This is a genomic window from Candidatus Purcelliella pentastirinorum, from assembly GCF_003391335.1.
GTDB lineage: Bacteria > Pseudomonadota > Gammaproteobacteria > Enterobacterales > Enterobacteriaceae > Purcelliella > Purcelliella pentastirinorum.
In genome coordinates, this window is sequence record NZ_CP028374.1 from 173015 (window position 1) to 230219 (window position 57205).

75 protein-coding genes, 2 tRNA genes and 1 other RNA gene (2 of these 78 cut by a window edge) are annotated in these 57205 nt (G+C 22.6%); 19 read left to right on the forward strand and 59 right to left on the reverse strand.

The window, feature by feature from the left end:
* From C9I82_RS00770 to C9I82_RS00795, 6 genes are all read right to left on the reverse strand, one after another.
* Window positions 1–313, reverse strand: the beginning of a protein-coding gene (locus C9I82_RS00770; RefSeq protein ID WP_115955959.1) for a SufD family Fe-S cluster assembly protein. 944 nt of this gene lie to the left of the window's left edge; only the first 313 of its 1257 coding nucleotides appear in the window; the start codon lies at window positions 311–313; its stop codon lies off the left edge, out of view.
* Window positions 294–1034, reverse strand: a complete 741-nt coding sequence (gene sufC / locus C9I82_RS00775) for a Fe-S cluster assembly ATPase SufC (protein ID WP_115956244.1) — start codon at window positions 1032–1034, stop codon at window positions 294–296. Before sufC ends, C9I82_RS00770 begins: the two co-directional genes overlap by 20 nt.
* A gap of 29 nt (window positions 1035–1063) precedes the next feature.
* Window positions 1064–2503 (reverse strand): Fe-S cluster assembly protein SufB, encoded by a 1440-nt coding sequence (gene sufB, locus C9I82_RS00780; RefSeq protein WP_115955960.1) that lies wholly within the window; start codon window positions 2501–2503, stop codon window positions 1064–1066.
* A gap of 45 nt (window positions 2504–2548) precedes the next feature.
* The gene (locus tag C9I82_RS00785) at window positions 2549–2917 is read right to left on the reverse strand and encodes a HesB/IscA family protein (RefSeq protein WP_115955961.1); all 369 of its coding nucleotides are present in this window, start codon (window positions 2915–2917) and stop codon (window positions 2549–2551) included.
* Window positions 2918–3080: 163 nt separating this feature from the next.
* A complete protein-coding gene (locus C9I82_RS02380; protein WP_115955962.1) occupies window positions 3081–3413 on the reverse strand; it encodes a YbhQ family protein in 333 nt (110 codons plus the stop codon).
* An 88-nt stretch (window positions 3414–3501) separates the two neighbouring features.
* Entirely contained in the window at window positions 3502–4218 is a 717-nt protein-coding gene (locus C9I82_RS00795) for a Bax inhibitor-1/YccA family protein (RefSeq protein WP_115955963.1), read from the reverse strand.
* Window positions 4219–4526: 308 nt separating this feature from the next.
* Here C9I82_RS00795 and nth point away from each other — a divergent pair, with 308 nt between their 5' ends.
* Entirely contained in the window at window positions 4527–5162 is a 636-nt protein-coding gene (nth, locus tag C9I82_RS00800) for an endonuclease III (RefSeq protein WP_115955964.1), read from the forward strand.
* Window positions 5163–5178: 16 nt separating this feature from the next.
* Here nth and dnaC read toward each other — a convergent pair whose 3' ends face one another.
* Genes dnaC through rpmH form a run of 6 tightly spaced genes read right to left on the reverse strand, consistent with a single transcriptional unit; the run spans window position 5179 to window position 9762 of the window.
* Window positions 5179–5919: a DNA replication protein DnaC gene (gene dnaC, locus C9I82_RS00805; protein ID WP_115955965.1), complete on the reverse strand. Its 741-nt coding sequence runs from the start codon at window positions 5917–5919 to the stop codon at window positions 5179–5181.
* A gap of 54 nt (window positions 5920–5973) precedes the next feature.
* On the reverse strand, window positions 5974–7332 hold the full coding sequence (mnmE, locus tag C9I82_RS00810; protein WP_115955966.1) for a tRNA uridine-5-carboxymethylaminomethyl(34) synthesis GTPase MnmE: 1359 nt from the start codon (window positions 7330–7332) through the stop codon (window positions 5974–5976).
* Between the two features lie 26 nt (window positions 7333–7358).
* Entirely contained in the window at window positions 7359–8975 is a 1617-nt protein-coding gene (yidC, locus tag C9I82_RS00815; protein WP_115955967.1) for a membrane protein insertase YidC, read from the reverse strand.
* 7 nt (window positions 8976–8982) lie between these two features.
* Window positions 8983–9237 (reverse strand): membrane protein insertion efficiency factor YidD, encoded by a 255-nt coding sequence (gene yidD, locus C9I82_RS00820; protein ID WP_115955968.1) that lies wholly within the window; start codon window positions 9235–9237, stop codon window positions 8983–8985.
* Entirely contained in the window at window positions 9221–9568 is a 348-nt protein-coding gene (rnpA, locus tag C9I82_RS00825; RefSeq protein ID WP_115955969.1) for a ribonuclease P protein component, read from the reverse strand. The genes yidD and rnpA overlap by 17 nt, the downstream gene beginning before the upstream one ends.
* A 53-nt stretch (window positions 9569–9621) precedes the next feature.
* Window positions 9622–9762 carry a 50S ribosomal protein L34 gene (gene rpmH / locus C9I82_RS00830; RefSeq protein ID WP_115955970.1) on the reverse strand — a complete coding sequence of 47 codons (141 nt, stop codon included), beginning with the start codon at window positions 9760–9762 and terminating at the stop codon, window positions 9622–9624.
* A 552-nt stretch (window positions 9763–10314) separates the two neighbouring features.
* On the opposite strand from rpmH, the gene dnaA reads away from it, so the two are divergent.
* Genes dnaA through gyrB form a run of 3 tightly spaced genes read left to right on the forward strand, consistent with a single transcriptional unit; the run spans window position 10315 to window position 14937 of the window.
* Entirely contained in the window at window positions 10315–11349 is a 1035-nt protein-coding gene (dnaA, locus tag C9I82_RS00835; protein WP_408607969.1) for a chromosomal replication initiator protein DnaA, read from the forward strand.
* Between the two features lie 8 nt (window positions 11350–11357).
* Window positions 11358–12470 carry a DNA polymerase III subunit beta gene (gene dnaN, locus C9I82_RS00840; RefSeq protein ID WP_115955971.1) on the forward strand — a complete coding sequence of 371 codons (1113 nt, stop codon included), beginning with the start codon at window positions 11358–11360 and terminating at the stop codon, window positions 12468–12470.
* Between the two features lie 58 nt (window positions 12471–12528).
* Window positions 12529–14937 carry a DNA topoisomerase (ATP-hydrolyzing) subunit B gene (gyrB, locus tag C9I82_RS00845; protein ID WP_115956245.1) on the forward strand — a complete coding sequence of 803 codons (2409 nt, stop codon included), beginning with the start codon at window positions 12529–12531 and terminating at the stop codon, window positions 14935–14937.
* A 38-nt stretch (window positions 14938–14975) separates the two neighbouring features.
* On the opposite strand, the gene cysQ is transcribed toward gyrB, so the two are convergent.
* The 10 genes from cysQ to cysK all read right to left on the reverse strand — a co-directional run bounded on the left by cysQ (window position 14976) and on the right by cysK (window position 22973).
* On the reverse strand, window positions 14976–15731 hold the full coding sequence (cysQ, locus tag C9I82_RS00850; RefSeq protein WP_115956246.1) for a 3'(2'),5'-bisphosphate nucleotidase CysQ: 756 nt from the start codon (window positions 15729–15731) through the stop codon (window positions 14976–14978).
* A gap of 32 nt (window positions 15732–15763) precedes the next feature.
* Window positions 15764–16216, reverse strand: a complete 453-nt coding sequence (rplI, locus tag C9I82_RS00855; RefSeq protein ID WP_115955972.1) for a 50S ribosomal protein L9 — start codon at window positions 16214–16216, stop codon at window positions 15764–15766.
* 29 nt (window positions 16217–16245) lie between these two features.
* Window positions 16246–16473 (reverse strand): 30S ribosomal protein S18, encoded by a 228-nt coding sequence (gene rpsR, locus C9I82_RS00860; protein ID WP_115955973.1) that lies wholly within the window; start codon window positions 16471–16473, stop codon window positions 16246–16248.
* A gap of 51 nt (window positions 16474–16524) precedes the next feature.
* Entirely contained in the window at window positions 16525–16890 is a 366-nt protein-coding gene (gene rpsF, locus C9I82_RS00865) for a 30S ribosomal protein S6 (protein ID WP_115955974.1), read from the reverse strand.
* A 72-nt stretch (window positions 16891–16962) separates the two neighbouring features.
* Entirely contained in the window at window positions 16963–17706 is a 744-nt protein-coding gene (rlmB, locus tag C9I82_RS00870) for a 23S rRNA (guanosine(2251)-2'-O)-methyltransferase RlmB (RefSeq protein ID WP_115955975.1), read from the reverse strand.
* Between the two features lie 52 nt (window positions 17707–17758).
* Window positions 17759–19048 carry an adenylosuccinate synthase gene (locus tag C9I82_RS00875; RefSeq protein ID WP_115955976.1) on the reverse strand — a complete coding sequence of 430 codons (1290 nt, stop codon included), beginning with the start codon at window positions 19046–19048 and terminating at the stop codon, window positions 17759–17761.
* Window positions 19049–19156: 108 nt separating this feature from the next.
* Window positions 19157–19651 (reverse strand): PTS glucose transporter subunit IIA, encoded by a 495-nt coding sequence (crr, locus tag C9I82_RS00880; protein ID WP_115955977.1) that lies wholly within the window; start codon window positions 19649–19651, stop codon window positions 19157–19159.
* Window positions 19652–19685: 34 nt separating this feature from the next.
* Window positions 19686–21419, reverse strand: a complete 1734-nt coding sequence (gene ptsI / locus C9I82_RS00885; RefSeq protein WP_115955978.1) for a phosphoenolpyruvate-protein phosphotransferase PtsI — start codon at window positions 21417–21419, stop codon at window positions 19686–19688.
* Between the two features lie 108 nt (window positions 21420–21527).
* Window positions 21528–21785: an HPr family phosphocarrier protein gene (locus C9I82_RS00890; protein WP_115955979.1), complete on the reverse strand. Its 258-nt coding sequence runs from the start codon at window positions 21783–21785 to the stop codon at window positions 21528–21530.
* Window positions 21786–22022: 237 nt separating this feature from the next.
* Window positions 22023–22973, reverse strand: coding sequence for a cysteine synthase A (gene cysK, locus C9I82_RS00895; protein ID WP_115955980.1), 951 nt, complete (start codon window positions 22971–22973; stop codon window positions 22023–22025).
* A gap of 182 nt (window positions 22974–23155) precedes the next feature.
* Between cysK and ligA the strand changes: the two genes are divergently transcribed.
* Window positions 23156–24892, forward strand: a complete 1737-nt coding sequence (gene ligA / locus C9I82_RS00900; RefSeq protein ID WP_115955981.1) for an NAD-dependent DNA ligase LigA — start codon at window positions 23156–23158, stop codon at window positions 24890–24892.
* Between the two features lie 4 nt (window positions 24893–24896).
* On the opposite strand, the gene C9I82_RS00905 is transcribed toward ligA, so the two are convergent.
* Together C9I82_RS00905 and C9I82_RS00910 are read right to left on the reverse strand one after the other, a co-directional pair.
* Window positions 24897–24969 (reverse strand) — tRNA-Lys (locus C9I82_RS00905).
* A gap of 13 nt (window positions 24970–24982) precedes the next feature.
* Window positions 24983–25055: transfer RNA gene (locus C9I82_RS00910), tRNA-Val, on the reverse strand.
* Between the two features lie 116 nt (window positions 25056–25171).
* On the opposite strand from C9I82_RS00910, the gene gltX reads away from it, so the two are divergent.
* The 4 genes from gltX (at window position 25172) to tpiA (ending at window position 29550) form a co-directional block, all read left to right on the forward strand.
* Complete coding sequence (gene gltX, locus C9I82_RS00915) at window positions 25172–26563, forward strand: glutamate--tRNA ligase (RefSeq protein ID WP_115955982.1); 1392 nt, start codon at window positions 25172–25174, stop codon at window positions 26561–26563.
* Window positions 26564–26701: 138 nt separating this feature from the next.
* A complete protein-coding gene (locus tag C9I82_RS00920; RefSeq protein WP_115955983.1) occupies window positions 26702–27919 on the forward strand; it encodes an Nramp family divalent metal transporter in 1218 nt (405 codons plus the stop codon).
* Window positions 27920–27988: 69 nt separating this feature from the next.
* Window positions 27989–28735: an FAD-binding oxidoreductase gene (locus C9I82_RS00925; protein WP_115955984.1), complete on the forward strand. Its 747-nt coding sequence runs from the start codon at window positions 27989–27991 to the stop codon at window positions 28733–28735.
* Between the two features lie 62 nt (window positions 28736–28797).
* Window positions 28798–29550 carry a triose-phosphate isomerase gene (tpiA, locus tag C9I82_RS00930; RefSeq protein ID WP_115955985.1) on the forward strand — a complete coding sequence of 251 codons (753 nt, stop codon included), beginning with the start codon at window positions 28798–28800 and terminating at the stop codon, window positions 29548–29550.
* A gap of 85 nt (window positions 29551–29635) precedes the next feature.
* Here tpiA and cspE read toward each other — a convergent pair whose 3' ends face one another.
* Window positions 29636–29845 carry a transcription antiterminator/RNA stability regulator CspE gene (gene cspE / locus C9I82_RS00935; protein ID WP_115955986.1) on the reverse strand — a complete coding sequence of 70 codons (210 nt, stop codon included), beginning with the start codon at window positions 29843–29845 and terminating at the stop codon, window positions 29636–29638.
* Window positions 29846–30201: 356 nt separating this feature from the next.
* A complete protein-coding gene (gene htpX, locus C9I82_RS00940; RefSeq protein WP_115955987.1) occupies window positions 30202–31095 on the reverse strand; it encodes a protease HtpX in 894 nt (297 codons plus the stop codon).
* Window positions 31096–31568: 473 nt separating this feature from the next.
* Here htpX and def point away from each other — a divergent pair, with 473 nt between their 5' ends.
* Window positions 31569–32021 carry a peptide deformylase gene (gene def, locus C9I82_RS00945; protein ID WP_115955988.1) on the forward strand — a complete coding sequence of 151 codons (453 nt, stop codon included), beginning with the start codon at window positions 31569–31571 and terminating at the stop codon, window positions 32019–32021.
* Window positions 32022–32057: 36 nt separating this feature from the next.
* The gene (gene fmt, locus C9I82_RS00950; protein WP_115955989.1) at window positions 32058–33005 is read left to right on the forward strand and encodes a methionyl-tRNA formyltransferase; all 948 of its coding nucleotides are present in this window, start codon (window positions 32058–32060) and stop codon (window positions 33003–33005) included.
* A gap of 22 nt (window positions 33006–33027) precedes the next feature.
* Here fmt and rplQ read toward each other — a convergent pair whose 3' ends face one another.
* The 32 genes from rplQ to rpsL all read right to left on the reverse strand — a co-directional run bounded on the left by rplQ (window position 33028) and on the right by rpsL (window position 50925).
* On the reverse strand, window positions 33028–33390 hold the full coding sequence (rplQ, locus tag C9I82_RS00955) for a 50S ribosomal protein L17 (protein WP_115955990.1): 363 nt from the start codon (window positions 33388–33390) through the stop codon (window positions 33028–33030).
* Between the two features lie 48 nt (window positions 33391–33438).
* A complete protein-coding gene (locus C9I82_RS00960; RefSeq protein ID WP_115955991.1) occupies window positions 33439–34431 on the reverse strand; it encodes a DNA-directed RNA polymerase subunit alpha in 993 nt (330 codons plus the stop codon).
* Between the two features lie 19 nt (window positions 34432–34450).
* Entirely contained in the window at window positions 34451–35071 is a 621-nt protein-coding gene (gene rpsD, locus C9I82_RS00965; protein WP_115955992.1) for a 30S ribosomal protein S4, read from the reverse strand.
* Between the two features lie 38 nt (window positions 35072–35109).
* Entirely contained in the window at window positions 35110–35499 is a 390-nt protein-coding gene (rpsK, locus tag C9I82_RS00970) for a 30S ribosomal protein S11 (protein ID WP_115955993.1), read from the reverse strand.
* Window positions 35500–35514: 15 nt separating this feature from the next.
* Window positions 35515–35874, reverse strand: a complete 360-nt coding sequence (gene rpsM / locus C9I82_RS00975) for a 30S ribosomal protein S13 (protein ID WP_115955994.1) — start codon at window positions 35872–35874, stop codon at window positions 35515–35517.
* Between the two features lie 65 nt (window positions 35875–35939).
* Window positions 35940–36056 (reverse strand): 50S ribosomal protein L36, encoded by a 117-nt coding sequence (gene rpmJ / locus C9I82_RS00980; RefSeq protein ID WP_115955995.1) that lies wholly within the window; start codon window positions 36054–36056, stop codon window positions 35940–35942.
* Between the two features lie 38 nt (window positions 36057–36094).
* Window positions 36095–37426, reverse strand: coding sequence for a preprotein translocase subunit SecY (secY, locus tag C9I82_RS00985; RefSeq protein WP_115955996.1), 1332 nt, complete (start codon window positions 37424–37426; stop codon window positions 36095–36097).
* A gap of 30 nt (window positions 37427–37456) precedes the next feature.
* Entirely contained in the window at window positions 37457–37891 is a 435-nt protein-coding gene (gene rplO, locus C9I82_RS00990; RefSeq protein ID WP_115955997.1) for a 50S ribosomal protein L15, read from the reverse strand.
* 7 nt (window positions 37892–37898) lie between these two features.
* The gene (gene rpmD / locus C9I82_RS00995; protein ID WP_115955998.1) at window positions 37899–38078 is read right to left on the reverse strand and encodes a 50S ribosomal protein L30; all 180 of its coding nucleotides are present in this window, start codon (window positions 38076–38078) and stop codon (window positions 37899–37901) included.
* Between the two features lie 17 nt (window positions 38079–38095).
* Window positions 38096–38596: a 30S ribosomal protein S5 gene (gene rpsE / locus C9I82_RS01000; RefSeq protein ID WP_115955999.1), complete on the reverse strand. Its 501-nt coding sequence runs from the start codon at window positions 38594–38596 to the stop codon at window positions 38096–38098.
* A 14-nt stretch (window positions 38597–38610) separates the two neighbouring features.
* Window positions 38611–38964: a 50S ribosomal protein L18 gene (gene rplR, locus C9I82_RS01005; RefSeq protein WP_115956000.1), complete on the reverse strand. Its 354-nt coding sequence runs from the start codon at window positions 38962–38964 to the stop codon at window positions 38611–38613.
* A 7-nt stretch (window positions 38965–38971) separates the two neighbouring features.
* Entirely contained in the window at window positions 38972–39508 is a 537-nt protein-coding gene (gene rplF, locus C9I82_RS01010) for a 50S ribosomal protein L6 (protein ID WP_115956001.1), read from the reverse strand.
* A 15-nt stretch (window positions 39509–39523) separates the two neighbouring features.
* Entirely contained in the window at window positions 39524–39907 is a 384-nt protein-coding gene (gene rpsH, locus C9I82_RS01015; RefSeq protein WP_115956002.1) for a 30S ribosomal protein S8, read from the reverse strand.
* A 25-nt stretch (window positions 39908–39932) separates the two neighbouring features.
* Window positions 39933–40238 (reverse strand): 30S ribosomal protein S14, encoded by a 306-nt coding sequence (gene rpsN, locus C9I82_RS01020; RefSeq protein ID WP_115956003.1) that lies wholly within the window; start codon window positions 40236–40238, stop codon window positions 39933–39935.
* Between the two features lie 10 nt (window positions 40239–40248).
* Window positions 40249–40788, reverse strand: a complete 540-nt coding sequence (gene rplE / locus C9I82_RS01025; protein ID WP_115956004.1) for a 50S ribosomal protein L5 — start codon at window positions 40786–40788, stop codon at window positions 40249–40251.
* A gap of 18 nt (window positions 40789–40806) precedes the next feature.
* The gene (gene rplX, locus C9I82_RS01030; protein ID WP_115956005.1) at window positions 40807–41124 is read right to left on the reverse strand and encodes a 50S ribosomal protein L24; all 318 of its coding nucleotides are present in this window, start codon (window positions 41122–41124) and stop codon (window positions 40807–40809) included.
* Between the two features lie 17 nt (window positions 41125–41141).
* Window positions 41142–41510: a 50S ribosomal protein L14 gene (gene rplN / locus C9I82_RS01035; protein WP_115956006.1), complete on the reverse strand. Its 369-nt coding sequence runs from the start codon at window positions 41508–41510 to the stop codon at window positions 41142–41144.
* 81 nt (window positions 41511–41591) lie between these two features.
* Entirely contained in the window at window positions 41592–41831 is a 240-nt protein-coding gene (gene rpsQ, locus C9I82_RS01040) for a 30S ribosomal protein S17 (RefSeq protein ID WP_115956007.1), read from the reverse strand.
* A 9-nt stretch (window positions 41832–41840) separates the two neighbouring features.
* Window positions 41841–42023 carry a 50S ribosomal protein L29 gene (gene rpmC, locus C9I82_RS01045; protein WP_115956008.1) on the reverse strand — a complete coding sequence of 61 codons (183 nt, stop codon included), beginning with the start codon at window positions 42021–42023 and terminating at the stop codon, window positions 41841–41843.
* Window positions 42001–42432, reverse strand: a complete 432-nt coding sequence (gene rplP / locus C9I82_RS01050) for a 50S ribosomal protein L16 (RefSeq protein WP_115956009.1) — start codon at window positions 42430–42432, stop codon at window positions 42001–42003. Before rplP ends, rpmC begins: the two co-directional genes overlap by 23 nt.
* A 14-nt stretch (window positions 42433–42446) precedes the next feature.
* A complete protein-coding gene (rpsC, locus tag C9I82_RS01055) occupies window positions 42447–43148 on the reverse strand; it encodes a 30S ribosomal protein S3 (protein WP_115956010.1) in 702 nt (233 codons plus the stop codon).
* Window positions 43149–43173: 25 nt separating this feature from the next.
* The gene (gene rplV, locus C9I82_RS01060) at window positions 43174–43506 is read right to left on the reverse strand and encodes a 50S ribosomal protein L22 (RefSeq protein WP_115956011.1); all 333 of its coding nucleotides are present in this window, start codon (window positions 43504–43506) and stop codon (window positions 43174–43176) included.
* A 15-nt stretch (window positions 43507–43521) separates the two neighbouring features.
* Window positions 43522–43806, reverse strand: coding sequence for a 30S ribosomal protein S19 (gene rpsS, locus C9I82_RS01065; RefSeq protein ID WP_115956012.1), 285 nt, complete (start codon window positions 43804–43806; stop codon window positions 43522–43524).
* 12 nt (window positions 43807–43818) lie between these two features.
* The gene (rplB, locus tag C9I82_RS01070; RefSeq protein ID WP_115956013.1) at window positions 43819–44640 is read right to left on the reverse strand and encodes a 50S ribosomal protein L2; all 822 of its coding nucleotides are present in this window, start codon (window positions 44638–44640) and stop codon (window positions 43819–43821) included.
* A 20-nt stretch (window positions 44641–44660) separates the two neighbouring features.
* Window positions 44661–44963 carry a 50S ribosomal protein L23 gene (gene rplW, locus C9I82_RS01075; RefSeq protein ID WP_115956014.1) on the reverse strand — a complete coding sequence of 101 codons (303 nt, stop codon included), beginning with the start codon at window positions 44961–44963 and terminating at the stop codon, window positions 44661–44663.
* A complete protein-coding gene (gene rplD, locus C9I82_RS01080) occupies window positions 44960–45565 on the reverse strand; it encodes a 50S ribosomal protein L4 (RefSeq protein WP_115956015.1) in 606 nt (201 codons plus the stop codon). The genes rplW and rplD overlap by 4 nt, the downstream gene beginning before the upstream one ends.
* Window positions 45543–46202 carry a 50S ribosomal protein L3 gene (rplC, locus tag C9I82_RS01085; RefSeq protein WP_115956016.1) on the reverse strand — a complete coding sequence of 220 codons (660 nt, stop codon included), beginning with the start codon at window positions 46200–46202 and terminating at the stop codon, window positions 45543–45545. The genes rplD and rplC overlap by 23 nt, the downstream gene beginning before the upstream one ends.
* 33 nt (window positions 46203–46235) lie before the next feature.
* Entirely contained in the window at window positions 46236–46547 is a 312-nt protein-coding gene (gene rpsJ / locus C9I82_RS01090; RefSeq protein ID WP_115956017.1) for a 30S ribosomal protein S10, read from the reverse strand.
* A 133-nt stretch (window positions 46548–46680) separates the two neighbouring features.
* Window positions 46681–47865 carry an elongation factor Tu gene (gene tuf, locus C9I82_RS01095; RefSeq protein ID WP_115956018.1) on the reverse strand — a complete coding sequence of 395 codons (1185 nt, stop codon included), beginning with the start codon at window positions 47863–47865 and terminating at the stop codon, window positions 46681–46683.
* A gap of 52 nt (window positions 47866–47917) precedes the next feature.
* Window positions 47918–50026: an elongation factor G gene (gene fusA, locus C9I82_RS01100; RefSeq protein ID WP_115956019.1), complete on the reverse strand. Its 2109-nt coding sequence runs from the start codon at window positions 50024–50026 to the stop codon at window positions 47918–47920.
* Between the two features lie 25 nt (window positions 50027–50051).
* Window positions 50052–50522, reverse strand: coding sequence for a 30S ribosomal protein S7 (gene rpsG / locus C9I82_RS01105; protein WP_115956020.1), 471 nt, complete (start codon window positions 50520–50522; stop codon window positions 50052–50054).
* Between the two features lie 31 nt (window positions 50523–50553).
* The gene (rpsL, locus tag C9I82_RS01110; RefSeq protein WP_115956021.1) at window positions 50554–50925 is read right to left on the reverse strand and encodes a 30S ribosomal protein S12; all 372 of its coding nucleotides are present in this window, start codon (window positions 50923–50925) and stop codon (window positions 50554–50556) included.
* Window positions 50926–51235: 310 nt separating this feature from the next.
* On the opposite strand from rpsL, the gene C9I82_RS01115 reads away from it, so the two are divergent.
* The 8 genes from C9I82_RS01115 (at window position 51236) to rnpB (ending at window position 56401) form a co-directional block, all read left to right on the forward strand.
* Window positions 51236–51985: a YciC family protein gene (locus C9I82_RS01115; protein WP_115956022.1), complete on the forward strand. Its 750-nt coding sequence runs from the start codon at window positions 51236–51238 to the stop codon at window positions 51983–51985.
* 32 nt (window positions 51986–52017) lie between these two features.
* A complete protein-coding gene (gene lpcA / locus C9I82_RS01120; RefSeq protein ID WP_115956247.1) occupies window positions 52018–52617 on the forward strand; it encodes a D-sedoheptulose 7-phosphate isomerase in 600 nt (199 codons plus the stop codon).
* A 30-nt stretch (window positions 52618–52647) separates the two neighbouring features.
* Window positions 52648–53382, forward strand: coding sequence for a 16S rRNA (uracil(1498)-N(3))-methyltransferase (locus tag C9I82_RS01125; RefSeq protein ID WP_115956023.1), 735 nt, complete (start codon window positions 52648–52650; stop codon window positions 53380–53382).
* A gap of 227 nt (window positions 53383–53609) precedes the next feature.
* Window positions 53610–54044 (forward strand): Holliday junction resolvase RuvX, encoded by a 435-nt coding sequence (gene ruvX / locus C9I82_RS01130; RefSeq protein ID WP_115956024.1) that lies wholly within the window; start codon window positions 53610–53612, stop codon window positions 54042–54044.
* A gap of 73 nt (window positions 54045–54117) precedes the next feature.
* Window positions 54118–54669 carry a YggT family protein gene (locus C9I82_RS01135; protein ID WP_115956025.1) on the forward strand — a complete coding sequence of 184 codons (552 nt, stop codon included), beginning with the start codon at window positions 54118–54120 and terminating at the stop codon, window positions 54667–54669.
* A gap of 54 nt (window positions 54670–54723) precedes the next feature.
* The gene (locus tag C9I82_RS01140; RefSeq protein ID WP_115956026.1) at window positions 54724–54963 is read left to right on the forward strand and encodes an oxidative damage protection protein; all 240 of its coding nucleotides are present in this window, start codon (window positions 54724–54726) and stop codon (window positions 54961–54963) included.
* A gap of 203 nt (window positions 54964–55166) precedes the next feature.
* Window positions 55167–56009: a 16S rRNA (cytidine(1402)-2'-O)-methyltransferase gene (rsmI, locus tag C9I82_RS01145; RefSeq protein WP_115956027.1), complete on the forward strand. Its 843-nt coding sequence runs from the start codon at window positions 55167–55169 to the stop codon at window positions 56007–56009.
* 13 nt (window positions 56010–56022) lie between these two features.
* An RNA gene (gene rnpB / locus C9I82_RS01150) (RNase P RNA component class A) lies at window positions 56023–56401 on the forward strand.
* 25 nt (window positions 56402–56426) lie between these two features.
* On the opposite strand, the gene pmbA is transcribed toward rnpB, so the two are convergent.
* On the reverse strand, window positions 56427–57205 hold the 3' portion of the coding sequence (pmbA, locus tag C9I82_RS01155) for a metalloprotease PmbA (RefSeq protein WP_115956028.1). 562 nt of this gene lie beyond the right edge of the window; only the last 779 of its 1341 coding nucleotides appear in the window; the start codon falls outside the window, past its right edge; it ends in the stop codon at window positions 56427–56429.

Here is a 57205-nt window from a genome sequence, read left to right on the forward strand (position 1 = left end):
AAACATTTATATTATTAAATATAATAAATTCAGTATTACTAAAATTACAAACAAAAAAACCATCAATAAAAATTAAACGAATAGAATCAATTGGTAAAGATAATTCGTTAATCTTATCTAATAATAAATTTTTATTTACGAAATTAATTAATTTTTTATCAAAAAAATATTTAAACAAATTATATTCATTAACAGTTAATTTAATATTTAATAAACTTTTCAAATGATTTTTAAAATAATTAGAATAATTAAAACTATCATAAAATAAATCTTTCCATTTATTTAAAAAAATATCAATTGACAAGCCAGCCATACCCTTTTTCCTCTAATTTATTCACTAATGAAACATCACCAGAATGAATAAATTTACCATTATATAAAACATGTACAAAATCAGGTTTAATATAATCTAAAATACGTCTATAATGAGTTATTATAATAAACGAACGAGTATTATTACGTAAATTATTTATAATTTCAGATACTCTTTTTAAAATATCAATATCTAAACCAGAATCAATTTCATCTAAAACACATAATTTAGGTTTTAAAATTAACATTTGTAATATATCATTACATTTCTTTTCTCCTCCAGAAAAACCTACATTTACTGAACGAGATAAAAAATCTTTAGATATATTTAACAATTTAATTTTACTATTTAATAATTTATTGAAACTAATATAATCTAATTTAATTTTATTATTATATTTACGTAAAGAATTATATGCAGTATATAAAAATAATTTATTAGTAACGCCAGGTATTTCTATAGGATATTGAAAAGCAACAAAAATACCTCTTTTAGCACGTTCAGAAGCGGATAATTTTAATAAATTATAATTTTTGAAATTAATATTACCTGAAATTACCTTATATTTAGGATTTCCAGATAATACTGATGAAAAAGTACTTTTACCAGAACCATTAGGACCCATAATAGCATGTACTTCTCCAGGATTAATATTCAAATTTATATCAAATAAAATATTTTTATCACTTATATTAACATTTAAATTATTTATTTTAAGCATACAAAATATATTCCATTTTTTAAATTTATTCAACCAACACTATTCTCTAAATTTATAGATAATAATTTTTTAGCTTCTACAGCAAATTCTAAAGGCAATTCTGTAAAAATTTTTTTACAAAATCCATTAACTATCATAGATACCGCATTGTCTTGATCAATACATCTTTGAAAACAATAAAATAACTGATCTTCATTAATTTTAGAAACAGTAGCTTCATGTTCTACCTGTGAAGTATTATTTTTAACTTTAATAGAAGGAAATGTATAAACTTTACTACTACTACCAATTAACATTGAATCACATTGAGTATAATTTCTAGAATTTGAAGCATATTTATTTATTTTAACTATTCCTCTATATGTATTTCTACTCTTAAATGTAGAAATACTCTTAGATATAATTGTAGATCTAGTATTTTTTCCTATATGAAACATTTTAGTACCAGTATCAGCTTGCTGATAACCTGTAGTTAATGCTACAGAAAAAAATTCACCAATAGAATGATCACCCTTTAATATAACACTTGGATATTTCCAAGTTATAGCAGAACCAGTTTCAGACTGCACCCAAGACATATGACTTTTTTTTCCCAAACATAATGCTCTTTTGGTAACAAAATTTAAAATACCATTGTTAATATTATCCCCTGGAAACCAATTTTGTACTGTAGAATATTTTACTCTAGCATTTTTATGTAAAATAACTTCAACAACAGCTGCATGTAATTGATGATTATGATTAATTGGGGCAGAACATCCTTCAATATAACTAACATAACTATTTTCTTCAGCTATAATAATTGTTCTCTCAAATTGACCAATATTTTTAGAATTAATTCTAAAATACGTAGATAATTCCATAGGACAATTTACTCCTTTAGGTACATAAACAAAAGTACCATCTGAAACAACCGCTGAATTTAAAGCTGCAAAAAAATTATCATTAAAGGGTACAACCATACCTAAATATTTCTTTACCAAAGAAGGATATTTTTGAATTGCATAACTTAAAGAACAAAAAATAATTCCTTTTTTTTTTAAAATATTAACACAAGTCGTTGCAACAGATACTGAATCAAAAATAGCATCAATAGCTACCTTATTATTTTTATTTATTGGAATATTTAATTTATCAAAAGTTTTTTTTACTTCTTTAGTTAAATAATTATTACTATCATTATTAGATAATTTTTTATTTTTAATATTATTAGAATCTAAATTATTATTAATACATGGAGCTGAATAATAAATATATTTCTGATAATTTAATTTTTCATAAAAAGCATTCAACCAATGAGGTTCAGACATATTTTTCCATATTTTAAATGCCTTCATACGAAAATCTAACATCCAAGCTGGTTCATTCTTTTTTCTAGATATTGCTGTAATAATATTTTTATTAATACCATAACCTAAATTATTTGTATTTAATTTAGTAAAAAAACCCTGCTTATATTTTTTAAACATTATTTATCTCATTTAATAAAAAAATTACATATTAAATATAAATTTTTATATATTAAAACTTTTACCGCATCTACAAAAACGAGATGCTTTAGGATTATTAAAAGTAAACATTGAACTAAATTTATTAATAACATAATCTATTTTAATACCATTAATAAATTCAATATCATTTAAAGAAACATATAAAATTGATCCCATATGAGAAAACCTCAAATCACTTTCAATTACAACTTTAACAATTTCCATTTTATAAATTAATCCTGCACATCCAGAATAATAAATCTTTAATCTAATACCTTTAATATCAAAATCTTTATTAGATAATGAAATAATTTGTTTTGCAGCATTATCAGTTATAATAACATTATATAAAACAGAAGAATCTTTAAAAATATTTAAAGTACCTAATTCCATATAATTACACTCTTCATTTATATATTAAACATAATAATAAATAATACTTATATAAATTAGAAATAAAAAATATAAATAAAATATAATATTAATACTTCTTTTATTAAATAATTAAAATCAAATATTATTTATAGTAATAAACAAAATAATTTCAATAAAAAAATCAATACATGATTTTAATTAAAGAAATAAATAAAGGACCTAAATTTAACAATAAAGCTAAAAAAAACAAAAAAAATAAATTATTAACAATTTTAGACATTAAAAATAACATTAATAAATTACAAAAAAAATAATAAATAGTAGTAATCTCTTCTAAAAAATCATCAAATTTACGTAAAAAATATATTTGATTAACAAATAACATCGCAAAAAATAAAAAACCATAAAATAATAATAAAATTACACAAAATAAAATCAATAAATTATATTTCCAACTAAATATTAATAATATCGACAAAAAAACATGTATTATAAAATGAAAATAAAATCTCATAATAACTAACTAAAAAATAAAACAAAAATATATAACTTCATAAATAATAAAAAAATCTTTTATTAAAAAATAAAAAATAACAAAAATATTATCTTCTATTATTACCAAAATTACGAATTAATATAATAAATAAATTAATGAAATCAAGATATAAAGTTAAAGCACCGATAATAGAATAACGACGAAATGAATTCTTATTTTCAATAATAACACTCTCACCAAAATCTTTTAGTTTTTGAGTATCATATGCAGTTAAAATTACAAATACAACTATACCAAGATAATTCAAAATACAGGTAAAAAAGGGACTATTTAACCATAAATTAACTATTGTAGCTAATGTAATCCCAATCAATAACATAAAAGCCAAACTACCAATTTTAGTTAAATCCCTATTAGTAACATATCCAAAAAAACTCATAACACCAAACATTCCAGAAGTTATTAAAAATAAATTAGCCACAGAAGAAAAAGTATAAATAAAAAATATACTAGATATAGTTAATCCAGTTAATACTGAATATAACATAAATAAACTAGTACTTAATGTCGCGCTTAATGAATTAATCATACCAGATAAAATAAATACTACTAATAATTGTATAATAACCAAACTAAAAAAAACAATCCTATTATTAAAAATTAATTGAATAATTTCAGGAGTATTAGAAACAAACCAAGAAACAAAAGATGTTAACAATAAACCACATGTCATCCATCCATAAACATAAGCCATATATGTTTGTAGACTAGTACGACGAGTTTGTTGAATAATAGTATTATTTTGACGAGAATATTGTACCATAACTTTTCTCCTAAAATAAAACAAATATTGTTTATAAAATTAATATTCTATTTAATAAATAAATTAATCAAATAAAAAATCATAAAATTAAAATAGAAATAAGTTAAATATAATTTGTATTTTTATTAAAATATTAATTTAAAAAAATATAAAAAAACGTTTACAATAACAAAAATATAAAATATTTAATAATATATTTATAAAATAAAATTTAACAAACTTTATATAAAATTTTATAAAATAATTATAAAACACAAATAGATAATAACAATTTTAAAAAAAAAAGCAAATTAAATTTATTTAAAAAAATGAATAAAAAAAAAATAAATGAAATAATAAAAATTTTTAAAAAGAAAAATCCTATACCTAAAACAGAATTAAATTATAAAACACCATTTGAATTATTAATTGCATTAATATTATCAGCTAAATCAAAAGATATACAAGTAAATAAAATTACAAAAAAATTATGGAATACAACAAATACACCAAAAAAAATATTAAAACTAGGAAAAAAAAAATTAAAAAAACAAATAAAATCCTTAGGATTATTTAACAATAAAACAAAAAATATAATAAAAACATGTGAAATAATAATAAATAAACACAAAAATAAAATACCTAATAATAGAAAAGAATTAGAAAAATTACCTGGAATAGGAAGAAAATCTTCAAACATTATTTTAAATATATTATACAATAAAAATACAATAGCTGTTGATACTCATGTATTTAGAATATGCAATAGAACTAAAATAGTTACAGGTAATACAACAATTAAAATAGAAAAAAAATTAATAAAAATTATTCCAAAAAAATTTAAAAAAAACATACACAATTGGTTAGTATTACATGGACGATACATATGTAAAGCTAAAAAACCATTATGTAATTCATGTAAAATCAGTAAATTATGTGAATATAAAAGTAAAAACTATTTTTAGTAAAGAAATAACCGAATTAACATTCATTAACATTAACTTTTTTTCTATAACTACTCCAATTAAAATTTAACCATAATCCTTTCCCTAAACACATACGATCAATAACCCTTTTACCTAACAAAGTCCTTAACTTTAAATAATTTAAATTAGATAACATACCAGTGGATTTTTTAGATGAAGAACGTCTATCAACAATTTGATTTATAACAATTTTTTCATATCTAGATTGAATTTGAACACCTATTTCATCAATAATTAATAAATCTACAGTACTAAAATTTCTTAATAAATATTCTTCACTTAAATTATTATAAACATTAAAAGTAGATTTCATGCTTGACATTAAATCAGCTACAGTAACTATTAATACACTCTTGTTACGTAAAATCAAATAATTACAAATTGCAGCTGCTAAATGGTTCTTACCGGTTCCTGGGTTGCCTAAAAAAACAAAACTAGATATATTATCATTAAATTCTTTGGCATATCTATGTGCTGCATGTAATACTTTCTTATGACCTTCATGTTCAATTTGATAATTATTGAAAGAACAATTTATATATAATTCACGTATTCCCGATCTACTAAACATCCTCTGTATTTTAGTTGCTTTATTATCTCTAATGATAGAAGCAGAATATAAAACACCTTGCTCTTGATGCCATCTTAATAAATCATTACCCGTAATGAATTTAGGTTTAAAACCTGAAGGTAATAAATTTGAAAATTTTTTTAAAAATTTTGAAAAATTTTTCATAAATATAAAAAAAACCTTTAAGTATACATTAAATTAATAAAATTCATAAAATCTCTATTTACCAATACAAAAATCAGAAAAAATATTATTAAATAATTCTTCAGAAGTAAAAATACCATTAATTCTACCTAATATTTGATAAGCATTACGTAATTCTTCAGCTAATAATTCTAATGAATAATTACTTGATAAATAATATTTTGCATTATTCAAATATTTAAGAGATTTTTCTAAAATATCTAAATGTCTACGCCTAGCTAAAAAATTACCTTCAATATTCCTAGATGTTTTAATAATATTCTTAATATATTTTTTTAATAAACAAATACCATTACCAGTTAAAGCAGATAAATAAATAATTGGATATGAATTAATACTTTCAATACATGGTGATTTATTTAAAAGATCAATTTTATTATTTACAATAGTTATTGGTATACTAGAAAATGTTTTATTTTTTATTAGTGATAAATAATCAAAAAGTAAAGACTTATTTTTAATGATATTATTATCTATAACAAAAAAAATATGATCTGCACCTTTTAATTCAATCCAAGCACGATCAATACCTATTTTTTCTATTTCATCATCAGAATCATTTAAACCAGCAGTATCAACAATATGTAATGATAAATGATCAATATTAATATATTCACGTAAAATATCTCTAGTAGTACCAGGAATATCACTAACTATAGAAATATCATTTCCTGATAATAAATTGAACAATGTAGATTTACCTACATTTGGAAACCCAGAAAAAACAAATTTAATTCCTTCACGTAAAACACTACCATCATACGAAGAATGTTTTATATCATTTATTTCATCAATTAAACTATTTATTTCATCTATAAAATTTAGACTAATATAATCATCATGCAAAAAATCAATATGAGCTTCAATATATACTCTTATATTTTTTAATTTGGACATAACAATATTTACTCTATTAGAAAATAAACCTTTAAAAGAATTCATTGCTAATCTAGCAACTTTAATAGAATCTGCATTTATTAAATCTGAAATAGCTTCAGCTTGAATTAAATCTATTTTATCATTTAAAAAAGCTCTTTTCAAAAATTCACCTGGCTCTGCCATTCTAACAATAGATAAAGATAATATATGTTCAATCAATAAATCTATAACAACTAAACTACCATGACACTGTAATTCTAAAATATCTTCTCCAGTTAAAGAATTAGGAGCTGAAAAAAATAATGCTATACCTTGATCAATAATTTTATTTCCAGAATCGTAAAAAGGTAAATATTCAGCATAACGTATTTTAGGAATTTTATTTAATAAATGAAAAGCAACTTCCTTACTATAAGAACCAGAGACACGTAACACCGCTACACCACTTTTACCTACAGGAGTAACTTGTGCTAAAATAGTATCCGTAAATTCCATGAATAAATAAATATAAAAAATATTTTCTATAAAGTATAGTTTTTAACAGATCTATATATAATATGTTGTTGAACAATCGTAATAAGATTACTAACAACATAATATAATACTAAACCAGATGGAAACCATAAAAAAAATATTGTAAATATAAAAGGCATGATATTCATAACCTTTTGTTGAATTGGATCACTAACATTAGTAGGTGATATCTTTTGAATCATAAACATAGTAATTCCCATTAAAATAGGTAATATATAATAAGGATCTTGAGATGAAAGATCATGTATCCAAAATATAAAATTTGCGTGTCTTAATTCAATAGAATTCATTAACATATAATAAAGAGCTAAAAAAATTGGCATTTGAATAATAAGAGGCAAACATCCACCAAATGGATTAACTTTTTCATGTTTATATAACAATATCATTTCCTGAGTAATACGTTTTTTATCGTTTTTAAACCTTAATCTTATTTCTTCTATTTTAGGTTGTAACATTTTCATTTTAGCAACAGAAACATATTGAACTTTAGTTAAAGGATACATAATCATCCTTACAAATAATGTAATCATAATAATAGAAACACCCCAATTACCAAATAAATTATGTATTAACTTTAACAAATTAAATAATGGTTGAGAAATAAACCATAATAAACCATAATCAACTGTAAAATCTAAATAAGGAGCAACTAGAGATAATTCATTCTGTATTTTAGGACCCAGCCATAAAATTGAATGAAAAATTTTATTTTTACCGGGAAAAATATTTATTACAGGTGATCTATAACCTATAACTACTATTTTCTTATTTAATAAATAAAAATGATCAGTATAAAATATATTCTTACTATTATTATTAGGTATCCACGCTGTAATAAAATATTGTTGAAACATTGAAACCCATCCGCCATAAGTTGATATATTTAAATTATCATTTTTAATGATATCATCAAATTTATATTTAACATATTTCTTATTCTCAGTAGAATAAGCAGCTCCTCTAAAACTATTAATAGACAATCTACTTTTAGTAAAATTAAAATTTTTTTCTTCTGGAAGATCAAATGACTGTTTTAATTGATTAAACACGGATAAATGTAAAATATTATGAGAAACATTACTAATAAAATATTTAACATTAACATAATATTTACCTCTTTTAAAAATAAACACCTTAGTATAAACAACTCCATCAATATCTGTATATTTAATAGGAACCCTTAATTCATCTTTCCCAGATAATAATTCATAATTATTCTTATAAAAATGATAATAATGACGAATAAAATCATTTCTTTTACCAATATTTTCTACCTTTAAAATACCGCTTTGAGCTTGATAAATAAAATTAGGTAAAATTTCTAAAATTTTATAAGGAGAAAAAGTATTCAACTTATTTGAATAACGTAATAATTCAGCTTGTTCTATATCTCCACCATAGGCATTAATTTTAACAGATAAAACATCTGTTTTAATATTTATAATACTATTATAATCTTTATATTTATTATTTATTTCAGAAAAATAATTTAAATTATTTTCATGTTTTGAAAATTGTAAATGATCATTTATCCATGCTTGCCATAAAAAACATGAAACAAATAAAAAAATAATAAAAATAAATCTAAATTGATTATACATATACAAATCATTTTTTTAATATATTATAAATATTAAATGATAAAGGTAAAAAATCCTTTCCACCTATATTTAAAGAATGACATCTTAACAATCTTAAAAAGATTAAAATAATTCCTTTAAATAAACCAAAACGAAATAATGCCATTTGTGCATAAATAGAACATGTGGGATAAAATCTACAAGAAGAAGGTAATAAAAAAAAACTAAATATATTTCGATATAATTCTATTAAACAAATAAAGAAATTAATTATCAATAGCATATTTACACCATAAATTATCTAATAATTTAAATATTTCACTATTATTTAAATTACATAAAATTCTTTGAGGAAATATTAAAAAATCAATAAATCTTATATTTTTTTTATTCATTCTAAAACTTTCTCTTAATAATCGCTTTACACGATTACGATCATTAGATAACCTAATAACTTTTTTACTAATTATAATACCTAATCTAGGAAAAGTTAAATTATTACAATTAAAATAAACATTTAAAAATAAAGTAACTATTCTATTATTTTTAAATAAAATGTTTTTGAACTCAGAATTATATAACAATCTATATTTTTTAGGATAACAGAAATTCATAATAAATAAAATAAAAAATTAAAAAAATCATAAACAGAATAATATTTTATTTTTCACCATAAAACAGTTAAACGAATACGACCTTTAAAACGTCTTCTAGCTAAAATATTACGACCATTTTTAGTAGACATTCTAGCACGAAATCCATGTAAACGACTACGCTTTATTAAAGAAGGTTGAAATGTACGTTTCATAAATTAAAATTTTCTCATAAATTATTCTGTTAAATAAAAACATTAATCTAAATATATAACGTTATATTAAATTAACATCTAAAATAAAAAGTTACAAGATTTAATAAAATAATTAAAAAATAAAATATTAAATAATATGTTATATAAAAAAATATAAATTAATTAAATTATATATTCTATGTATACAATTTATATAATATGATATCATTTTAATTATATTAAATTTATAATTTTAGATAAATACTTGTTTTTATTAATTTTTAAAAACAGAGAATATCAAATATTTTTAGCAAAAATTTTTAATAAAGCTAAAAAATAAATTAACAACTACATAATTTAGTATATGGATAAAATCCTTACAAACAAAATTTAATAAAAACACTCTAATACTATATGTTTTAAATAAATTAATTTTAAAATTAATAAAAAATAAATATATAAATAATATAAATTATTTACTTAAATAATATTATAATAGTAAAATAAAAAAATAAAATAACAATAAAAAAAAATAAATTAATTAATAATAAAAGATACTAAAAAAATAAAAAAATGAATTCAATATATAAATCTAATATTAACAAAAAATATAAATTTAAAAATTTTATAGAAGGTAAATCCAATAAATTTGTTAAAACATTAATATTTCAAATAGCAGAAAATTTAGATAAAAAATATAATCCACTTTTTATATACGGACCCACTGGAGTTGGTAAAACACATTTATTAAATGCTATAGGAAATAAAATAATTTCAAAAAATAATAATATAAAAGTCGTATACGTAAATTCCGAAAGATTTGTTCAATATATGGTTATGGCATTAAAAAATAATAAAATAGATAATTTTAAAAAATATTATAGATCAGTAAATGTATTATTATTAGATGACATACAATTTTTTGCAAATAAAAAAAGATCACAAGAAGAATTTTTTCATACATTTAACTCATTATTAGAAGATAAACAACAAATTATATTAACATCTGATAAACATCCCAAAGCTCTTAAAGGATTAAAAAACAAATTGATATCAAGATTCGAATGTGGATTAACAATGTTCATAAAACCACCAGATTTAAAAACAAGAATAAAAATAATAATTAGAAAAACAAAAAAAAATAACATAATATTATCAGATAAAACAGCGGAATTTATCGCTAAATATATAAAAACAAATGTAAGAGAAATAGAAGGTGCATTAAATAGAATTATAGCTAAATCTAATTTTAAAAAATCAAAAATAACAATTAACTTTGTAAAAAATGTTTTAAAAGATATAATATTTAAAGATAATAAATTAATAACAATAAAAAAAATACAAAAAACAATAGCAAAATATTATAAAATAAAAATAAATGATATGATATCAAAATGTAAAATAAAATCGATAACTATTCCAAGACAAATTGCAATGATTGTAGCTAAAAAATTAACAAATTATAGTTTATCCAAAATTGGAAATTCCTTTGGTGGAAGAGATCATACTACTGTATTATACGCATGTAAAAAAATAAAAAAATTATGCAGAGAAAATTATAGTCTTGAAGAAGATTTAAATAAAATAATAAAAAAACTTTCTTCCTAAAAAATAAAATGAAATTCAACTTAATAAGAGAAGATTTAATAAAAATACTAAAACCAATAATAAGTCCTTTATCAAATAAACCTAAATTACCTATTTTATCAAATATTGCTTTAAAGATAAATAATAATGAATTGTTATTATATAGCAGCAATTTAGAAATTGATATATCTGCTAAAATTAAAATAAAAAAACAATATAAACCAGGGGCAACAACAGTATCTGGTAATAAATTATTCAAAATATGCAAAAATCTACCAAAAAAATCAGAAATAAATTTTAATCTAAAAAATAACAAATTGCTTATTTATTTTAAACAAAGTAAATTTTCCATATCAAATATACCATATGATCAATTCCCTAAAATGCAAAATTGGGAAAAAAATAATACTATATACATAAAAAAAAATATATTAAACAATTTAATAAAAAAAACACAATTTTCAATGGCAAAAGAAGATATAAGATATTATTTAAACGGAATATTTTTAAAAATTCAACAAAAAAAAATATCATCAGTTGCAACTAATGGACACAGATTAGCAATATGTGAAATACAAGTATCAAATGATATAAAAAAACCAAAATCAATAATAATACCATCAAAAAGTATAATAGAATTGAAAAAATTAATAAATTATAAAAAAAAAGAAGAAAAATTAAAAATAGAACTTAATAATAATAATATTAGAATATATACTAATAATTTTATTTTTACTTCTAGATTAATAAAAAACAATTTCCCTGATTATAAAAGTACATTACCAAAATATCCAAACTCAATTATAAAAATAGAGAAAAAAATATTTCAAGATTCATTAAATAGAGTTTCTATTTTATCAAACAATAAAATAAAAGGAGTAAAATTAATAATTGAAAAAAAAATATTAACAATAAAGATAAATAATCAATTAAAAGAAGAAGCTGAAGAAAAAATAGAAATAAATAAACAAAATAATAAAATAGAAATATGTTTTAATATAATTTATCTATTAGAAATAATTAATATACTAAACTGTAAATTGATAAAAATGTTAATAACAGATAATAAATCAGCTGTACAAATACAAAAAAATAAAGAAAAAACATCATCATTGTACATAATTATGCCAATGAAATTATAACTTGTATGCAAAAATAATATTAATAAAAAAAATAAAAAACTATATAGGAACATCAAACATGTCAGAATATTACGATTCTTCAAGCATAAAAATTTTAAAAGGATTAGATGCAGTTAAAAAAAGACCTGGTATGTATATTGGTGATACAGAAGATGGTAGCGGTTTACATCACATGGTATTCGAAGTCATAGATAATGCAATAGATGAATCACTAGCTGGGTATTGTGATAAAATAAAAATAATAATATACAAAGATCAATCAATATCTATTAAAGATAATGGTAGAGGAATACCGACAGATATACATCCTGAAGAAATGATCTCGTCAGCTGAAGTTATTATGACAATATTACATGCAGGAGGTAAATTTAACAATGATAATTATAAAATATCAGGAGGATTACATGGTGTTGGAATATCTGTCGTAAATGCATTATCTGAAAAACTAAAATTAACAATTAATAGAAACGGGAAAATATATAAACAAACCTATACATACGGTAAACCAAAAAAATCATTAAAAATAACTGGAAAAACAAAAAAAAATGGTACAAAAATACATTTTTGGCCTAATAAAAATATTTTTAAAAATATAACAAAATTTAAATATAAAATAATATCAAATCGTTTAAAAGAATTATCTTTTTTAAATACTGGGTTAAAAATACACATATATGATAAAAGAAAAGAAAAAGAAAAAAAATATTATAATTATGGAGATTTAACAGAATTTATAAAATATATAAATAAAAATAAATCTATAATTAACAATAATATTTTTTATTTTTCCACAAATAAAAAGAAAATAAATATAGAAGTAGCAATACAGTGGAATAACAACTTCAAAGAAAATATATATTGTTTTACAAATAATATACCACAAATAAATGGGGGAACACATCTAGCAGGACTTAAATCAGCAATAACTAGAACAATAAATAATTATATAGAAAAAGAAACAAACTATAACAATAAAAAAAATAAAATAACAATTACAGGTAACGATACAAGAGAAGGTTTAGTTGCAATAATATCAATAAAAATGTCAAATCCAAAATTTTCTTCACAAACAAAAGATAAATTGATTTCATCAAATATAAGAACAACAATAGAATCTCAAATAAATGAAAACTTTTCAGAATATTTATTAGAAAATCCAAATGATGCAAAAACAATTATAAATAAAATTATAAAAGCAGCGAAAATACGTGAAGCAGCAAGAAAAACAAGGGAAATAATAAGAAATAAAATATATTTAGAAATATCTAGACTTCCAGGAAAATTAGCAGATTGTCAAGAAAAAAATCCATCATTATCAGAAATTTACTTAGTAGAAGGTGATTCTGCAGGAGGTTCAGCAAAACAAGGAAGGAATAGAAAAAATCAAGCTATTTTACCATTAAAAGGAAAAATTCTCAATGTAGAAAAAGCACATTTTGATAAAATGTTATCTTCACAAGAAATTTCTACTTTAATAACAGCATTAGGTTGTGGAATAGGAAAAGATGAATATAATCCTGATAAATTAAGATATCATCACATAATAATCATGACAGATGCAGATATAGATGGTGCACACATAAGAACTCTGTTATTAACTTTTTTCTATAGACAAATGCCAGAAATTATAAAAAGAGGACATATTTATATTGCTCAACCACCATTATATAAAATAAAAAAAGGTAAAAAAGAAAAATATATTAAAGATAATGAAACAATGGAAAAATATAAAATTAATAATGCAATAAAAAATACAATAATATATACAAATAAAAAATTAAAAATAACAGATAAAAAATTAAAAAAATTAATAATAAAATTCTTAAAAATACAAAAAATAATAAAACAAATGAAATATAATTATCCAGAACCATTATTACAAGAATTAATAAAAAATCCGATATTAGATATTAAAAATGAAAAAAAAATAAAAAATATAATTAATAATTTAATAAAAAAAATTAATAAAAAAAACAATAATTTTTGTATAAAAAATATCAGTAATAATGTAAAACCAAATAAAATAAAATTAAATATTGAAATAAAACATAACGGTATACAAAAAAAATATATTTTTGATAATAATTTCTTTAATAGCAAAGAATATAATAAAATATTATCTTTAGGTAAAAAAATAAATAAATTAGGATTAACAAAAAATAATATAACATTTCAAATTAATAATAAAAAAAAGATTATAACAAATCTAAAAAATGGAATTAAATGGATAATAAAAGAATCAAATAAAGGACTATATATACAAAGATATAAAGGATTAGGGGAAATGAATCCAATACAGTTATGGGAAACAACAATGGATCCAAAAAACAGAAGAATGTTACGTGTAAATATTAATGATATTGAAAATGCTAACAAATTATTTAATACCCTTATGGGAGATGCAGTATCTCCTAGAAGGATTTTTATCGAACAAAACGCATTAAAAGCTATTAATATAGATATATAAATTAATTAAAATTAAATAAAAAAATAAAATAAATTATCTTAAATATTACATTTTACGCTAACTAAAAATCCTGAATTAATAAAAGATCTTTTAGGAATATAATTAATTGAGTTACCGTTCCAATCATGCAAATAAGCACCTGCAGCTAACAAAATAGCATGACCGGCTGCTATATCCCAAATACTAGTAGCATTAAATCTTGGATAATATTGTGCTAAACCTTCAGCTATTAAACAAAATTTCAAAGAAGAACCTGATAAAATTAAATTGTGTTTTCCTAAAATATCTAAATAATCTTTAATTCTATTATCATAATGAGATCTACTAATTATAACAGTAGGTGGATACAAATTAGAAATATTAATCCTTTCTCTATGTCCATAAGCATCTTCCTTCCATGCCTTATTTTCATATGCATAATACATTATATTAATAGCTGGAGCATAAATAACCCCTAAAATAGGTAATCCAAATTCATTTATTAAAGCAACATTAATTGTAAATTCCCCATTTCGATTTAAAAATTCTTTTGTACCATCCATAGGATCAATTAACCAATAATTACGCCAACTTTTACGTTTATCCCATGATAATAAATTTTCTTCTGATAAAAATGGTATATTAGGAGTATATAAACTTAATTTATTAATTATAATATTATTAGATATATAATCAGCAATAGTAATTGGAGTACAATCATATTTATGCTTAATATATAAGCATAAATTACCATGATAAATTTTCATGACAGCATCACCGGCAATTCTAACTATATTACATATTTTATTTAAAATATTCATTAATATACATATAAAATATAAATAATCTAATAATCAGATATCACTTTAATTAACATTTGTATTATTACTTCAGGATTTAATTTTATAGAAACATTATATTCTCCAGATTTACGTATTAAATGATCAAAAATAATCTCATTTCTATATATTTTAATATCCATATTATTAAAATAATTAATTAAATCTGATTTATTAACAGACCCAAATAATTTACCATTCTTAGTAACTCTACGTTTTATTATAATTGGATTCAAAGAAATTATATCTTTAGCACGTTTTTTAGCAAAATCATATTTTTCTTTATATTCCAATTGCATTTGATATTTAATATTTTTATAATGTTTAATATTAGTATCTGTAGCAATAATAGCTTTTCCAAATGGAATTAAAAAGTTACGAGCATAACCAGATTTAACATAAACAACATTACCTAAAATACCTAAACCTAAAACTTTTTCCAATAAAATTATTTTTATCATAACAATAACCACATTATAAACTTAAAATTTTATTTATGATAGTCAGTATAAGGTATTAAAGATAAATAACGAGCAATTTTAATAGCACGTGAAAGTTGTCGCTGATACTTGGAACTAGTTCCTGTAATCCTACTAGGAACTATTTTACCACTTTCAGTAATATAATTTTTCAGCATAGAAATATCTTTATAATCAATTTCCTTTATACCTTGTCTAGTAAAACGACAATACTTACGTTTTCTAAAATAACGAATCATAATTTAATCCTTATAGAATTTTACATAATATTAAAAATGAAAAAATAAAATTTAAACAGTATTAATATTATCAATACCAATATCTATTTTATTTTCATTTACAACTTTCATGATAGGAGAAGGTATTTTATTTATCTTTTTAATTTTAATAATTATATTACGTATAATATTTTCATTAAGACTAAATATTTTCTTTAATTTATTAATACCTATTTCTAATATTTCAATATACATTAAAATATAATGAGATTTATGTAACTTTTTTATAGGATATGCTAATTGAAGCCTTCCCCAATCTTCTAAATAATGGAATATACCTCCCAAATTTATAATATTTCTTTTACAATCATCTATAATCTTAAGTATAAACTCACTTTGATCAGGATGAATCATAAGTACAATCTCATAATATCTCATTATCATTCCTATTAATAAATAAAATTTAAATTATTATTTAAAACAATTTTTAAAAAATCTATTTTAATAATTTCACTTAAACAAACGTTGACGTAAAAGTTCATATAAACAAACACCAACTGACACAGAAACATTTAACGAAGAAATATTACCAAACATAGGAATACTATATAAATTATCACATTGATTACGAATAATACAACGTATACCTCTATCTTCAGAACCAAAAATTAATGCTAATGGTTCATTCATATCTGCATTATATATTATATCTGTAGCATCGGAAGTAATACCAAATATCTTAAAACCAAATCCCTTAATACAATTTATAGTTTCAACTAAATTATCAACACGTATAAAAACTACACCTTCTGCTCCACCACTGGCTACTTTTTTAGCAACTAAATTTAATTTAGCACTTCTATACTTGGGTACTATAACTACATTTACATTTACAGCATTAGCTGTACGAATACAAGAACCTAAATTACGAACATCAGTTAATCCATCTAAAATTAATAATGAACGACATTTTCTCCTACTAAGTAAAAAATATAAATCGCTTTCTTCATATTTGATATCATCTTTAATATAAATCAATATTCCTTGATGTAATAATGTATGATTATTTAACTTTCTATTAATCCAATTAACATCAACAAATTGTATAGAAATATCAAACCTACTTATTTCTTTTATTAATTTTATTAAAGAAAGACTATTACTATTTCTAATAATAAAAGCCATTTTTATTTTATCTGGATGATGTTTAAGATAATTATTTACAGTATGTATACCATATAAAATTTCACCCATAACTTATTTAATTAAATAAAATTTATTAAAACCAAAAAAATGAAAAATAGAATCAAAATCTTTCATTTAAAATTATTATTTCCTCTCTGTTAGGCCCAGTAGATATAAAATCAATAGAAATACCCAGAATATCTTCTAGTCTACGAATATAATTCAAAGCTAGTAGGGGCAAATCATTCAAACATTTTGTACCACACGTACTCTTTTGCCAACCAGGAATAATCTCATAAACAGGTTCTAATTTATCAGGTAACATACCGGATTGTAACATATATGAAGATAAATTAGAAGTACAACGATAATCAATACAAATTTTTATCTCTTTTAATTTATCTAAAACATCTAATTTAGTTATACAAATACCAGATAAAGAATTAGAATAAATAGTTTTTTTAACAGCGACTAAATCTAACCATCCTACACGTCTTTTCCTACCAGTAGTTGATCCATATTCATTGCCGGCATGACATAAATACTCACCTGTTTCATCAAACAGTTCTGTTGGAAACGGGCCAAAACCTACTCTAGTAGTATACGCTTTCATTACTCCTAATACATATTTAATATCTCTTATGCTTATACCAGTACCAGTTATAATACCACCTATAGTAGTATTTGATGAAGTAACATATGGATAAGTACCATAATCTATATCTAATAATACTCCTTGAGCTCCTTCAAAAATTGTAAATAAATTATTCTTAGATACTTTCCTTAAGAGATTAGTTACATCAAGAACCATATCTTTAATAATTTCTGAAATATTAATTAAATTATTTAAAATTAAATCATAACTAACAGATTTTCTTTTATAAAAAAATTTTAGTTGAAAATTATAAATATTTAATATATCTTTTAATTTTAAGCAAAGACCATCCATATCAAATAAATCAATTATACGTAATCCTCGTCTTGCTACTTTATCCTCATAAGCTGGACCAATACCTCTTCCAGTAGTACCTATAGATTTATTACCTAAAAATTCTTCTCTGGCTATATCCATTTCTACATGATATTCTAAAACCAATTGACATAATGGAGATAATATTAATCTATTACGAATATTAATACCTTCTTTTTCCAATAAAAATATTTCTTTTAACAATTCAACAGGGGATAAAACAACACCATTACCTATAATAGGTATAATATTAGAATGTAATATACCAGAAGGAATTAAATGTAAAACAATTCTTTTATCATTATAAATTAAAGTATGACCAGCATTATTACCACCTTGACATCTCACAACATACTTAGCTTTTTTTGATAAAAAATCAACAACTTTACCCTTACCTTCATCACCCCATTGAATACCTAGTACAACAATATTTCTACTCATTTTAATATATAAATTTTAAATACCTATAATTGTCAAAATTAAAATAAAAAAATAAACCAAAAATAAAATTAATTATAACAAATTTAAAATTAATTAACAAAAAATAAATCATTTAAAAACATCTAGTACAGGTGTTTTACCAGCTAATACTGTACCAGAATATTTTTTTATCTTGTAAAAATTTTCTACATTTGAAATAATTACAGGGGTAATAATAGATTTTGCATTTTCTAAAATAAAATTCAAATCTATTTCAATAATAGGATCACCTATATTTACTAATTTACCATTATTTAAAATCCTTTTAAAACCCTTACCTTTTAAATTAACAGTATCAATTCCTAAATGAACAAATAATTCAACACCATCATGAGAAACAATAGAAAAAGCATGATTAGTTCTAAAAATTTTACCTATAATACCATTAACTGGGGAAACAATTACATTATCAATAGGTTTAATTGCTATTCCATCACCAACTATTTTTTTAGAAAAAACCTTATCAGGAACTTTACTAATAGATAATATTGTACCAGATAAAGGAGCAAATATTTGAATAGCAACCCTTGAAATATTTTTATTTCTTAATTTAGAAAAAAACATTATGAAATACCTCGTTATAATAAATAATTAATTATTAAATATTTAAAATATTATTTTTCCTAATGAATTTATTTAATAAATACATTACACCCTCAACTGTTGATTCGGATAAAACATTCTTAACTAATTTTTTTGCTTTAAAAAAATTAGTATTTCTAATAATCTTCTTAACGTTAGCAACAGAAGTGATATTTACACTAAATTTATCTAATCCCATACCCAATAATAAAACAACAGCATTTCTATCAGAAGCTAATTCCCCACAAACACTCGTCCATTTACCTTCAATATGAGAGTAATTAATTATTCTTTTAATTAAATATAAAACAGCTGGAGAAAATGGATTATACAAATGTGATATTGAATCATTACCTCGATCAACTGCTAAAGTATATTGTGTTAAATCATTAGTACCTATACTAAAAAAATCTACTTCTTTAGCTAAATGATTAGAAATTATTGCTGCAGAGGGAGTTTCTATCATAACTCCAATTTTAATATTATTATCAAAAAAATATCCATCATTAAATAATTCAATTTTAATTTTACTTATTTCTTTTTTTAAAAATAAAACTTCTTCTAAAGAAATTATCATAGGAAACATAATATATAACTTACCAAAATAAGAAGCACGTAAAATAGCACGAATTTGAGAATATAGTATATCCTTACGATCCATCATAATACGAATGGCACGCCATCCTAAAAATGGATTTTCTTCTTTAGGGAAATTTAAATAAGATATATACTTATCACCACCTATATCCATGGTTCTTATAACAATCGGCTTATTATTCATACGTTTAGCAATATCTTTATATACTAAAAACTGTTCTTCTTCATCAGGTAAAGAAGATCTATTCATAAATAAAAACTCAGTACGATATAAACCTATAGATTCAGCGCCACTGGAAAAAACATTTTTAACGTCATCTATCTTATTTATATTAACAGATATCTCTACCATATGACCATCTAAAGTTACAGCAGTAAGATCTTTAATCTTTTTTAATTCATTTTTTTCTATAAAAAATTTTCTTCTAAGCAACTTAAATTCATTAATAATATCAGAAGATGGATTTATATAAAATTTATTATTTATACCATCTAAAATTACAATATCTCCAGTTTTAATCTTAGAAGTAATATTACCTAAACCTACTATAGCTGGTAAACCTAATGATCTAGCTATAATTGAAGTATGAGAAGTACTACCACCTAAATCAGTTAATAATCCGATAACAACTTTAATATCAAATTGAGCTATTAAAGATGGAGTTAAATCTTTTGCTATTAAAATAATCTTATCTTTTATTAAACTTAAATCTATAATTTCTAATTCAAGAATATTATGTAATAAACGTTTACTAATATCATGTATATCAATAACACGTTCTTTAAGATAAATATCATTAATATTTTTTAAAGCAATTATTTGATCATTCATCACAGAAAATATAGCAGCATCAGCTGTAAAATTTAATTTTTTAATTAAAGTTATTATTTCCTGTTCTAATTCAATATCCTCTAAAAGAAGAATATGACCTTCAAAAATAATTGCTTTTTTTCTACCAAATAACTTATTAGCTTTTTTTACAATAGATTTAAGTTGAACAATGGATTTATGACGAGCATCAATAAACCTTTTAATTTCTTTATCTACTTCATTAATTGAAATTTTATTATAATTAATAATTATTTTCTCTTCTTTATATAAAAGAGCTTTTCCAAAAGCTAATCCTTGAGATGCCAAAATTCCTGAATTCATAAATATACCTTAATTAACATAGTATAATAGATTTCATAAAAAATATTATATAGGATGATATTAACAAAATAAAAAATGATAAAAATAATATTTATTATATCAATTAAATTACTGTAATTCAGATAATATTTTAGCTAAATGGTCAACAGCCTCTCTTTCATCTTTACCATCAGCACAAATTGTAACAATACTACCATGAGATAAACCAATGGTTTGCAATTTAAAAAGACTTTTAGCATTTACAGATTTACTATTAAATATAACAGTAATATTTGAAACAAATTTTTTCGCCTCCTTAACAAATTTAGCAGCTGGACGAATATGTAAACCATGTATTGCTTTAATCGTCACATTTTGCTGAAACATTTTATTTTCTCCATTGAAGATTAAAATTAATAATAATAAAAAACAAATATAAGTATTCTTAAAAAGATTAAAATTTAAAATTGATGAAATAAAAAAAAAAATTTAACTTATTATAATTAATTTTTTTTAAAACAATATATATTTTACATATATAAAAAAAAAATTAATATAGTTTTATCATATAATAATAAAAATACAAAACTTAATCAAAAATATAAAATATTTAACTAATTAATATTAAGATAAAAAAGAAAATAATGATGTACTTAAATAGCGTTCACCAGATGATGGTAAAATAACAACAATATTTTTATTTAAAAATATTTTTTCTCTTTGTAACTTTAAGGCAGCATAAACAGCAGCACCGGAAGAAATACCAGATAGAATACCTTCATATTTCATTAATCTTTTAGCCATATCCATAGCTGATTCATTAGATACCATTATAACACGATCAATTAAATTCAGATCTAAATTTTCAGGAATAAAACCTGCGCCAATACCTTGAATTTTATGATTACCTATTTTCATATTTTTACCAGTCATAACTTTAGTAATAATAGGAGAATCTAAAGGTTCAACAGCGACAGTAAATAAATCTTTTTTACCTTTAATATTCTTTATATATCTTGTTACTCCAGTTAAAGTACCTCCAGTACCAACACCAGCAACGAAAACATCAATAAGTCCATCAGTATCATTCCATATTTCAGGACCAGTGGTCTTTTCATGTATATCAGGATTAGCAGGATTATTAAACTGTTGAAGAAGTAAATATTTATCAGAATTATTAGCGAACATTTCTTCAGCTTTAGAAACAGCACCTTTCATACCATAAATACCATCAGTTAATATCAAATTAGCACCTAAAGCTTTAAGTAAATTGCGACGCTCAATTGACATTGAATCTGGCATAATTAAAGTCAAATTATATCCTCTAGAAGCAGATACAAAGGCTAAAGCAATTCCAGTATTACCACTTGTAGGTTCAATTAATTCTACATTTTTATTTAAAATACCTTTATTTTCTGCATCCCATATCATATTTGCACCAATACGACATTTAACACTAAAACTAGGATTACGTGATTCAATTTTAACAAAAATATTACCATCACCTATCCTATTCAATCTAACCAAAGGAGTGTTACCTATAGTTAAAGAATTATCCTTAAAAATATTTTTCATAAACTCTCCATTTAAACAAAAATATAAATATTTAAATAAATAAAATAATATTTAAATAAAAGTACAATTAAAACTAATAAATATCAAATAATATAATTAAATAATATCTATAAATATAAAATAAATATTTGATAATAATCATTAAATAAATTAAACTAAAAAAAAATTCAAAAATAAAATTAATGAAAAAAATTATAAAAGAACTAAAAAAAAAAATAAAATATCATGAATATTTATATTATGTACTAAATGAACCAAAAATTAGTGATGAAACATATGATAATATGTTAAAAAAATTATCAAAATTAGAAAAAAAAAACCCTCATCTTATAAAAAAAAATTCACCAACAATAAAAATTACAGGACAAATAAATAAAAAATTTAAAAAAATAACACATAAAATACCTATGCTTTCATTAAAAAATATTTATAAAAAAAAAGATTTCCTTAATTTTAAAAATTATCTAAAAAAAAAATTATCTAAAAAAAAAATAATTAATTTATGTTGTGAATTAAAAATAGATGGATTAGCTGTTAGTATAATATACAAGAATGGAATTTTAAAAAAAGCAGCTACAAGAGGCGATAGTGAAATAGGAGAAGATATAACAAATAATATAAAAACAATAAAAAAAATACCATTAAAAATTACTGCTAATAATATACCAAAATATTTAGAAATAAGAGGGGAAGTATTTATATCAAAAAAAAATTTTGAACTATTAAACAAACAAAAAAAAAAAAAAATATTCTCTAATCCCAGAAATATGGCAGCAGGTTCATTAAGACAATTAAACCCCAAAATAACAGAAAAAAGAAAATTAGAATTTATATGTTATAATGTTAATTTAAAAAAAGAAAAGATAAAAACAAATAGTCACTTTAAAACATTAATAATGGCTAAAAAATGGGGCATACCTATTTGCAAACACACAAAAATATACAACAAAACAAAAGATATATTAAATTATTATTCAAAAAAACTAAAAAAAAAAAATAAATTAAATATAGATGTAGATGGTATTGTTATTAAAATTAACAATAAAAAATATCAAAAAAAACTTGGTGAAACAACAAAATTTCCAAGATGGGCTGTAGCCTATAAATTTCCATCAGATGAAACAGAAACAAAAATAATAAAAATAAAATTTCAAATTGGACGTACAGGAATAATAACACCAATAGCACAATTAATACCTATATTATTATCTGGATCAATAATAAAAAATGTTAATTTATATAATATCAAAGAAATAAAAAGATTAAAAATAAATATCGGAGATTCAATTATATTAAAAAAAGCAGGTAATGTAATTCCTAAAATTGTTAAAGTAATAAAAAAAAATAAAATAAATAAAAAAGAAATAATAAATATCCCCAATAAATGTCCAGGATGTAATAATGATTTAAAAATTAAAAATAATCTATCAATAATAAAATGTACATCAGGATTAAAATGTAAAGCACAACTTAAAGCATATTTAAAATATTTTATATCAAAACAATCTTACAATATTATTGGTTTAGGAAATAAAACTATAGATAAATTAATAGAAAATAAAATCATAAAATCATCAATAGATATTCTTAATTTAAATATAAATATGCTGACAAATATTAATAATATAAAAATAAAAAAAGCAAAACAAATAATAAAATCAATTAATCAAGCTAAAAAAATAAAATTTAGTAATTTTTTATATTCATTAAATATAAATGGATTAGGAAAAACAAATGCAAAAAATATTGCAACAAAATTAAATTCAGTAAAAAGATTCTTAAATGTTAATTTTAAAAAATTAATATCAATTAAAAAAATAGGTAAAAAAACAGCTAAAAACATAATAAAATACATTTATAAAAATAAAAAAATTATTAAAAAACTAAACAAAAAAATCTATATAATATATGAAAATTAAAAAATGGGTCGTGCAGGATTCGAACCTGCGACCAATTGATTAAAAGTCAACTGCTCTACCAACTGAGCTAACGACCCATAGTTTTTAAATTGGGTAATGACGGACTCGAACCGTCGACCCTCTCCATGTAAAAGAGATGCTCTACCAACTGAGCTAATCACCCATATAATATTTAATTAAATTATACTATAATAAAAAAATAAAAAAATAAAAATTTAATATAAAATTATAATACAATTAATAAAATTAAATATTTTAATATTATAAATTTAAAATCATATGAAAATAAAAACTAGATTCGCTCCTAGCCCTACTGGATCATTACACCTTGGAGGGGCAAGAACAGCATTATATTCTTGGTTATTCGCACAAAAACATAATGGATCTTTTATACTTCGTTTTGAGGATACAAATAAAAAAAATTCAAAAAAATATTTTGTAAAAGAAATAATAAAAAATATGAAATGGATGGGACTAAATTGGAATAAAAATATATATTTTCAATCTCAAAGAATAAAAAAATATAATAAAATAATAAAAAAAATGTTAATCAATAAAAAAGCTTATAAATGCTATTGTTCAAAAGAAAGATTAAAAAATCTAAAAAAATATCAATTAAAAAATAAAATAAAACCTCGTTATGATAATTTATGTAGATACAATAAAAAAAAACTAAAAAAAAATAAATATGTAATAAGATTTAAAAATCCTGAATTTGGAGAAGTAGTATTTAAAGATCAAATAAGAGGAAAAATAAAAATTAAAAATAAAGAATTAGATGATTTAATCATACAAAGAAGCAATGGTATACCAACATATAATTTTTGTGTAGCCATAGATGATTGGGATATGAAAATTACTCATGTAATTAGAGGTGAAGAACATATAAGTAATACACCAAAACAAATAAATATTTTACATGCAATAGGAATAAAACCTCCAATATATGCACATCTTCCTATTATACTTAATGAAAATGGTGAAAAGATGTCAAAAAGAAAAAATACTAAAAGTATTTTTGAATATAAAAAAAATGGTTATTTACCAGAAGCATTATTAAATTATTTAATAAGACTAGGATGGTCTCACGGTAATAAAGAAATTTTTAATATCACTGAAATGAAAGAACTATTTAATTTAAAAAAAGTTAATAAATCAGCAAGTTTATTAAATAATAATAAATTAAAATGGTTAAATCAGCACTATTTAAAAAACTTAAATGAAAAAATAATTATAAAAAATTTTAAAAATTATATAAAATTAAATAAAATTAGATTAAATAATTTAGAAATTGAAATTTTAAAAATATTCATACCTAGATGTAAAACTTTTAAAGAAATTATAAAACAATCAAATTATTTATATAAAAATATTAAATTAAAAAAAAACGATTACCTATGTAAAAATTCAATTAAACCATTAAAATATATAAAAAAAGAATTTTCATCAATAAAAATATGGAATGAATCAAATATCCAATTAAAAATAAATAAAATAATAGAAAAATTAAAATTAAATATAATAGATTTAAATATGCCATTAAGAATTTCAATTACTGGACAAACAAAATCTCCAAATTTATCTTTAATTATATCTTTATTAGGAAAACATAAAGCATTAGAAAGAATAGAAAATTCGATAAAATATATAAATAAAAACAAAATTTACTAAAAAATATAAAAACATTAAATATAAAATTATATTTTTAATAAAAAATACATATTTAATTAAACACTAAATAAAATTATCACAACAAATATGTTATGTTATTAATATTATTAAAATATTTAATTCATTTCAAATGAAATAATGATACAAAAAAATAAAAATAAATCAAATAAACTAATAATATTAGGACCAGCATTTATAGCAGCTATTGGTTATATAGATCCAGGAAACTTTGCTACTAATATACAAGCTGGAGCAGCATATGGATACACTCTTTTATGGGTAGTAACATTAGCTAATATAATGGCTATTTTAATACAACTGATGTCTGCAAAATTAGGAATAGCAACAAATAAAAACCTTGCGGAACATATAAGGGATAATTTACCAAAACCAATAGTATGGTTTTATTGGATACAAGCAGAAATAATCGCAATAGCAACAGATTTAGCTGAATTTTTAGGAGCTACAATTGGAATAAAATTAATAACAAATATAAGTTTATCTAATAGTGCAATTATAGTAGGTATATTAACATTCTTAATATTAACAATACAAAAAAAAGGAAAAAAAACCTTAGAAATAATAATAGGAATATTATTACTATTAGTAGCAACTGCATATTTAATAGAATTATTTTATTCAAAACCTAAATTATCATTATTAATAAAAGGATTAATTATCCCCTCACTACCAACTACAAATTCAGTTTTTTTATCTGCAGGTATATTAGGTGCAACAATTATGCCACATGTCATTTATTTACATTCGTCTCTTACACAATACAAAACAAATATAGGAACAAAAAAAGAATTATATGCATCTACTAAAATAGATATAGCTATAGCTATGACAATAGCTAGTTTCATAAATTTAGCTATGCTTACAACATCTTCTGCAGTATTTTATTATCACGGTATTACGAAAATAACAGACTTAAACCAAGCATATCTAACATTAAAACCACTATTAAATCAAGCAGCTGCTACTATTTTTGGATTAAGTTTAATAGCAGCTGGAATATCATCAACGGTAGTAGGAACACTGGCTGGTCAAATAATGATGCAAGGATTTATTAATTTTTATATACCAGTATGGATAAGAAGAATAATAACAATTTTACCATCTTTTATTATAATTTTAATAAAATTAAATCCAACTACTATTTTAGTCATAAGCCAGGTATTACTTAGTTTTGGAATCTCATTAGCATTAATACCATTATTATCCTTTACTGGAAATAAAAAATTAATGGGAGAATTAGTAAACTCAAAATTATTACAAAAAACAGGATGGATTATTGTAACATTTATCATTACTATTAATTTATACTTAATTATAAAAGAAATAATAAACTAAAAATAAAATTTTTATTTAAAAAATAATATACTTTTAATAAATATTAAAAAAATAAAAAAGGAACTAATAATGACTACATGGGTAAAAGGTAAAATAATTAAAATATTACATTGGAATAATAGACTTTTTAGCATAATATTAAATGCACATATTAATAATTTTATAGCAGGACAATTTACAAAATTAGCAATACAAGACAATAAAAAAAAAATAATACAAAGAGCATATTCATATGTTAATTCACCAAATAATAAAAATTTAGAATTCTATATAGTTAAAATAAATAATGGTTATTTAACTACAAAATTACAAACACTAAAGATAAAAGATGAAATTTTAATCAGCAAAAATGCTATAGGAAATTTTACAATAAAAAATATTCCAAGTTGTAAAACTTTATGGATGTTTGCTACAGGAACGGCCATAGGTCCATACCTATCAATTCTACAAACTAAAAAACAATTAACAAAATTTGAAAATATAGTATTAGTACATGCAGTTAGAAAATATGAAGATTTTAATTATATAAAACTAATACAAAATTTACAAAATAAAAATATTAATAAATTACACTATGTCAAAATAACAAGTAGAGAAATAAACAAAAATACAATTAATGGTCATATTCCTACATTAATAAAAAAAGGAATAATTGAAAAATATGTAAATTTAGAAATAAATAAAAACAGTCAAATAATGTTATGTGGTAATCCAGGAATGGTTAAAGATACACAAAAATTTTTAATTGATAAAAAAAAATTAAGAAAAAGATTCAATAATAAAGAAGGAGAAATAACAACAGAATTATATTGGTAATTTAAAAAATAAAAATACATAATAAAGATCTAAAAAAATATTTATTTTATTAGGATAATTAAATGAAAAAAATATTAATTGTAACAAATTGGAAATTAAATGGAACAAAAAAAACAATAAAAAAATTAATAAAAAAATATAAAAAAATAATAAATAAAACTAAAAATATAAAAATAATTATAGCACCTCCATTAATTTATCTAGACTATACTAAAAAAAAAATAAAAAAAATAAATATAGAATTAGCAGCTCAAAATATCGATTTACATTTATCAGGTGCATATACTGGAGAAACATCAATAAAGATGTTAAAAGATATAGGAATAAAATATGTAATTATAGGCCATTCAGAAAGAAAAATATATCACAATGAAAATAATAATATTATTGAGAAAAAATTTAATTTAGTAAATGATAACAGATTAATACCAATTTTATGTATAGGTGAAAATTATACAGAATATAAAAATAATCAAACAAAAAAAATATGTATACAACAGATAAAATCCATATTAAAAAATACTAAAAAAAAATTAATAAAAAAATTAATAATTGCATATGAACCTATATGGTCAATAGGTACAAATAAATATCCAAAACCTAAAGAAATACAAAAAATAAATAAATATATAAAATCATATATATATAAAAAATATAAAGAACTACATAATAAAACTATAATACAATATGGAGGATCTGTTAATATAAATAATTTTTATGAAATAATAAAACAGCCTAATGTCGATGGCACTCTAATAGGAAATGCATCATTAAATGGTAAAAACTTTGTATCTATGATTAAACAAATATTATAAAAAAATAAAATAAAAAAAGGGCTAACACTTAGCGTTAGCCCTTAACAAAATAATTTATTATTAATTTTAAAATTAATAAAAATTACTATATAGCTACAACATTAACAGCTGCTGGTCCTTTCTGACCATCTTGAATTTCAAATTCAACATTTTGACCTTCAGTCAAAGTTTTAAAACCATTACCTTGAATTGCAGAAAAATGTACAAAAACATCTTTACTACCATCAGAAGGAGTAATAAAACCAAAACCTTTAGATTCATTAAACCATTTAACTTGACCTTTAATTTTTGCCATTATATTTTCCTTAAAAATTTTGTTTTCCAAAAAAAAAATAAATCGAAAACAGAGATATTAATGAATAAGGCACTAATTTAAGGTTCGGCAAGGAAAATAAAACAACATCTTTACTCTGAACTTATCTACTAAAATGCCATATATACATAAACAGAACTGCATCTCGTTTTACATAATATTGGATTTTACATATATATTTATTAATCTCAAGAACTTTTTTATAAAAAAGAACATTTTATTAAAAATTGATAAAAATTAAATATAAATAAATTTTAATCAAAATAAACACTATAAAACTAATAGTAACATATAAATTAGAAATATAAAATAAAGATATTAATATTTAGTTAATATTATTAAATATATGAACTGTTCAACAAAGCATTAATACGTTTATCTAAAGAAGGATGAGTCATAAATAAATTTAACCAATGATCTTCTTTTCCGCTCTTAATGAAAAGACATTGAAAAATAGAAGATGACTCAACATTACTAAAATTATAAAAAATTTTAATAGATCTTAATGCTGATATCATTTTATCTACACCTACCAATTTTGCAGAATTAGCATCAGCATAAAATTCACGTCTTCTAGAAAACCACATAACTATAATACTTGCTAAAACTCCAAATAATATCTCTAAAATAAAAGATATAATAGAATATAATAAACTATTATCAATAGTAAATTGATCATTATCCTCTCTATTATTAACAAATAATAAAGAAATGATATAAGAAAAAATACGAGAAAAAAAAATAACAAATGTATTTAAAATACCTTGTAATAAAACCATTGTAACCATATCACCATTATATATATGACTAATTTCATGACCAATTACAGCTTCAATTTCATCTTCAGTTAACTTTTCTAATAAAGCAGTAGATAAAGCTATTAATGAAGAATTACGAAAAGCACCCGTAGCAAAAGCATTAATATCACAAGATTCATAAATAACAATTTGAGGCATATTAATACCTAAAATATTAGATTGATTATAAGTAATTTTAAACAACATATCTTCCAAATTATTTTTGGGATATTTCATTATATAACCATTGATAAAATATAAAGCAATACGTTTAGATAAAAATAATGATATCAATGAACCTAAAAAACCAAAAATACCAGAAAACAAAATTAAAAAATAAAAATTATTAAATGTTATATTAAAAAGACTTAAAAATAAACCAAAAACTAACATAATCATAAAATTAGCAAATATAAATAAAATAATACGCATCATATAATTATACCCTTAACAAAATTAACATTAAAATATAAAAAAATTATATTAGAAAATTTTATAAATAAAAAATATATCCTTAATGCTGATACTCAGAATCGAACTGAAGATGTACTCATACCAAGAGTATGTTTTTCCACTAAACTATATCAGCTAAAATAAATGCAAAAAAATAATTTAGAACATATATAAATTAATATTTTTATTTAAATAAATTAAAAATAATAAAATAAATTTAATATAAAAATATTATTAAAATATATTCTTTTATTTTTAAAATATTAACAAATCTTACTATAATAAATAAATATATTAAATAAAAAAAAATAATATTTTATAATATAAAATCAAATATTTCTAAATACAAATATAAATAAAATAATAAAATAAAAAAATATATAAAAATTTTACTTATATAAAAAACATAGATAAAATATATAAAAATAAATATTTTAGAAAAAAATTAAAAAAATATGTTAATACCAAAAATATTAATACATCCAGACATAAGATTAAGAATAAAAGCATCAAAAATAAATAATTTTAATAATAAAATTAAAAATATTATAAATGATATGCTAAAAATTATGTACCTTAATAAAGGTATAGGATTAGCAGCAACACAAATTAATATACATAAAAAAATTATAGTTATAGATATATCAGAAAATCAAACAAAACCAATAATATTAATTAATCCTCAAATAATAAAAAAAAATGGAACAATATCAATAAAAGAAGGTTGTTTATCAATTCCAAATATAAAAATATCAATAAACAGATATAAATATATAAAGATAAATACAATGAATTATAATGGTGAAACATATGATATAAACGCACATGATTTATTAGCTATATGTATACAACACGAGATAGATCATCTAAATGGAAAATTAATTTTAGATTATAAAAAAAATAAATAAAAAATATTAATTCTTATATTAAATATTAATAATAATATGAAAAAAAAATTAAAAATTCTTTTTTTTGGAACATCAAAATTCGCTTTATATCATTTAAAAACATTAATAAAAAATAAATATAATATAGTTGGAATATTTACTAAACTTGATAAAAAATTTAATAAAAAATATTATTCAAAAATAAAAATCATAAATAAAAAGTATAATATTCCTATTTATAGTCCAAAATCTATAAAAGAATTAAATAATATTAAAAAAATAAATTATCTTAATATTGATCTAATAATAACAGTATCATACGGACTAATTATACCAAAAAAAATATTAAAAATACCTAGAATAAGCTCCATAAATATACATGCATCTTTATTACCTAAATGGAGAGGAGCAGCACCTATACAAAGATCAATACAATATGGAGATAATAAATCTGGTATTTCAATAATACAAATGAACAATAAATTAGATGAAGGTGATATAATATATAAAAAAGAATACAAAATTAAAAAAGAAGACAATAGTGAATCTCTAACTAAAAAACTTATGAAATTAGGTTCCAACAGTATGTTAAAAATTATAAAAAAAATAAAAAATGGAAAAATAACATTTATTAAACAAAATAATTCAAATGCAACATATGCATATAAAATTAAAAAAAAAGAAGCAAAAATAAATTGGAATAAAAGTAGTAAAGAAATAGAAAGAAAAATACGTGCATTTAATCCATGGCCAGTATGTTACTTTAAATTAAATAAAATAAAAATAAAATTATGGCAAGCAAAAATTTTAGAAAAAAAAAACACTCAAAATATTTTTAAAAAAGGACAAATTATCTCTATTGATAAAAATGGAATACAAATAATTTTACATGATGGAATATTAAATTTAGAAATTATACAAATACCTGGAAAAAAAAAAATGAAAATAAAACATTTAATTTTGTCTAATAAAAAATGGTTTAAAATAGGTGATATTTTAAATTAAAAAATATAAAATAATTAAATAATTAATCACAACGATCCATAAATTCAATGAAGGCCATATTAGCATTATCACCACTCCTAAAATTATTTTTTAATATTCTAGTATAACCACCATATCGATCTTTATATCTAGAAGATATTTCCTTAAATAATTTAGTTACGATTTCTTTATTACGTAAATAAGCAAATATAATTCTCCTATTAGCAACAGTATCGATCTTGGCTATAGTTATTAATTTTTCAATAAAACCACGTAATTCTTTAGCCTTAGATAAAGTAGTTTGAATGATTTCATAAATAATTAAAGATCTAGCCATATTACGTAACATAGCATCACGATGGGAAGAATTACGATTTAATTTACGACCGGATTTAAAATGACGCATAATAATTTAACCTAATTTTATAAAATAAAAAAACTAAAAAATAATAACCTATTTACCATTTATATCTACAGGAGGCCAATTTTCTAATCTGATCCCTAAAGATAATCCTTTAGAAAACAATACATCTTTAATCTCAGTTAACGACTTTTTACCAAGATTAGGAGTTTTTAATAACTCAACCTCTGTACGTTGTACTAAATCACCTATATAATGAATAGATTCAGCTTTTAAACAATTTGCAGATCTAACAGTTAATTCTAAATCATCAACAGATCTCATTAATATAGGATCAAATTCAGGTTTTTCTTCTTCAACTTCTGAATAATGCATATCACGTAAATAAATAAAATACTCTAATTGATCAGATAATATAGTAGCAGCTCTTCTAATAGCTTCATCAGGTTCAATAGTTCCATTAGTTTCTAATTCTATTATCAATCTATCCAAATCAGTACGTTGTTCAACACGAGCTGCTTCAACATTATAACTAATTCTATCAACAGGGCTATAACAAGCATCAATTAATAATTTACCAATAGAAAAATTTTCACCTTCAATAGATATTCTAGAAGAAACTGGAACATAACCCCTTCCTCGCTGTACTTTAATTTTCATATTAATAGAAGAAGATTCATCTGTTAAATTACAAATGACATGATTTTTATTAACTATCTCTATAGTATTATCATGTTTAATATCTACTGCTAAAACAGTACCTATACCAACTTTATTTACAGTTAAATAAGCATTATCTTTTTCATGAATTTTAATAGCTAATCCCTTTAAATTTAATAAAATCTCTAAAATATCTTCACGAATACCTTTTTTATTACTATATTCATGTAAGATACCATCTATTTCAACCTCAGTAACAGCACAACCAGGCATGGAAGATAATAATATCCTCCTTAAAGCATTACCTAATGTATGACCAAACCCACGTTCTAAAGGTTCTAAAACAACCTTTGCATGAGTAGTACTTATATGTTCAATATTAACAATACGAGGTTTTAGAAAAGACATAACAGCACCATTCTGCATTACAATCCCCTAAAATATTTTATTTAGAATAAAATTCAACAATCATATGTTCATTAATATCAGAATATAAATCATCACGTTTTGGGATACGTTTAACAATACCTTCCATATTATTTTTATTTACTTTTAACCAATTAGGCAACTCACGTTGTTCAGAAAATTCTATAGAAGCTTTTATACGTAATTGTTTTTTAGATTTATCACAAATAATAATTTTATCATTTATTAAAACATTATATGATGGAATATTAACTATACAATTATTTACTATAATAGATTTATGACAAACCAATTGTCTAGCTTCAGCTCTAGTACAACCAAACCCCATTCGATAAACAATATTATCTAATCTTCTTTCTAAGAAGCGTAATATATTTTCACCAGTATTACCTTTTAAACGTAATGATTTTTTATAATAATTACGAAATTGTTTTTCTAAAACACCATATATACGTTTTAATTTCTGCTTTTCTCGTAATTGAATGCCATAATCAGATAAACGAGTTTTTTTAATTCCATGTTCTCCAGGTAATTGATTAATTTTACATTTACTATCAATAGTTTTTAATCCAGATTTAAGAAATAAATCAATACCTTCCCTACGACTTATCCTCAACTTAGGACCTAAATATTTAGCCATATATATTACCTTTATCTTTAACCTAACTTATAATTAAATTATACTCGTCTTCTCTTTGGAGAACGACAACCATTATGAGGTATAGGAGTAACATCAGTTATATTTGTAATATTAAATCCAGCAGAATTTAAAGCTCTAATTGTAGATTCTCTTCCAGGGCCAGGTCCTTTAACCATAATCTCTAAATTCTTAACTCCATAATCTTTTACAAATTCAGCACATTTTTCCGCAGCAACCTGTGCAGCAAAAGGAGTTGATTTACGTGAACCCCGAAAACCAGAACCACCAGCTGTAGCCCAACCCAATGTATTACCATGTCTATCAGTGATAGTAACTACAGTATTATTAAAAGAAGCATGGATATGAGCTATACCATCAGTTATTTGTTTTTTTATTTTTTTATGAATCTTAATTCTTGATTTTACCATTATTTAATTCCTAAATTATTTTTTCTTAATTAATTTACGAGGGCCTTTACAAGTACGAGCGTTTGTTCTAGTCCTCTGACCATGTACAGGTAAATTATGTCGATGACGTAATCCACGATAACAACCTAAATCAATTAAACGTTTAATATTTAAATTTACTTCACGACGTAAATCACCTTCAACCAAGTATCTAGAAACTTCTTTCCTCAAAGATTCCATTTGATTATTAGATAAATTAAATATCTTAGTATCACTTAAAATTCCAATTTTTGTACATATTTTCTTAGATCTAGATTTTCCTATTCCATAAATCATTTCTAAACCAACAATTACAGATTTATTATCTGGTATATTAATACCCACTATACGAACCACTAAACACCTCATTGTAAAATATACATTTTATAATCATAAATTATTGAAAAAATTAATAAAAAAAATCAACCTTGTCTTTGTTTATGTTTCGGATGTAATTTACAGTACACACGAACAACACCATGACGACGAATAATTCTACAATTTTTACAAAATTTTTTAACTGAAGTACGAACCTTCATTTCAAAACCCTAATATATAATTCAAAATACTATGATATTCAATTATTATAATGCCTTAAATTAGCTTTTTTTAAAGCAGATTCATACTGAGTAGACATTAACATAGTTTGAATTTGAGATATAAATTCTATTATAACAACAACAACAATTAATAAAGATGTACCACCAAAATAAAATGGCACATTCATAATAAAACGCATAAAATCAGGAATAAGACAAATAAAAGTAATATAAAATGAACCAAATAAAGTTAATCTAACCATAATTTTATTAATATACTTAGCAGTTTGTTCTCCAGGTCTAATACCAGGTATAAAAGCACCGGATTTTTTTAAAGTATCAGAAGTATCACGCGGATTAAATATCAATGAAGTATAAAAAAAACAAAAAAATATTATAGAAATAACATATAAAAAAATATAAATAGGTTTACCAGGTTGTAAAAGATAAGATAAAGATATTAACCAATGTAAATGAGCTATTTCACCAAACCAAGAAATTAAAGTAACTGGAAAAATTATAACACTAGATGCAAAAATAGCAGGTATTACGCCTGACATATTTATTTTTAAAGGTAAATGAGTACTTTGTGATACATACATACGTCGACCTTGCTGTCTCTTAGCATAATGAACTAAAATACGACGTTGCCCATGTTCAATAAAAATAACAAAATATGTAATAAAAAATATTAATAATAATATTAAAAGAAAAGAAATAATACTAATACCACCCTGCCTAAACTGTTCTATAGTATTTTTAATAGATAATGGTAATCCAGAAACAATTCCTGTAAAAATTATAATAGAAATACCATTTCCTATTCCTTTTTCACTTATCATTTCTCCTAACCACATAAGAAAAATAGTACCTGTTACTAAACTAGTTACAGATACAAAATAAAAAATAAAATTAGTATTAATAATTAATTTTTGCATACTAGGAATACTAGATATACCTACAATAACACCAATTGATTGAAATATAGACAATATAAAAGTAGTATAACGAATATACTGATTTATTTTACATCTACCTAATTCACCTTCTTTTTTTAAATCTGATAAATATGGTAAAATGATAGATAATAATTGAATAATAATAGATGCTGATATGTACGGCATTATACCTAATGCAAATATAGAAGCTCTACTTAATGCACCACCAGAAAACATATTAAACATATCAATAATTGTACCAGATTGCTTTTCTAAAAGCTTACTTATAACAGATGCATCAATACCAGGAATTGGTATAAAAGAACCAATACGAAAAACAATCAAAGAAATAATAACAAATAATAATTTACTCTTTAACTCATAAAAAGAACTCTTAACACCTTTAGTATTAGATGATAATTTTTTAATCATTAGAAACTAATCCATTAAAATAAAAATAAATTAAAATTTAACTTTACCGCCTATTAATTCAATAGCTTTTTTAGCACCTTTAGTTACAGGTAAAGAATTCAATACAACAGCAGATAAAATTTTTCCTGATAATATAATTTTAACATACTTTGTATTACAAGAAACTATATTATCTCTTTTTAAAACTCTAAGATCTATAAAACTAGTTTTTACTTTATTTAACTCTGATAATCTAACTTCCACTCTATATAAAGATTTACGAGATCGGAACCCAAATTTTGGTAATCTTCGATAAAAAGGAGTCTGACCACCCTCAAAACCTCTACGTATTTTACCACCACTACGAGATTTTTGACCTTTATGCCCCCTACCACATGTCTTACCCCAACCAGATCCAATCCCTCTACCTACTCTCTTTATTGAATTATTAACACCATGATAAACATGAAAATTATTTAAATACATTATAAATCTACCTTAAAATTTCAACCAAATATGAAATTTTTTTAATCATACCTAAAATTGATAAATTATTAACACGTTTTACAATATGACCTATACCTCTTAAACCTAAACCTAAAATAATTAGTTTATGTTTTTTTATAACACCAATTAAACTACGTTTTTGTAATATTGTTATTTTATTTGACATATAATTTTTTTTCCTAATCAAATCAATAAATCGTCTATCATTTTACCTCTTTTAGCAGCAATGATAGAAGGATATTTCATACTCATTAATGCATTAATAGTAGCTCTTACCATATTTATTGGATTAGTAGAACCATAAGCTTTTGCTAATACATTATGAACACCAGCAACTTCTAAAACCGACCTCATAGCCCCACCAGCTATAATACCTGTTCCTTTAGAAGCAGGTTTCATAAACACATGAGAGCCAGTATGTACTCCTTTTATTTCATGTTGTAAAGTATAATCTTTTAATATAATTGTTATCATATTCTTACGTGCTTTATCCATAGATTTTTGAATAGCTAACGGTACTTCACGTGCTTTACCATAACCAAAACCAACTTTACCATTACCATTTCCAATTACAGTTAATGCAGTAAATGAAAATACACGACCACCCTTAACTGTTTTAGATACTCTATTAACTGCTATTAATTTTTCCTGTAATTCTGTTAATTGTCTATCAATTTGTGACATAAAACATCCTCATCTTAAAACTTAAGACCAAATTCTCTTGCAGCATCAGCCAAAGCTTTAATACGACCATGATATTTAAATCCAGAACGATCAAAAGATACTTTAATTATACCCTTATTTAAAGAACGCTCTGCAATTTTTCTTCCAACTATAATTGCTGCACTTATGTTACCACTATATTTAATTAATTTAAATATCTCATTTTCAACAGTAGATGCTGATGCTAAAACATTACAATTATCAGAAGAAATAATCTGAGCATAAATATGACGATAACTTCTATGAATAACTAAACGAAAAACGTTACCTTTTTTAAATTTATGTCGTATTCTACTGGCTCTTATTAATCTAGATTTTTTTTTATTCATAAAATTTCTACTTACTTTTTTTGGCTTCTTTCATTAATATAGTTTCATTAAAATACCTAATACCCTTACCTTTATATACTTCGGGCTTCTTATAAGAACGAATAATAGCAGAAACCTGACCAATTAATTGTTTATCTATACTTTTTAAAAGTATATCAGTAGAAGATGGACATTCAATAGATATATTCTGTGGAACCAAATATTTTATAGGATGAGAATATCCCAAAAACATATTAAGATAATTATTTTCCAAATATGCTTTATACCCAACACCTACTAATTGTAATCTCCTAATAAATCCTTTAGTTAAACCAATAACCATAGAATTTACTATTGATCTAACAGTACCAGCACAAGCCCAAGCATGTTTGCTATTTACTTTAGGAGAAAAACTAAAAATATTATTTAAAAAATTAACATTAACAAATTTATTAATTTTAAATAATAACTTACCTTTATCACCTTCTATAATCAAAAAAAAATCACTTAAAGTAACTTTAAGAATATCTGGTACAATTACAACAGCTTTTGCAATACGAGACATCTAAACCTCACCTCATCAAGCAATATAACATATTATTTCACCTCCAATTCTTCTTTTACGAGCATCTTTATCGGTCATAATACCTTGAGACGTAGATACTATAGCAATACCTAGACCAGAAAGAACTTTAGGCAATTGATTACTAGGTTTATACACACGTAAACCTGGTGAACTAACACGTTTAATATATTCAATAACAGATTTATTATTAAAATATTTAAGAAAAATTTTAATAAAATAACCGTTTGGTTCAAAATCTATTATATATCCTTCATTCTTTAAAACTAAAAGAATATTCCTTTTAATATTTGAATTAGGAACAAATATTAAAGTTTTATTTGATTTTTGACCATTATTAATAGAAACTAACATATCTGAAATAGGATCATGTAAACTCATAATTAATATTAACCCTTATAAAACTCTACCAACTAGCTTTTTTTAAACCTGGAATATCACCTCTCATAGCAGATTCTCTAACTTTCATACGACTTAAACCAAATTTTCTTAAATAAGCATGAGGTCTACCAGTTTGATTGCAACGATTACGTATTCTAGATTTACTAGAATCACGAGGTAACATCTGTAATTTTAACATTGCATTCCATTTTTCTTCTTGTGAAGAGTATATATTAGATACAATATATTTTAATTTATTTCGCTTCCTAAAAAATTTATTTACTAATTTAATTCTTTTTTTTTCTCGTGCTATCATTGATTGCTTTGCCATAAAATAATCCTTATTTTCTAAAAGGAAAATTAAATAATTCTAATAAAAAACGTGCTTCATTATCTTGATTAGCAGTAGTAATTATATTTATGTCCAAACCTCTAATTTCATCTATTTTATCATAATCAATTTCAGGAAATATAATTTGTTCATGTATACCTATATTATAATTACCTCTACCATCAAAAGATTTAATAGAAAAACCTCTAAAATCACGAATACGAGGTATAGATATAGATATTAATTTATATAAAAAATCCCACATTTTTTTACGTCTTAAAGTAACTTTACAACCAATAGGCAAACCCTGACGAATCTTGAATTGTGCAATAGATTTTTTCGCTTTTATGACAAGAGGTTTTTGACCTGTAATATCAGTTAAATTTTTAATTGCATTAATGATTATCTTTTTATTAGATACAGCTTCTCCTACACCCATATTTAATACAATTTTTTTAATTATAGGTACTTGCATAACAGAAGTATATTTAAATTTCTTCATTAATATCAAAATTGCATCTGTACGAAAAAATTTATATAAATTACACATCTCTTTTAAAAATTAAAATTACTTAATAATTTCCCCTGTAGATTTCAAAAAACGATATTTTTTACCATTAATAAACTTAAATCCTATTCGATCAGAACGATTATGTTTAAAACTAAAATAAGCTACATTAGATATTGATATAGGTGATTCTTTTTCTACTATCCCAGAAACAGAATTATTTAATTTAGAATTAGATTTCTGATGTTTTTTAACAATATTAATTCCTTCAACTATAACTTTTTTAGAAGAATAAATACTCTTAACTTTTCCTTTTTTACCTTTATCTTTACCAACTGTAACAATAACAACATCATTACATTTTATCTTTAATGACATTATAAAAATAATCCTTATTAATAAACATCAGGAGCCAATGAAACAATCTTCATAAATTTATCATTACGTAACTCACGAGTAACTGGACCAAAAATCCTAGTACCTATAAGTTGATCACTATTATTTAGTACAACACAAGCATTACTATCAAATCTAATCAACGAACCATCATATCTACGTATTCCTTTTTTCGTACGCACAATAACAGCTTTAAGTACCTCTCCTTTTTTTACTTTAGAATTAGAAGATATTTCCTTAACACTAATTTTTATTATATCTCCTATATTAGCATAGCGACGATGTGTTCCACCAAATACCTTTATACATAATACTAAACGAGCACCAGAATTATCAGCTACATTTAATAAACTTTGTTCCTGAATCATAAAAAATCCAAAAAATAGTATAGTAAATAACTATAACATAGAATTAAAAAAAAAAACATAATAAATATATATTATTTAATATTAAACTTTTTTAAATAAACACCAAGATTTAGTTTTCGATATAGGCTTACATTCATAAATATTAACTATATCACCAACCATACATTCATTATTTTCATCATGTACATGTAATTTTGTAGTTCTTTTTAAAAATTTACCATATAAAGGATGTTTTACTAATCTTTCTACACAAACAACAATTGATTTATTCATTTTATTACTAATTACTTTACATCTTAATAATTTAATTTTACGTTTCATATTAAAAAATTATCCTTTATTAATAATAGTCTTTACACGAGCTATATTACGACGATTCTCTTTTAATAAATGTGTTTTATTTAATTTTCCAGAATAAACTTGCATACGTAAATTAAATTGTTTTTTGTATAAACTTAATAATTCATAATTCAATTTGTTAATATTTTTATTATATAATACAGGTGACTTCATTAGAATATCCTTTTTTAATAAAAATAACTTTAACAGGCAATTTAGAGGATGCTGATCTAAAAGCACTATGAGCTAAATCTTCACTAACATCAGCTATTTCATATAAAATTTTACCTGGTTGTACATAACAACCCCAATATTCAACATTACCTTTTCCTTTTCCCATTCGTACCTCTAAAGGTTTTTTAGTAAATGGTCTATCAGGAAATATACAAATCCATATTCTACCCTGACGTTTCACAGATCTACTAATTACACGTCTAGTAGCTTCAATTTGTCTTGAAGTTATACAACCACTAGTCACAGCTTTTATAGCAAAATTACCAAAATTAATTATACTATTTATTTTAAAACCTTTATTACGTCCTCTTTGCATTTTTCTATATTTTGTACGTTTAGGTTGTAACATTTTTATTTTCCATATTACTTAAGATCTGTACGAATATTATTTTTAGGCCTAACAAATGATTTATTACGTATTTCAGATGAATTCACAGAATTAAAAATTTCTCCTTTAAAAATCCAAACTTTTATACCAATAATACCATATGTCGTAAGAGCTTCTGTAAAACTATAATCAATATCAGCACGTAAAGTATGTAAAGGAACACGTCCTTCTTTATGCCATTCAGTACGTGCAATTTCCACACCTCCTAAACGACCACTTACCTCTATTTTAATCCCATAAGCACCTAATCGCATAGCATTTTGAACTGAACGTTTTATTACTCTACGAAACATAGCACGACGTTCTAATTGTACACTAATATTATCTGCAACTAATTTAGCATCTAACTCAGGTTTTCTAACCTCAGATATATTTACTTGTGTAGGAACACCTGTAATTTTAGAAATCATACTACGTAATTTATTAACATCCTCACCTTTCTTACCTATAATTATACCCGGTCTAGCAGTATAAATAGTAACACGAATATTTTTTGCTAATCTTTCAATAACTATACGAGAAACATATGCTTTTACTAATTCTTTCTTCAAAAATTGACGAACTTTAAAATCATTATTTAAATTAATTGAAAATTCCTTGGTATTAGCAAACCAAGTAGAATTCCATTCTTTTATTATACCTAATCGCATACCATTAGGATGAACTTTTTGACCCATTTTTTATCCTTATAATTTTATATATTTAATAATCAGAAACAATAATAGTAATATGACTAGTACGTTTTAAAATTTTATCCGCTCTACCTCTTGCACGAGGCATTGTACGTTTAATTCTTGATCCTTCATCAACAAAAGATCTATAAATAAATAATTTACTAATATCAATGCTATTAATAACTCTAGCATTGGAACAAGCACTAATTAATATTTTTTTTATAATACGTGAAGCTTTATTATTAGTAAAAAATAAAATATCTAATGCTTTAATAACCTTTTTACCACGTATTAGATCAATTACTAATCTTGCCTTTTGAGCTGATATTTTAACATAACGATGTTTAGCTATTGCTTCCATTTATTTATAATCCAATTAAACCTTACTTTTGTTAATATTTTTTTCCAATATATGTCCACGATAAGTACGTGTAGGAGAAAATTCACCTAATTTATGACCCACCATTTCATCAGTAATATATATGGGTATGTGATAACGTCCATTATGTACAGAGATAGTTAACCCAATCATATTGGGTAATATAATAGACCTTCTTGACCAAGTTTTTAAAAGTTTTTTATCTTTATCTCTAACAGCATTTTTCACTTTTTTTAATAAATGATAATCTATAAAAGGACCTTTTCTAATAGAACGAGGCATTAATATATCTCCTTATTTTACACGTCCACGAATAATGTACTTATCAGTTCTTTTATTATGTCTGGTTTTTTTTCCTTTAGTTTGCAAACCCCATGGTGAAACAGGATGTTTACCAAAATTACGACCTTCACCACCTCCATGAGGATGATCAATAGGATTCATAGCCGTACCTCTAACAGTAGGTCTAATACCTTTAAGTCTAGAAACACCAGCCTTACCAAAAAAACAAAGCATATGTTCAGAATTACCTACTTCTCCAAGTGTAGCATAACAATTAATAAAAAATTTACGAATTTCACTAGATCGTAATCTTACAGTGACATACTTATTATCTCTTGAAATTAATTGTGCACTACTACCAGCTGACCTAACATATTGACCACCTTTTCCAGGCCTTGATTCAATATTATGAATATTACTTCCTATAGGAATATTATTTAATGGTAAAGAATTACCTATTTGTATAGGAACCCTTAATCCTGATAAAATTTTATCACCTATTTGTAAACCCTTAGGTGCTAAAATATAACGACGTTCACCATCACTATATAAAATCAATGCTATTATAGAAGATCTATTCGGATCATATTCAAATCTTACAACCTTTCCTAAAATATTAAATTTATTCCTTTTAAAATCTATTTTACGATATAATCTTTTATGACCACCACCTATATGACGTACAGTAATTCTACCTAAATTATTACGACCACCTGTTTTAGTTTTTTTAAATAATAATTTATAATATGGCCTACCTTTATATAAATTAAAATTGACAATCTTAACAGCATGACGTTTACCTGGAGTTATTGGCTTATATTTTATAACTGTCATTATTTATCCAAAATATATGTTTACTTATTTATATTTATAAAATCTAACTTTTGTCCTTTTTTTAAAGTAACATAAGCTTTTTTATAACCATTTCGTTTACCTATATATTTACCATGTCTTTTTTTTTTACCTTTTAAAATAAGTGTGTATACACTTTTTACTTTAATATCAAAAATTTTTTCTAAAGCATATTTTATCTCTAATTTATTAGCATTTTTCAAAACCTTAAAAATAAAAATATTATTTTTTTCCAACATAAAAGAGGACTTTTCAGATATATGTTGAGATATTATAATTTTTAAAGATCTAACAATATAATTCATAATAAATATTCCTCAATTTTTTTTAACGAATCAATTGTCAAAATAATATTTTTAAAAAAAATAAGATTAACAGGATTTATATTTCTTGTGGTACATACACTTACCATGTGAAGATTACGAGAAGCTAAAAACAAATTTTTATCATAATTAGAAAGTATTATCAATACTGATTTAATTAACATATCTTTTAACTTTTTAACTAATAAAAAAGTCTTACAACTATTAATACTAAAATCTTTTAGTAAAACTAAACGATTTTGATAAAATAATTTAGAAAAAATACTACGTAAAGCTTCCTTATACATTTTTTTATTTATTTTTTTTACGTATTTTTTAGGCTTAGATGCGAAAGTAACACCACCAGACCTCCATATAGGACTTTTTACAGATCCAGCACGAGCACGACCAGTACCTTTTTGACGCCATGGTTTTTTATTTGAACCTTTAACTTCAGCTCTAGATTTTTGTGATTTACTACCCTGACGATGCATAGCTTGAAAGGAAACAATAACTTGATGTATCAAATTTTCTTTGAAGGGTTTATTAAATATATTTTTAGATAATACAACAGATTCAAGACTATCTTTTGTTAATAATTCCATTTTTACTATATCCTTTTATCGATGGTTTAACAATTAAATTTCCTCCATTTTTACCTGGTAATATTCCATTAATCAAAAGCAAATCATTCTTAGAATCAATGCTAAATATTTTTAAATTTTGAATTGTAACACGTTCATTACCTAATCTACCAGACATTTTTTTACCCTTAAATACTCTACCAGGAGTTTGATTTTGGCCAATAGATCCAGGCGCACGATGAGATAATGAATTACCGTGAGTAGCATCTTGAGTTTTAAAATTCCATCTCTTTACAGTTCCAGAAAACCCTTTTCCCTTAGATATTCCAATAACATCAACTATCTTTAAATTTAAAAATAAATCTAAATTAATAACTTGACCTAAATAATAATTATTAATGTTAGAGACACGAAATTCAAATAATCCAATACCAACATTGACATTAGATTTAGCATAATGACCTATTTCAGATCTTAAAATACGATTATTTTTTTTCTTACCATAAGATACCTGTACTGCATCATAACCATCTATATGAATATTTTTAATTTGAACTATACGATTATTCTCGATCTTTAAAATTGATACAGGAATAAACAAATTATTCATAGCAAAAATTCTAGTAATACCTATTTTTTTACAAATCAAGCCTAACATTTATTTTTAAAATCCTTAAAATATAAAATTTAATTATCCTAAACTAATTTGCACATCTACACCTGCAGCTAAATCTAATTTCATAAGAGCATCTACAGTCTTTTCAGTGGGTTTAACAATATCTACTAACCGTTTATGTGTACATATCTCATATTGATCTCGTGCATCTTTATTAACATGAGGGGATACTAATATAGTAAATCTTTCTTTACGCGTAGGTAAAGGTATAGGTCCTTTTACCTGAGCACCTGTACGTTTAGCAGTTTCCACTATCTCTATAGTGGATTGATCAATCAAGCGATGATCAAAAGCTTTTAAACGAATACGTATCCTTTGCTTTTGCATAGATACAAAACTCCAATAATATTTTATGAAACAAAATAACCTAAAGAAAATTATTAGTCAAGAAAAACATCATATGAACAAAAATAATTTATTTAACATATAAAAATAAAAATACATAAAAAAATTATTTTATTTAAGAAATAATCTTAGAAACAATACCAGCACCAACTGTACGACCTCCTTCACGAATAGCAAAACGTAAACCACTGGACATAGCAATAGGATGAATTAATGTAACAAACATTTTAGTATTATCTCCGGGCATAATCATTTCTACTCCTGATGGTAATTCAATAGAACCAGTAACATCTGTAGTACGAAAATAAAACTGTGGACGATAACCATTAAAAAAAGGAGTATGTCTTCCACCTTCTTCTTTAGATAAAACATACATCTCTGATTCAAATTTCATATATGGCTTAATACTATTAGGTTTAGATAACACCTGACCACGCTCGATATCATCACGTTTTGTACCTCTTAATAAAATACCAACATTTTCTCCAGCTCTAGCTTCATCCAATAACTTACGAAACATTTCAACACCAGTACAAATAGTTTTAACTGTTGGTTTAATTCCAACTATTTCTATTTCTTCACCAACACTAACAACCCCTTGTTCTACTCTACCAGTAACAACTGTGCCACGTCCAGATATAGAAAATACATCTTCTATTGGTAATAAAAAGGGCTGATCTATTAATCTCTTGGGTTCAGGAATATATGAATCTAAACAATCAGCTAAATCTAAAATTTTACTTTCCCAAACAAAATCACCATTTAAAGCCTTAATTGCTGATCCTCTAATAATAGGTGTCGTATCACCAGGAAAATTATATTTAGATAATAAATCTCTCACTTCCATCTCAACTAATTCTAATAATTCATCATCATCAACCATATCACATTTATTTAAAAAAACTACGATATAAGGTACACCAACTTGTCTTCCTAAAAGGATATGTTCACGCGTTTGCGGCATAGGACCATCAATCGCGGAAACAACTAATATTGCTCCATCCATTTGAGCTGCTCCAGTAACCATATTTTTAATATAATCAGCATGACCAGGGCAATCTACATGTGCATAATGCCTAATAGATGTATCATATTCAACATGAGAAGTATTAATAGTAATACCACGAGCTTTCTCTTCAGGAGCATTGTCTATCTGTTCAAATGCCCTAGCTGTACCACCATACTTTTTAGATAAAACAGTAGTTATTGCTGCTGTAAGAGTTGTTTTTCCATGATCAACATGACCAATTGTACCTACATTTAAATGAGGTTTTAAACGCTTAAATTTTTCTTTAGACACAATAAAATTCCTTAATGTATTTATTTAAAATGTAAAAAATTTTAAAAATCTATTATTTAAAATGCATTTCTATTATATTTTTAGATACATAATCAGGTGCTTCAACATACTTTAAAAATTCCATACTATAAAAAGCTCTACCTTGTGTATTGGAACGTAAATCAGTAGCATAACCAAACATTTCAGACAAGGGTACTTCAGCATTAATAACTTTACCATTTATTATATCAATCATATTACCAATAATACCCCTTCTACGATTCAAATCACCAATAACATCTCCCATATATTCATTAGGAGTTTCTATTTCAACATTCATTATAGGTTCTAATATTATAGGATTGGCACGCTTAAAAGCTTCTTTAAATGCAATAGATGCAGCTAACTTAAAAGCATATTCAGAGGAATCAACATTATGATAAGATCCAAAATGTAACCGTACCTCAACATTAACTACAGGGTATCCAGCTAATGGACCAGCTTTTAACTGTTCTCGAATACTTTTATCTATAGAAGAAATATATTCACTGGGAATAATACCACCTTTAATATCATTTGTAAACTTATAACTTATATTAAAAGATCTTAATGGTATTAAATCTATTACAACATGACCATACTGACCTCTACCACCTGATTGTCTAATATATTTTCCTTCTATATTTTTCACAAGAGAACAAATTGTTTCACGATAAGCAACACGAGGTTTACCAACATCAACATCAATAAAATATTCCCTTTTCATTCTATCTATTAGAATCTCTAAATGTAATTCACCCATTCCAGAAATAATGGTCTGATTAGATTCTTTATCAATATTTACTCTAAATGATGGATCTTCTTTAGATAAACGACTTAAAACTAATCCCATTTTTTCTTGATCAGATTTAGTTTTAGGTTCAATGGCAATAGAAATAACGGGGTCAGGAAATTCCATACGTTCTAAAATAATTGGTTCTTCTACAGAACATAAAGTATCACCAGTAATAACATCCTTTAACCCTATAGCAGCAGCTATATCTCCAGCTCTAACCTCTTTTATTTCTTCACGTTTATTAGCATGCATTTGAACTATACGACCTAATCTTTCTTTTTTAGATTTTCTGGGATTATAAATAATATCACCAGCTCTAACAACACCAGAATATACTCTAAAAAAAGTCAAATTTCCAACAAAAGGATCATTGGCAATTTTAAAAGCCAAAGCCGAAAATTTTTCTTTATCACTAGTACTACGATTAATTACTGTATCATTATTAATATGAGTAATACCCTTGATAGAAGGAACATCTAATGGTGATGGTAAATAATCAATTATAGCATCAAGTAAAGACTGAACTCCTTTATTTTTAAAAGAAGATCCACACGTTAATAAAACCACTTCATTATCTAATACTTTTTTTCTTAAAGCGAATTGTATTTCATATTCTGATAATATCTCATTATTAAAATATTTATTTATCAAATGATCGTCAGATTCAACAGCTATTTCAATTAATTTTTGTCTCCACACATTAGAAATATCTAACATTTCAAAAGGAATATCATTATAAATAAAAGTTAAACCTTGATCAACATCATTCCAATAAATAGCTTTCATTTTTACAAGATCAATTATCCCAATAAATTTTTCTTCATTACCAATAGCTAATTGTATAGGAATAACATTAGCTCCTAATTTACATTTAATTTGATCAACAACCTTAAAAAAATCAGCACCTAATCTATCCATCTTATTTATAAATGCAATTCTAGGAACCTTATATTTATTTGCTTGACGCCAGACAGTTTCAGATTGAGGTTGAACACCTCCAACAGCACAATATAACATTACAACACCATCTAATACTCGCATGGACCGTTCTACCTCAACGGTAAAATCAACATGACCAGGTGTATCAATTATATTAATACGATGAGATTTAAATTGATTTTTCATACCAGACCAAAATGCTGTAGTTGCAGCAGAAGTTATAGTAATTCCACGTTCCTGTTCTTGTTCCATCCAATCCATTGTAGCAGCACCATCATGAACTTCGCCAATTTTATGATTAACTCCAGTATAAAACAAAATTCTTTCGGTTGTAGTAGTTTTACCAGCATCTATATGAGCGCTGATACCAATATTTCGATATTGTGATATAGATACAGAACGAGACATTTTAAACACCTAAATATATATAAAATCACCAACGATAATGTGCAAAAGCTTTATTAGCTTCAGCCATTCTATGAATTTCTTCCTTTTTCTTAATTGAATTACCTTTATTTTCATAAGCATCACATAATTCATTTACTAATCGTATGATCATAGATTTTCCATTACTATTTCTAGCAGAAGAAATTATCCAACGCATAGCTAACATATTACTACGCAATAAACGTATTTCAACAGGAACCTGATACGTTGAACCACCAACTCTTCTAGATTTTACCTCAATCATAGGACGAACATTTTCGATAGCAACGTCAAATATATCTAACTCCTTTTTATTTAATCGTTTAGATAAAATATTAAGCACTATATAAATAATAGATTCAGCAAGAGATTTTTTACCATCAACCATTAATATATTAATAAATTTAGATAACAAAATAGATCCAAATTTTGGATCAGGTAAAACATCACGTTGTCCAATAACACGTCTACGCGACATAAAATAAAATTACCTCCTAAATATAAAAAAATTATTTCTTAATCTTTACACCATATTTTGAACGAGAATTCTTGCGATTTTTAACACCATCACAATCCAAAGCTCCACGAACAACATGATATCTAACCCCAGGTAAATCTTTAACTCTACCACCTCTAATTAAAACCATTGAATGTTCTTGTAAATTATGGCCCTCACCCCCGATATATGATGTTACTTCTAAACCATTAGTCAATCTAACACGACATACTTTACGCAATGCTGAATTAGGCTTTTTAGGAGTAGTTGTATATACTCTAATACATACACCACGTTTATGCGGACAAGAACGTAAAGCTGAAACATTACTTTTATAAAATTTACGAATCCTAGAATTACGTACCAATTGATTAATAGTCGCCATTTAATAATCCCTAATTTATTAAATTATTTTATAATATTAAAAAATAAATAATAATATCAATGCTAAAATAAATAAATTTTAATAAAAATATAATTTAAAACTTTAAATATATTGAAAATAAAAAAAAAACAAGTTTATTAAAATGTAAAATTTCATAAATCAAAAATAAATTTTAAATAATTTTAAATAAATAAAATTTACATAAATAACAGATGATACTATCATAAAATAAAGAAATACTAAAATATTTTTAAAATAAAAAATATATTTATAAAGTTTAAAATATAAAATTAATTATGGAACAAATTAAATGAATATAAACATTAAAAAAATATCTAAAAATACAATCTTTTTTTATAAAAAACAATTTATAAAAATATTACTAATTTCTATTATTGCCGCATTTATAACTATTATAATAAATAACACTTTAATAACAAGAATAGAATTCTTACAAAATTTAATTAATCAATATGAAATATTTAATATAAAACAAAATTTAATAGAATTAATATTAAAAATGACAAAAGAAGAAAAAAAAACATTCATACAATTATGTATAGTATTAACATGTTCTCATTTAATTGGAAATACATTTTTAAATGTAAGCTTAATAAATATAATAAACAATATCCTAAAGAACAAAAAAAATAATATTCAAAAATTAATATGTAAAATATTAAATGATTTTCCAAAATCATTAATATTAACAACAATAATTAATATAATCACAGAAATAGGAATGATTATATTTATAGTTCCAGGAATAATAATTTCTTCTATTTTATCTCTATCACAAATAATACTAATTATAGAAAAAAAAAAAATAATAAATTCCATCAAACAAAGTATATTACTTGCTAATAAAAATATAAAAATAATAACTTTTGGTATTTCATTAATTTTTATTATTAAAATTATAATATTTATTTTAAGTACAAAAATAATATTTTTTTCAAAATCAATAAATTTAATAACAATACAAACTATAAATAATTTGATTTCAAGTATACAAATAATTTATATATATAGATATTACACATTAAATAAAAAAAATTGATAACAAACATTAAATTAAAAAAAGGAAATAAAATGTATAAAAATTTAATAATATCAGAATTGAATTCAGCGGAAAAATTAATAAAAAAATTTAAAATAAATAAAAATAATATAAAAATTATACAAAAAATAGCTATTTTAATTGCTAATGCATTTAAAAAAAACAAAAAAATTATATCATGTGGCAATGGCGGATCATATTGTGATGCCATGCATTTCTCAGAAGAATTAACTGGAATATATAGAAAATACAGATCTCCATATCCTGCTCTAACAATAACAGATGGTGGACACATTACATGTACTGGAAATGATTTAGGGTATGATAAAATATTTTCTAGATATATCGAAGCAATTGGTAAAAATGATGATATATTATTATGTATATCTACAAGTGGTAAATCTGAGAATATTATAAAAGCAATAAAAATGGCAAATTCAAAAGGAATGAAAACAATAGCATTAACTGGTAAAAACAACGGAATAATATCAAAAATATCAAATATAGAAATACAAGTACCATATAAAAAATATTCAGATAGAATTCAAGAAATACACATAAAAATTATACACATAATAATTCTTTTAATAGAAAAAGAAATGGAAAAATATAATTTTATAAAAAACACTTAAAAAAATATTTAATATAATATTATATAACTTATGTATATTCCTACTATTTATAAAAAAAAAAAATTAAAACTAAAAAAAATAATAACTCTAAATAAAAATAATAAAAAATATATAATAAAAGTACTACGTTTAAAACTAGGAAGTAAAATAAAAATATTTAATAAACACAATCAAATTTATTTAGGAAATATAATTTCTATTGATAAAAATAAATTACAATTAAAATTAATAAAACAAATAAAAAAAAAATATGAATCACCACTAAATATACATCTTGGACAAATAATATCAACTGATAAAAAAATGAAATGGATAATACAAAAATCTGTAGAATTAGGAATAAACACTATAACCCCTTTATTTTCAAAAAAAAACCTAATAAAAATAAATAAATATAAAATAAAAAATAAAATAAATAAATGGAAAAAAATTATAATATCAGCATGTCAACAATGTGGAAGAAATATTTTACCTAAAATAAAAAAACCTATAAAATTAGAAGAATGGATAAAAAAAAAAGAAAAAAATATAATTAAAATAAATTTTTATCATAAAACAAAAAACAAAATAAATAAGATTAAAAAACCTAAAAAAAAATTTAAAATCTTAATAGGATCAGAAAAAGGTTTATTAATAGAAGAAATAAAAATGTTAAATAATTATAAATTCATTAATATTTCATTAGGACCTAGAATATTAAGAACTGAAACTGCAGCAATTGTAGCAATTACAACAATACAACTAATATTCGGAGATTTAAAATAAAAAAATTAATTATTTAATTAAATTACAATAAATGTATAAAATAAAATAATTTTATTTATTATTACAATAAAATCAATAAAATTAATCAAAATTTAACATAACAAAAAAAAACATATTTTTAAAATATAAAATAATAAAAATATTAATAGTATAATTATAATATTCATAAAAAATAATCTATGTAAAAACAATGATTATTAATAAAATAATATCTATTGAGAATAAAAATGAAATTATTAGCCTTCGATTTCGGAACAAAAAAAATTGGAGTAGCAGTGGGACAAACTATAACAAAAACAGCAGAACCATTAAATTTAATAAAAATAAAAAATAATATGCCAGATTGGATAAAAATTAAAAAATTAAAAAAAGAATGGGAACCAAATTTAATTATTTTAGGATTACCATTAAATATGAATAATACAGAACAAATTTTTACAAAAAAAACAAAAAAATTCGCAAATAATTTAAGAAATATTTTAAATATACCAGTAGAACTACATGATGAAAGATTGACAACAATAGAAGCAAAAATTAATATTTTAAACAATTTAGAACATAAAAATTTAAAAAAAATAAATATAGATTCATATTCTGCAGTACTAATATTAGAAAGTTGGTTAAAAAATAATAAAAATAAATTTAAACATAAAAATAGATAAAACTAACAATAAATATTTTATAAAAAATAATAAAAATAATATTTTAATTAATACAAAATATAAATAGGAATTTATGTTAAATATTACAGAAACATTAAACTCTTTTATAAATTTTTATATAATAATAATAATATTAAGATTATGGATGCAAAAATTTAATTGTGATATATATAATCCATATTCACAAATTATCATTAAATTAACACAACAAATTAAAAAAAAAACAGAAATATATATTTCAAAAAAAAAAATTTTAGATAATATATTTATATTAACATTAATTATATTAACAATAATTAAATGTTATATATCAATATCAATAAAAAATTTAAAAATAACAATTATTTTATTAATAATAATTATATTAATATCATTAATAAAATCAATTGGATATTTAATATTTTGGATTTTAATTGCAAGATCATTAATGAATATGATAACAAAAGAAATGAATCCAACCTATTACATAATAATACAATTAACCGAACCAATTTTAAAAAAAACAAGAAAAATAATTCCAGTAATATCTAATATTGACTTTTCTATAACAAGTATAATAATACTCATATATGCTATAAACAAACTAGGTGAAGAAATAATACCTAAAATTTGGAATATAATATAAAATTAAAAAATATAAATACAAATTATACAAAACTAATAAAAAATAATAATAAATATGAATAATAAAATATTTTGCACATTTTTAAAAAAAAAAGCTAAAAAACAAAAAATACAACTTTACCCAGGTAAAATCGGAAAATTAATATATAAAAATATATCACAACAAGCATGGGAGCAATGGATAAAAAAACAAACTATATTAATAAATGAAAATAAACTAAATATGAATAAAAAAAAAGATCGTGAAATATTAACAGAAGAAATGTGTAAATATCTATTCAAAAATAAAAAATAATTGTTTTTATTTTATTATAATTTAGAAAACAAACATATATTATTACATATCTATAAAATTAAAATAATTTAAAATATGTAAATATATTAACAAGTAATCTATTTATCATAAAATAACATATTAAGAAAAATATATTTTTAAAAAAAATCAAAAAAATAAACTAAATATAATATAAATATTAAAAATTAATCATAACATAAGAAATGAAAATATTAAAAAAAAACAAATTATATATAGTTCCAACTCCTATAGGAAATCTAAAAGATATAACATATAGAGCAATAAATATTCTAAAAAAAATAGACATAATTTTAGCAGAAAATATAAAACACACAAAAATATTAATAAATCACTTTAAAATAAAAAAAACAATTTTAAAATTTAATAATGATTATGAACATAATAAAGTAAAAAAAATAATAAAATTAATTAAAACTGGTAAAAATGTAGCATTACTTTCAAGTGCTGGAACACCGACAATAAATGATCCAGGATATAAATTAATACATGCATGTCATTTATCAAATATAAAAATAATACCATTACCTGGCCCATGTGCTGCAATAACTGCTCTCAGTGCATCAGGAATGTCATTCAATAAATTTTGTTATGAAGGTTTCTTACCAAAAAAAAAAAAATCTAAAGAAACATTATTGAAATCTTTAAAAAAAGAAAAAAAAATAATAATCTTCTATGAATCAAAACATAGAATAATAAAAAGTTTAAAAACAATAATAAAAATATTTGGTGAAAACAGAAATATATTATTAGCAAAAGAAATGACAAAAATCTGGGAAATAATTCATAAAACAACAACAATTAACCTATTATATTTATTCGAAAATAAAAAAATAAAAAAAAAAGGTGAAATAGTTTTAGTAATTGATGGGTATAAAGAAAAAAAAGATGATATATCTGATAAAATAATAAAAACATTTAAAATTTTAAAAGATACTATATCAATAAAAAAAGCAATTGAAATAACAGCTAAAATACATAAAATTAAAAAAAATAAATTATATAATTTCATTATTAAAAAATATTGAAAAAAATGACTATAAAGTTAACCAGACAATCGCTGATTAAATAATTTTAAAATTTATAAAATATTAATTATTTAAAAAGAGGAAAGTCCGGGCTCCACAGGACAAAAGTGCCAGATAACATCTGGGAGATGCGAGTCTACGAAAAGTGTAACAGAAATAAACCGCTAATTTTATATTTAGCAAGGGTGAAAAGGAGTGGTAAGAGCACACCGTGAAATTGGTAACAATTTTCAGCAATACAAACTCCACTTGGAGCAAGGTTAAAATAAAGTTTAAAATGATATGGTCCTGTATATATTAAACTTAGGTAAACCGCTAAAGTAATTAAGCAATTAATTACTTAGATAAATGATTGTCAAAAACAGAACCCGGCTTATAGGTTAACTTTATAAAAAAAATACTATTTAAAAGAAAAAATTATAAACCAGATACTTGCATATCAGATAATAATATAGAACCACATTGAATATTACTACGTTTATCAATATCATTACTTAAGTATAATATATTCTTCCACATATCTTTTAAATTTCCAGAAATAGTGATCTCATTAATAGGATATTCAATAACACCTTTATTAACCCAAAATCCAAAAGCTCCTTTAGAATAATCACCAGTAACTATATTAACACCCTGACCTATTAATTCCGTAACCAAAATACAATTATCAACTTTACATAAAAGACTTTTTAAACTTATATCACTATGAGATACAAACCAATTATGTATACCATCATAATGTCCTGTACTTTTAAAACCTAATTGCCGACCTGAATAACTAGTCAACAACCATTTCTTTAATACACCATTTAAAACAATAATATGATCAACAGTCCTAACTCCTTCACTATCAAAATAAGAAGAAAATAAACCACGTAAAATATGAGGACGTTCATTTATATTTAACCAAGTAGGAAATATTTCCTTATTTAAATATCTATATAAACAAGTGGATTTACGATAAACATTATGTCCACTAATAGCAATTACTAAATATTTGAATAAATGATTAGAAATATCAGATAAAAAAATAATTGGATAAGTACCAGTTATTAATTTAAGCGGATTTAAACGTTTTAAAACACGTAAGGCACAATTTTTACCAATATATTCTGGTTTATCTAAATCACTAATTTTTCTACTGACAGTATAAAAATAATCCCTTTCCATTTCATTTTTGGATTTAGCAACAACAC

What these genes read in the sequence shown, in the direction of transcription:
- sufC (WP_115956244.1), bottom strand. Translation starts at nt 1,034, where the DNA reads ATGCTTAAAATAAATAATTTAAATGTTAATATAAGTGATAAAAATATT.
- sufB (WP_115955960.1), bottom strand. Translation starts at nt 2,503, where the DNA reads ATGTTTAAAAAATATAAGCAGGGTTTTTTTACTAAATTAAATACAAAT.
- C9I82_RS00785 (WP_115955961.1), bottom strand. Translation starts at nt 2,917, where the DNA reads ATGGAATTAGGTACTTTAAATATTTTTAAAGATTCTTCTGTTTTATAT.
- C9I82_RS02380 (WP_115955962.1), bottom strand. Translation starts at nt 3,413, where the DNA reads ATGAGATTTTATTTTCATTTTATAATACATGTTTTTTTGTCGATATTA.
- C9I82_RS00795 (WP_115955963.1), bottom strand. Translation starts at nt 4,218, where the DNA reads ATGGTACAATATTCTCGTCAAAATAATACTATTATTCAACAAACTCGT.
- nth (WP_115955964.1), top strand. Translation starts at nt 4,527, where the DNA reads ATGAATAAAAAAAAAATAAATGAAATAATAAAAATTTTTAAAAAGAAA.
- dnaC (WP_115955965.1), bottom strand. Translation starts at nt 5,919, where the DNA reads ATGAAAAATTTTTCAAAATTTTTAAAAAAATTTTCAAATTTATTACCT.
- mnmE (WP_115955966.1), bottom strand. Translation starts at nt 7,332, where the DNA reads ATGGAATTTACGGATACTATTTTAGCACAAGTTACTCCTGTAGGTAAA.
- yidC (WP_115955967.1), bottom strand. Translation starts at nt 8,975, where the DNA reads ATGTATAATCAATTTAGATTTATTTTTATTATTTTTTTATTTGTTTCA.
- yidD (WP_115955968.1), bottom strand. Translation starts at nt 9,237, where the DNA reads ATGCTATTGATAATTAATTTCTTTATTTGTTTAATAGAATTATATCGA.
- rnpA (WP_115955969.1), bottom strand. Translation starts at nt 9,568, where the DNA reads ATGAATTTCTGTTATCCTAAAAAATATAGATTGTTATATAATTCTGAG.
- rpmH (WP_115955970.1), bottom strand. Translation starts at nt 9,762, where the DNA reads ATGAAACGTACATTTCAACCTTCTTTAATAAAGCGTAGTCGTTTACAT.
- dnaA (WP_408607969.1), top strand. Translation starts at nt 10,315, where the DNA reads ATGAATTCAATATATAAATCTAATATTAACAAAAAATATAAATTTAAA.
- dnaN (WP_115955971.1), top strand. Translation starts at nt 11,358, where the DNA reads ATGAAATTCAACTTAATAAGAGAAGATTTAATAAAAATACTAAAACCA.
- gyrB (WP_115956245.1), top strand. Translation starts at nt 12,529, where the DNA reads ATGTCAGAATATTACGATTCTTCAAGCATAAAAATTTTAAAAGGATTA.
- rplI (WP_115955972.1), bottom strand. Translation starts at nt 16,216, where the DNA reads ATGATAAAAATAATTTTATTGGAAAAAGTTTTAGGTTTAGGTATTTTA.
- rpsR (WP_115955973.1), bottom strand. Translation starts at nt 16,473, where the DNA reads ATGATTCGTTATTTTAGAAAACGTAAGTATTGTCGTTTTACTAGACAA.
- rpsF (WP_115955974.1), bottom strand. Translation starts at nt 16,890, where the DNA reads ATGAGATATTATGAGATTGTACTTATGATTCATCCTGATCAAAGTGAG.
- rlmB (WP_115955975.1), bottom strand. Translation starts at nt 17,706, where the DNA reads ATGGGTGAAATTTTATATGGTATACATACTGTAAATAATTATCTTAAA.
- C9I82_RS00875 (WP_115955976.1), bottom strand. Translation starts at nt 19,048, where the DNA reads ATGAGTAGAAATATTGTTGTACTAGGTATTCAATGGGGTGATGAAGGT.
- crr (WP_115955977.1), bottom strand. Translation starts at nt 19,651, where the DNA reads ATGTTTTTTTCTAAATTAAGAAATAAAAATATTTCAAGGGTTGCTATT.
- ptsI (WP_115955978.1), bottom strand. Translation starts at nt 21,419, where the DNA reads ATGAATTCAGGAATTTTGGCATCTCAAGGATTAGCTTTTGGAAAAGCT.
- C9I82_RS00890 (WP_115955979.1), bottom strand. Translation starts at nt 21,785, where the DNA reads ATGTTTCAGCAAAATGTGACGATTAAAGCAATACATGGTTTACATATT.
- cysK (WP_115955980.1), bottom strand. Translation starts at nt 22,973, where the DNA reads ATGAAAAATATTTTTAAGGATAATTCTTTAACTATAGGTAACACTCCT.
- ligA (WP_115955981.1), top strand. Translation starts at nt 23,156, where the DNA reads ATGAAAAAAATTATAAAAGAACTAAAAAAAAAAATAAAATATCATGAA.
- gltX (WP_115955982.1), top strand. Translation starts at nt 25,172, where the DNA reads ATGAAAATAAAAACTAGATTCGCTCCTAGCCCTACTGGATCATTACAC.
- C9I82_RS00920 (WP_115955983.1), top strand. Translation starts at nt 26,702, where the DNA reads ATGATACAAAAAAATAAAAATAAATCAAATAAACTAATAATATTAGGA.
- C9I82_RS00925 (WP_115955984.1), top strand. Translation starts at nt 27,989, where the DNA reads ATGACTACATGGGTAAAAGGTAAAATAATTAAAATATTACATTGGAAT.
- tpiA (WP_115955985.1), top strand. Translation starts at nt 28,798, where the DNA reads ATGAAAAAAATATTAATTGTAACAAATTGGAAATTAAATGGAACAAAA.
- cspE (WP_115955986.1), bottom strand. Translation starts at nt 29,845, where the DNA reads ATGGCAAAAATTAAAGGTCAAGTTAAATGGTTTAATGAATCTAAAGGT.
- htpX (WP_115955987.1), bottom strand. Translation starts at nt 31,095, where the DNA reads ATGATGCGTATTATTTTATTTATATTTGCTAATTTTATGATTATGTTA.
- def (WP_115955988.1), top strand. Translation starts at nt 31,569, where the DNA reads ATGTTAATACCAAAAATATTAATACATCCAGACATAAGATTAAGAATA.
- fmt (WP_115955989.1), top strand. Translation starts at nt 32,058, where the DNA reads ATGAAAAAAAAATTAAAAATTCTTTTTTTTGGAACATCAAAATTCGCT.
- rplQ (WP_115955990.1), bottom strand. Translation starts at nt 33,390, where the DNA reads ATGCGTCATTTTAAATCCGGTCGTAAATTAAATCGTAATTCTTCCCAT.
- C9I82_RS00960 (WP_115955991.1), bottom strand. Translation starts at nt 34,431, where the DNA reads ATGCAGAATGGTGCTGTTATGTCTTTTCTAAAACCTCGTATTGTTAAT.
- rpsD (WP_115955992.1), bottom strand. Translation starts at nt 35,071, where the DNA reads ATGGCTAAATATTTAGGTCCTAAGTTGAGGATAAGTCGTAGGGAAGGT.
- rpsK (WP_115955993.1), bottom strand. Translation starts at nt 35,499, where the DNA reads ATGGTAAAATCAAGAATTAAGATTCATAAAAAAATAAAAAAACAAATA.
- rpmJ (WP_115955995.1), bottom strand. Translation starts at nt 36,056, where the DNA reads ATGAAGGTTCGTACTTCAGTTAAAAAATTTTGTAAAAATTGTAGAATT.
- secY (WP_115955996.1), bottom strand. Translation starts at nt 37,426, where the DNA reads ATGATTAAAAAATTATCATCTAATACTAAAGGTGTTAAGAGTTCTTTT.
- rplO (WP_115955997.1), bottom strand. Translation starts at nt 37,891, where the DNA reads ATGTATTTAAATAATTTTCATGTTTATCATGGTGTTAATAATTCAATA.
- rpmD (WP_115955998.1), bottom strand. Translation starts at nt 38,078, where the DNA reads ATGTCAAATAAAATAACAATATTACAAAAACGTAGTTTAATTGGTGTT.
- rpsE (WP_115955999.1), bottom strand. Translation starts at nt 38,596, where the DNA reads ATGTCACAAATTGATAGACAATTAACAGAATTACAGGAAAAATTAATA.
- rplR (WP_115956000.1), bottom strand. Translation starts at nt 38,964, where the DNA reads ATGAATAAAAAAAAATCTAGATTAATAAGAGCCAGTAGAATACGACAT.
- rplF (WP_115956001.1), bottom strand. Translation starts at nt 39,508, where the DNA reads ATGTCTCGTATTGCAAAAGCTGTTGTAATTGTACCAGATATTCTTAAA.
- rpsH (WP_115956002.1), bottom strand. Translation starts at nt 39,907, where the DNA reads ATGAGTTTACATGATCCTATTTCAGATATGTTAGTTTCTATTAATAAT.
- rpsN (WP_115956003.1), bottom strand. Translation starts at nt 40,238, where the DNA reads ATGGCAAAGCAATCAATGATAGCACGAGAAAAAAAAAGAATTAAATTA.
- rplE (WP_115956004.1), bottom strand. Translation starts at nt 40,788, where the DNA reads ATGTGTAATTTATATAAATTTTTTCGTACAGATGCAATTTTGATATTA.
- rplX (WP_115956005.1), bottom strand. Translation starts at nt 41,124, where the DNA reads ATGTCATTAAAGATAAAATGTAATGATGTTGTTATTGTTACAGTTGGT.
- rplN (WP_115956006.1), bottom strand. Translation starts at nt 41,510, where the DNA reads ATGATTCAGGAACAAAGTTTATTAAATGTAGCTGATAATTCTGGTGCT.
- rpsQ (WP_115956007.1), bottom strand. Translation starts at nt 41,831, where the DNA reads ATGAAACGTAAAATTAAATTATTAAGATGTAAAGTAATTAGTAATAAA.
- rpmC (WP_115956008.1), bottom strand. Translation starts at nt 42,023, where the DNA reads ATGAAGTCACCTGTATTATATAATAAAAATATTAACAAATTGAATTAT.
- rplP (WP_115956009.1), bottom strand. Translation starts at nt 42,432, where the DNA reads ATGTTACAACCTAAACGTACAAAATATAGAAAAATGCAAAGAGGACGT.
- rpsC (WP_115956010.1), bottom strand. Translation starts at nt 43,148, where the DNA reads ATGGGTCAAAAAGTTCATCCTAATGGTATGCGATTAGGTATAATAAAA.
- rplV (WP_115956011.1), bottom strand. Translation starts at nt 43,506, where the DNA reads ATGGAAGCAATAGCTAAACATCGTTATGTTAAAATATCAGCTCAAAAG.
- rpsS (WP_115956012.1), bottom strand. Translation starts at nt 43,806, where the DNA reads ATGCCTCGTTCTATTAGAAAAGGTCCTTTTATAGATTATCATTTATTA.
- rplB (WP_115956013.1), bottom strand. Translation starts at nt 44,640, where the DNA reads ATGACAGTTATAAAATATAAGCCAATAACTCCAGGTAAACGTCATGCT.
- rplW (WP_115956014.1), bottom strand. Translation starts at nt 44,963, where the DNA reads ATGAATTATATTGTTAGATCTTTAAAAATTATAATATCTCAACATATA.
- rplD (WP_115956015.1), bottom strand. Translation starts at nt 45,565, where the DNA reads ATGGAATTATTAACAAAAGATAGTCTTGAATCTGTTGTATTATCTAAA.
- rplC (WP_115956016.1), bottom strand. Translation starts at nt 46,202, where the DNA reads ATGTTAGGCTTGATTTGTAAAAAAATAGGTATTACTAGAATTTTTGCT.
- rpsJ (WP_115956017.1), bottom strand. Translation starts at nt 46,547, where the DNA reads ATGCAAAAGCAAAGGATACGTATTCGTTTAAAAGCTTTTGATCATCGC.
- fusA (WP_115956019.1), bottom strand. Translation starts at nt 50,026, where the DNA reads ATGTCTCGTTCTGTATCTATATCACAATATCGAAATATTGGTATCAGC.
- rpsG (WP_115956020.1), bottom strand. Translation starts at nt 50,522, where the DNA reads ATGTCGCGTAGACGTGTTATTGGACAACGTGATGTTTTACCTGATCCA.
- rpsL (WP_115956021.1), bottom strand. Translation starts at nt 50,925, where the DNA reads ATGGCGACTATTAATCAATTGGTACGTAATTCTAGGATTCGTAAATTT.
- C9I82_RS01115 (WP_115956022.1), top strand. Translation starts at nt 51,236, where the DNA reads ATGAATATAAACATTAAAAAAATATCTAAAAATACAATCTTTTTTTAT.
- lpcA (WP_115956247.1), top strand. Translation starts at nt 52,018, where the DNA reads ATGTATAAAAATTTAATAATATCAGAATTGAATTCAGCGGAAAAATTA.
- C9I82_RS01125 (WP_115956023.1), top strand. Translation starts at nt 52,648, where the DNA reads ATGTATATTCCTACTATTTATAAAAAAAAAAAATTAAAACTAAAAAAA.
- ruvX (WP_115956024.1), top strand. Translation starts at nt 53,610, where the DNA reads ATGAAATTATTAGCCTTCGATTTCGGAACAAAAAAAATTGGAGTAGCA.
- C9I82_RS01135 (WP_115956025.1), top strand. Translation starts at nt 54,118, where the DNA reads ATGTTAAATATTACAGAAACATTAAACTCTTTTATAAATTTTTATATA.
- C9I82_RS01140 (WP_115956026.1), top strand. Translation starts at nt 54,724, where the DNA reads ATGAATAATAAAATATTTTGCACATTTTTAAAAAAAAAAGCTAAAAAA.
- rsmI (WP_115956027.1), top strand. Translation starts at nt 55,167, where the DNA reads ATGAAAATATTAAAAAAAAACAAATTATATATAGTTCCAACTCCTATA.